Consider the following 57,671-nt stretch of genomic DNA (forward strand, 5'->3'; position numbering starts at 1 on the left):
CCCGCGGTCCGCGCGACGGCGAAGACGGTCTCCCCGGCCTCGGCCGGCATCCCGGTGGAGAGCGTCAGCACCGCCAGGGCCAAGTCCACGTTGGCGTGCGGGCCGCCGCGCCCGGCCGCCGTCGTGTCGACGAGCTCCCGGGCCGCGGCGAGTGCCGCAGCAGCCCCGGGGACGTCCTCCAGCCGGGCGAAGAGTGCGGTCGCCCGCGGGTCCTCGGCTGCGTAGAGCCGGTGGCCGAGCCCGGGCACCGGGCGGCCGGCCCGCAGGTGCTCCGCGACGACGGGTGCGGCCCCGCCGCGCTCCAGGACCTCGGCGAGCGTGCGGTGGGCGAGCCGCCCGGCGGCGCCGTGCAGGGGGCCCTCCAGGACGCCGAGCCCCGCCGACACGGCGGCGTACGGGTGGGCGCGCGCCGAGGCGGCGACCCGTACGGCGAGGGTGGAGGCGGCCAGGTCGTGGTCGATGAGCAGGGCGAGCGCCAGGTCGAGGGCGCCGAGGCCCGCGGGGTCGGGGTCGCGCGCGGTCAGGCGGGTCCACAGGCGTGCTGCGAGCGGGCCTTCCGGAGCGTTCTCCTGCGCCGCCGCAGGGCCGGCGGGCTCCGGTGCGGCCGGCGGAAGGGCGTCGACCAGGGTGGGGATCAGGCGCCGGGCGGAGCCGAGCACGGCCTCCTCCGACAGGTCGAAGCGCAGCGGGTCGGTCACCGCCGCGGCGGCGGTCGCCACGCGCAGCCGGTCGACGGGTCCGCTGTGCTCGGGCAGGGCGGCGACGGCGCGGCGGGCGGCGGCGAGGGCGTCCGGCGGGGCCGTGAAGCGGGCGTTCCGGCGGAGGGCGCCCGTCCACAGCCACTCGGCGGCCTCCTCGTACGAGTGGCGGGCGGCCAGCTCGGCGGCGTCGACGCCGCGGAACCAGTACCGGTCGGGCTCGATCAGCGTCAGCGAGGTCCGTACGACGGGCTCCCCGCCGACCGGCGGCGCGGCCTCCCGCCGGGTGCGCCGGGCCAGGGACTCCACCTCGGCGGCGTCGAAGCTGCTGCCCCTGCCGACCGCGTCGCGGCGGCTCGTGAGCTGGCCGCGGCTGACGTACGCGTACACGGTGGCGGGCTTGACGCCGAGGAGGCGTGCCGCCTCGCGGGTGCTGATCCGCCGTTCGCCCTGCGCCTCGTTCATGACGCCCAGCGTACATATATTGATTCAATCAATATTGACAGTGATTCAATCCATCATGGATGGTCGATGCATGAACACCACCGTCGATGTACCCCGCGGTCTCGCGGGAGTCGTGGTCACCGAGACCGCCCTGGGCGACGTCCGCGGCCGCGAGGGCTTCTACCACTACCGCCAGTACTCGGCCGTCGAGCTCGCCGAACGGCGCAGCTTCGAGGACGTCTGGCACCTGATGTTCCGCGGCGAACTCCCGGCCGACGCCGCCGGGCGGGCCGCCTTCGCCGCCGAGATCGCCCCCCTGCGCAGACTGCCGGCCGAGGTAGCCGACGCCCTGCCCGCCCTCGCCCGCGCCACAGCCCCCTCCGGGCCCCTCGCCGGACTGCGCACCGCCCTCTCCCTGCTCGGCGCCTCCGCAGGCTTCCGCCCGCTCTACGACCTCGCCCCCGAGCAGCGCGCCGCCGATGCGCTCGCGGCCTGCGCCGCCGTACCGACCCTGCTCACGGCGCTGTACCGGCTCGGCCGGGGCCTGGAGCCGGTCGCCCCGCGGGACGACCTGCCGTACGCCGCGAACTACCTGTACATGCTCACCGGGCAGGAGCCGGACCCGGCCGCGGCCCGGGCGATCGAGCAGTACCTCGTCTCCACCGTCGACCACGGCTTCAACGCCTCCACGTTCACCGCCCGGGTGATCGCCTCCACCGGCGCGGACGTCGCCGCCTGCCTCACCGGGGCGATCGGCGCCCTCTCCGGCCCGCTCCACGGCGGCGCCCCCAGCCGGGCCCTGGACACCCTCGACGCCATCGGCACCGCGGACCGCATCGAGCCGTGGATCCGCGAGCGGGTCCTCGCGGGCGAGCGGATCATGGGCTTCGGCCACCCCGTCTACCGCACCGAGGACCCCCGCTCGCGCATGCTCCGCGGGATCGCCCTCGGCTTCGGCGGCCCCCTCGTCGACTTCGCCGTACAGGTGGAGCAGCACGTCGAGCGGATCCTCGCCGAACTGAAGCCCGGCCGCGAGCTCCACACCAACGTCGAGTTCTACGCGGGCGTCGTCATGGAGCTGTGCGGGCTGCCGCGCGCGATGTTCACGCCGACGTTCTGCGCGGCCCGCGTGGTCGGCTGGAGCGCGAACGTGCTGGAGCAGGCGGCCGATTCGAAAATCATCCGTCCGGCGGCGCGCTACGCCGGGCCGACGCCGCCCCGGCCGGTTCCGGTCCCCGCCTGAGTACGATCGGCCGGGTGAACAGCAGGCAGCCCGACCGGTCCGACACCCGCCCTCCGATCCCCGTCGTCGTCCTCGCCGGATTCCTCGGGTCCGGCAAGACGACGCTGCTCAACCACCTCCTCACCCACCGCGGCGGCACCCGCATCGGGGTCGTGGTCAACGACTTCGGCTCCATCGAGATCGACGCGATGTCGGTGGCCGGACAGGTCGGCGACTCCATGGTCTCCCTCGGCGGCGGCTGCCTGTGCTGCGCGGTCGACGGCAGCGAGCTCGACGCCTACCTGGAGAAGCTCTCCGACCCCGTCCACCGGATCGACGTGATCGTCATCGAGGCGAGCGGCCTGGCCGAGCCGCAGGAGATGATCCGCATGCTGGCCGCCAGCGAGAACCCGGCCATCCGCTACGGCGGGCTGGTGGAGGTCGTGGACGCGGCCGAATTCGACGCGACCCGCGCCAGGCACCCGGAGACCGACCGCCACCTCGCCTGCGCCGACCTGGTCGTACTGAACAAGACCGACCGCGTCGACGGCGCCGAGCGCGCCCGCATCGAGGCCGAGCTGGCCGCGCTGTGTCCGGGGATCCCCCTGGTCGCCGCCGACCACGGGCGCATCGACCCCGAGCTGCTCTTCGACCGCCGCCCCTGGACCGAGACGCGGGGCCAGCTGTCCTTCGAGGACCTGATCGCCGAGGCGCGGGACGGCAGCGGCCCCGCGGACCACACCGGGCATGCACACACGCAGTACGAGAGCACGGAGTTCGCCTCCGATCAGGCCCTCAGCCCGCGCCGCCTCATCGACTTCCTCGACCGGCGCCCCGCCGGCCTCTACCGCATCAAGGGCTTCGTGTACTTCGGCGTCCCCGGGCACGAGGAGCGCTACGAGGTCCACGCCGTCGGCCGGTTCCTGCGCTTCGCGCCCGGCCCGTGGGGGCGGGGCGAGCCCCGGCTGACCCGCCTCGTCCTGATCGGGTCCGGCACCGACGGGGCGGCCCTGCTCCGCGAACTCGACGCCTGCCGCGAGCCGGCCCCGCAGAACGCCGGGCCCGAGGCGATGTGGGGCATCCTCCGCTACGTCGCCCGCCCCGCCGGGACCGATCCGGAAGGCGACGTCCCCGCCGAGGACCCCCCGGCCGCCCCCGAGGACAGCGCCGCCCCCGCGGAGGTGTGAGCCGCACCGGCCTCAGGCCACCTCGACGCCGTGGTCGGCGAGGAGGGCCGCGAGGCCGTCGCGGTAGCCCTTCCCGCCCGCCACGAAGTCCCAGTCGCCGTTGGCGCGGCGGCGGAAGGAGCCCAGGACCAGCGCGGTCTCGCCCGGGCGGCCGTCCGAGACGTCCAGGCAGCCCAGCTCGGCGCCGTCGGCCGCGAGCAGGCGGATGCGGGCGTCGGTGAAACCGGTCAGGTCGGCGTGCGGATCGGCTTCCGGGTCGACCGCGGCTACGAGCACCAGCCGGTCCGCGGCCTGCGGCAGCCCGTCGAACGAGACGGCCAGGGCGGCCTTGTCGGGCGCCGTGTGCGGGTGGGCCCGCACCGAACCGTCCGGGGTGCGCGGGTTGTTGTAGAACACGAAGTGGTCCTCGGTCAGCACCCGGCTGCCCTCGCAGACCAGCGCGCACACGTCCAGGGCCACCCGGCCGGACCAGGACATCCCCAGGACGTTGTGGTCCGCCGACGCCTCGGAACCGGCCCCGGCCGCGGCCGCGCCGGTCGGCGAGGGCGCCACCGGGCCGTCGGCCGGGCCGAGCCGGCCGCGCAGCCCGTGCTGGTGCAGCAGCTCCACCAGGGCCGGCCCGGGAACCAACTCCAGCGGCTTGCCGTTGGCAAAGGTGTAGGAACCCGGCCCGAAGGAGGCAGTCGTGACGAGCACCCCCTTGTTCGCCCCCTTGTCCTGCACCGTGCCGTACAGATCGCGCACGGCCGTCGGCGGCACCGTCCTGCGGTAGCGCTTGACCTGCACCACGATCCGACCGCCCCGGATCGGGGCCGGGTCCAGCGCCTCCACGTCGACACCGCCGTCACCCGACCGCTGCGTCGTCACCGCCTCCATGCCCATCGCCCGGAACAGCTCCGCGACCAGGTTCTCGAAGTCGATCGGGTCCATCGTGAACAGGTCCGGCTCGTCGTCGTCCGCACCCCCGCCGTGGCTGACGACACCGCCGCCGACCTCGTCGGGCCGGCGCCCGGGCCGGACCGCCGTCCGCTGGTCGGGGCGCGCCGACAGCTGCCCGCCGAGCCCCGACACCAGGCAGTCCACGGCGCTGACCTGCTCCAGCCGCAGCCCCGCGAAGGCGGTGCGCGCCGCAGAGACGGCGGCGAGGACGAACCGCGCCTCCCGGCCCGTCGCGGGGTCGTGGCAGTCGACGAAGCCGTTGACGGTGACGGCGTCCAGGGCGCCGAACTCGTCCGCGGCGTACAGCTCCCGCAGGACCAGCAGCATGCACTGCGCCAGGACGTCCCGGTACAGGGCCCGCCGCTCCGTCACCGGGCGCGGCTTGAGCTTGTCCTGGTCGGTGCTGGGCAGGTACTGCACCGCCCTGGCCTCCGGCACCACCGTGTAGTCGGGCAGCTCCCAGTCCAGGACCAGCTCGCGCGCGGCGGGGTCGTAGGCGGCGGCCACCTGTCTGGGCAGCGCCTCGGGCCAGGCCGTGGAGGCGTACAGGGCGGCGGAGAAGTACTCGACCGCGGCCTCGGCGCTGCCCGCGCGCAGGGCGTCGGCCAGCTCGGCGAGCCCGCTGTTGTGCTCGCGGACGCCGGCGAGCTGCTCGGCCGCCCACCGGTCGTACTGCTGCCGGTACGCGGCCAGCTGCTGCTGCCGCCGGGCCTCCGCGGCGGTCGCGGCCTGCCAGGCCTCGGTATACCGGGCGTGGGCGTCGCGCTCCGCCTGCGCCCGGTGCTGCGAGCCGAAGGTCCAGCCGCTGCTCTGCCGCTGGAAGTCCTCCAGGCGCGGCAGCGGTACGGGCTGCGCCAGTGCGCCGGGGTCGAAGGGGGCCACCTGCTCGGGGCGGACCAGCGAGGCCATCCGGAACGCCGGCGCGCGGCATCCGGCGACGAGCAGCCCCTTGAGGGCGGCGACCTCGGCGTCGAGGGCGGCGGTGCGGCGCAGGGCCTCGGCCTCGCGGTACTGGCGGTGGCTGCGGTTCGCCTCCCGCTCGTAGGCCCGCTGCCGGCGCTCGGCCTCCCGCTGCTGGACCAGCTGCGTCTGCTGCTGCCGCCGCTGGGCCTCGGCCCAGGTCCCGATCAATCCGCCCGACCGACGACTCATCAGCTGTGTACTCCCCCCACAACGCCCGGAGGGAAAACACTAGTCGGCATTCGGGTGGTACGTCCCCCGGCCCGTACCACCCGAATGCCGGGCTCCGGCCTACAGCGCGGAGCCCGCCACCACGGAGACCGCGGCGGGCAGTGCCGTGCCCGAGCCGTCGCGGCGCGGGTCCGCGGCCGGCAGGGCGGCGGGGGCGCCGTTCGCCGCGGCCGCCCTCGCCGGGGCGTTGCCCGCCCAGGCGAAGGTCAGCAGCTCCTCGCCCTTGAGGAACCGCTGGCAGCGGACGCCGCCGGTGGCCCGGCCCTTGCGCGGGTACTGGTCGAACGGGGTCAGCTTTCCGGACTGCACCGAGTCGTCGAGGGTGCCGCGGGAGCCGGCCACGGTGAGCACCAGCGCGTCGCGCGCCGGGTCGACCGCCGAGAAGTGGATCACCTTGGCGCCGGAGCCGAGCTTGATGCCGGCCATGCCGCCGGCCGGTCGGCCCTGCGGGCGCACCTGCGAGGCCGGGTAGCGCAGCAGCTGGGCGTCGTCGGTGATGAAGACGAGGTCCTCCTCGCCGGTGCGCAGCTCGACCGCGCCGACGATCCGGTCGCCCTCCTTGAGGGTGATGACCTCCAGCTCCTCCTTGTTCGCCGGGTAGTCGGGCACGACGCGCTTGACGACGCCCTGCTCGGTGCCGAGAGCCAGGCCCTGGGAGGACTCGTCCAGCGAGGTCAGGCAGACGACCCTCTCGTCCGGGGCGAGCCCGGAGAGGAACTCCGCCAGCGGCGCCCCGCCGGCCAGGTTCGGTGCGGCATGGGTGTCGGGCAGCTGCGGCAGGTCGATCACCGCCAGCCGCAGCAGCCGGCCGTGCGAGGTGACCGCGCCGACGTCGCCGCGGGCCGTCGCCGCGACCTGGGAGACGATCAGGTCGTGCTTGGCGCGCGGTGCGCCCTCCTCCGCCACGACCGGGTCCCCGGTCGCCGTGCGCGCCAGCAGGCCCGTCGAGGACAGCAGCACCCGGCACGGGTCGTCGGCGACCTCCAGCGGAACGGCCGCGACGGCGGTGCCCGCGGACTCCAGCAGGACCGTGCGGCGCTCGGTGCCGAACTTCTTGGCGACCGCCGCCAGCTCGGAGGAGACCAGCTTGCGCAGCTCCGCGTCCGACTCGAGGATCCGCGTCAGCTCCTCGATCTCGGTGGTGAGGCGGTCCCGCTCGGCCTCCAGTTCGATCCGGTCGAAGCGGGTGAGCCGGCGCAGCGGGGTGTCGAGGATGTACTGGGTCTGGACCTCGCTCAGCGAGAAGCGCTCCATGAGCCGCTCCTTCGCCTGCGCCGAGTTGTCGCTGTCCCGGATGATCCGGATGACCTCGTCGATGTCGACGAGGGCGACCAGCAGGCCCTCCACCAGGTGGAGCCGGTCGCGCCGCTTGCCGCGGCGGAACTCGCTGCGCCGGCGCACCACCTCGAAGCGGTGGTCGAGGTAGACCTCCAGCAGCTCCTTCAGGCCCAGCGTCAGCGGCTGGCCGTCCACCAGGGCGACGTTGTTGATGCCGAAGGACTCCTCCATCGGCGTCAGCTTGTAGAGCTGCTCCAGGACGGCCTCCGGGTGGAAGCCGTTCTTGATCTCGATGACCAGGCGCAGGCCGTGCGCGCGGTCGGTGAGGTCCTTGACGTCGGCGATGCCCTGCAGCTTCTTCGCGCCCACCAGGTCCTTGATCTTCGCGACGACCTTCTCCGGGCCGACCGTGAAGGGCAGTTCGGTGACGACCAGGCCCTTGCGGCGGGCCGTCACGTCCTCCACGGACACCGTCGCGCGGATCTTGAAGCTGCCGCGGCCGTTCTCGTACGCGTCCTTGATGCCCGACAGGCCCACGATCCGGCCGCCCGTGGGCAGGTCCGGGCCGGGCACGAAGCGCATCAGCGCCTCCAGGTCCGCCTGCGGGTAGCGGATCAGGTGGCGCGCGGCCGCGATGACCTCGCCCAGGTTGTGCGGCGGCATGTTCGTCGCCATGCCGACCGCGATGCCGGAGGCGCCGTTGACCAGGAGGTTCGGGTAGGCGGCGGGCAGGGCGACCGGCTCGCGCTCCTGGCCGTCGTAGTTGGCCTGGAAGTCGACGGTGTCCTCGTCGATCGACTCCGTCATCAGCGACGTGGCGTCCGCCATGCGGCACTCTGTGTAGCGCATCGCGGCCGGCGGGTCGTCGTTGCCCAGCGAGCCGAAGTTGCCGTGCCCGTCGACCAGGGGGAGGCGCATCGAGAACGGCTGCGCCATGCGCACGAGGGCGTCGTAGATCGACGCGTCGCCGTGCGGGTGCAGCTTGCCCATGACCTCGCCGACGACGCGGGCGCACTTCACGTACCCGCGGTCGGGGCGCAGGCCCATCTCGCTCATCTGGTAGACGATGCGCCGGTGCACCGGCTTCATGCCGTCGCGGGCGTCGGGCAGGGCGCGGGAGTAGATCACCGAGTACGCGTACTCGAGGAAGGAGCCCTGCATTTCGTCGACGACGTCGATGTCGAGGATGTTCTCCTCGAAGTCCTCCGGCGGCGGGGTCTTCGTGCTGCGGCGGGCCATCGCTGCGCGGCTCCTTAACCAAGAAAGGGATGTGCTGGGGGTCTGGCTGGGCGGTCTGGCTGGATCTGGTGACAGGGGCTGACGGGGATCGTCGCGGACCATTGTGTCCCGACGCACCGACAGGCCCGACTCCGACCCGGGTACCGGCCGGGAACTTCTCCGGCGCCCGGCGCGCTTGCATACAGTGGCAGGTCTGACGGAATTCTCTGCATCGCGATCGAAGGGACCACATGCCCATGGGTCACACGGCCACAGCCCAGGCCGGCTCCGGCGGCCTGACAGCGACCGAGCACCGGCTGGCCAACGGCCTGCGCGTGGTGCTCTCCGAGGACCACCTGACCCCGGTCGCGGCGGTCTGCCTGTGGTACGACGTCGGCTCCCGCCACGAAGTCAAGGGACGCACCGGCCTGGCTCACCTCTTCGAGCACCTGATGTTCCAGGGCTCCGCGAGCGTACCGGGGAACGGCCACTTCGAGCTCGTCCAGGGCGCCGGCGGCTCCCTCAACGGCACGACGAGCTTCGAGCGCACCAACTACTTCGAGACCATGCCGGCCCACCAGCTGGAGCTGGCGCTGTGGCTCGAAGCCGACCGGATGGGCTCGCTGCTGGCCGCCCTGGACGAGGAGTCCATGGAGAACCAGCGCGACGTCGTCAAGAACGAGCGCCGCCAGCGCTACGACAACGTCCCGTACGGCACCGCCTTCGAGCGGCTGACCGCCATGGCCTACCCCGAGCCCCACCCCTACCACCACACGCCGATCGGCTCGATGGCCGACCTGGACGCGGCCTCGCTGGAGGACGCGCGCGCGTTCTTCCGCACCTACTACGCGCCCAACAACGCGGTGCTGTCGGTCGTCGGCGACATCGACCCGGAGCAGACGCTCGCCTGGATCGAGAAGTACTTCGGCTCCATCCCCGCCCACGACGGCAAGCAGCCCCCGCGCGACGGGACGCTGCCCGACACCATGGGCGGCCAGCTCCGCGAGGAGATCACCGAGGACGTCCCGGCCCGCGCCCTGATGGCCGCCTACCGGCTGCCCCACGACGGCACCCGCGAGTGCGACGCCGCCGACGTGGCGCTGACCGTCCTCGGCGGAGGCGAGTCCTCCCGCCTGCACAACCGCCTGGTCCGCCGCGACCAGACGGCCGTCGCCGCCAGCTTCGGCATCCTCCGCCTCGCCGGCGCCCCCTCGCTGGGCTGGCTGGACGTGAAGGCCTCCAGCGGCGTCGAGGTCCCCGCCATCGAGGCCGCCGTGGACGAGGAGCTCGCCCGCTTCGCCGCCGAGGGCCCCACGGCCGAGGAGATGGAGCGCGCCCAGGCCCAGCTGGAGCGCGAGTGGCTGGACCGGCTGGGCACCGTCGCCGGCCGGGCCGACGAACTGTGCCGCTTCGCGGTCCTCTTCGGCGACCCGCAGCTGGCGCTGACCGCCGTGCAGCGCGTCCTGGAGGTCACCGCCGAGGAGGTGCAGGCCGTCGCCGCGGCCCGGCTGCGCCCCGACAACCGCGCGGTGCTCGTCTACGAGCCCCTCGCCGCCGACGACTCCGACGCGAACGAGAACGAGAACGAGGGGGCGGAGCAGTGAGCGACACCGCAGCCGTCACGATGACCTTCCACCCGCGGCCCGCCGCCGGTCAGCCCAAGCCGTGGGCGTTCCCCGCGCCCGAGCGGGGCTCCCTGCCCAACGGCCTGACCGTGCTGCGCTGCCACCGGCCCGGCCAGCAGGTCATCGCGGTCGAGGTGAACCTCGCCGCACCGCTGGACGCCGAGCCGGAGGGGCTGGACGGCGTCGCCACCATCATGGCCCGAGCCCTGTCCGAGGGCACCGACAAGCACTCCGCCGAGGAGTTCGCCGCCGAGCTGGAGCGCTGCGGCGCCACCCTCGACGCGCACGCCGACCACCCCGGCCTGCGCGTCTCCCTGGAGGTCCCCGCCTCCCGGCTGGCCAAGGCCCTCGGCCTCCTCGCCGAGGCGCTGCGCGCGCCGGCCTTCGCCGACAGCGAGGTCGACCGCCTCGTGCGCAACCGCCTCGACGAGATCCCGCACGAGCTGGCCAACCCGCAGCGCCGCGCCGCCAAGGAGCTCTACCGGCAGCTCTTCCCGGCCTCCCTGCGCATGTCCCGCCCGCGCCAGGGCACCGAGGAGACCGTCGCCCGGATCGACTCCGCCGCCGTACGCGCCTTCTACGAGGCGCACGTGCGCCCCGCCACGGCCACCGCGGTGGTCGTCGGCGACCTGGCCGGCATCGACCTGGACGCCCTCCTGGCCGACACCCTGGGCGCCTGGACGGGCAACGCGGGCCAGGCCCGCCCCGTGCCCCCGGTGGAGTCCGACGACACCGGCCGCGTCGTCATCGTCGACCGGCCCGGCGCCGTGCAGACCCAGCTGCTGATCGGCCGCACCGGCCCCGACCGGCACGACCGCGTCTGGGCCGCGCAGGTCCTCGGCACGTACTGCCTGGGCGGCACCCTCACCTCGCGCCTGGACAAGGTGCTGCGCGAGGAGAAGGGGTACACGTACGGCGTGCGCGCCTTCGGCCAGGTGCTGCGCTCCACCGCCGACGGCCGGGGCGCCTCGATGCTCGCCATCAGCGGGTCCGTGGACACCCCCAACACCGGTCCGGCGCTGGAGGACCTCTGGAAGGTGCTGCGCACCCTCGCCGAGGGCGGCCTGACGGATGCCGAGCGGGACGTCGCCGTGCAGAACCTGGTGGGCGTGGCCCCGCTGAAGTTCGAGACGGCCGCGGCCGTCGCCGGGACCCTCGCCGACCAGGTCGAGCAGGAGCTCCCGGACGACTACCAGGCGCAGTTGTACGCCCGGCTGGCCGAGACGGGCACCTTGGAGGCCACCACGGCCGTCGTGCAGGCGTTCCCGGTCGACCGGCTGGTCACCGTGCTCGTCGGCGACGCCGCGCAGATCGAGGGCCCGGTGCGGGCGTTGGGCATCGGAGAGGTGACCGTCGTCGGCAACTGACGGCAACTCCCCGAGGGCCCCGGCGGCTTGTCCGCCGGGGCCCTTTGTGTCCGGATTTGCTGCGGAGGTTGCCTGTATGCGGTGTGGCGTGCGCAACAAAAGGCCGTGACCATTTGGTGATTGACTGATGATCCGCCTAGCGTCGGCCGTGCTGTCCGTCAGTTGATACGCGCCGCACCCGCGGCACCGGGCAGCGATCGCCGAGTCCCCGTCCGGCGCGAGCCTGGGGAGCCGGGGACCCACACGTCCCTTGGGGTGAATCGGGCCGCCTCGCAAGAGGTGCCCGTAGGAGACCTTCCTGCTCCGAACCCGTCAGCTAACCCGGTAGGCGAGAGGGAAGGAAAGGATCAGCCTCTCCATGGCCTTTGGCAGCCGTGCCGCCGGCAAGCACCGTGGTTCCAGCCGTCTGAGCCGCAAGACCGCCGGATTCGCCGGCGTCGCCGCCCTCGCCACCACCGGTGTGGTGGGCACCCTCGCCGCCCCGGCCTTCGCCGCCTCGGACAAGGGCCCCTCCATGGAGGACACCGGTCTGAACGCGGTCGTCACCGCCGAGGACGTCGCCGGCCAGATCGAGGCCCAGGCCGACTCCCAGCGCGCCGCCGCCGAGGCAGCCGCCCTGAAGGCGCAGGCCGAGGCCGACGCCAAGGCGCGCGCCGCCGAGGCCAAGCAGAAGGCCGAGGAGAAGGCGAAGGCCGAGCGCGAGGCCGCCGAGCGCGCCGCCCGCGAGGAGGAGCGCAAGCGCCTCAACACCTTCGTCTCCCCGCTCGCCGGCTCCTACGTCAGCACCCAGTACCGCGCCGGCGGCGGCATGTGGTCCTCCGGCAGCCACACCGGCATCGACTTCCACGCCGACGAGGGCTCCGTCGTCCGCGCCGTCGGCGTCGGCACCGTCGTCGAGGCCGGCTGGGGCGGCGCCTACGGCAACAACGTCGTGATCCGGCACGCCGACGGCACCTACACCCAGTACGGCCACCTCAACTCGCTGAGCGTCTCGGTCGGCCAGCAGGTCACCCCGGGCCAGCAGATCGGCCTCTCCGGCTCCACCGGCAACTCCAGCGGCCCGCACCTGCACTTCGAGGCCCGTACCGGCGCCAAGTACGGCTCGGACATCGACCCGATCGCCTACCTGCGCAGCCACGGCGTCAGCCTCTGACGTTCTTGCAGCAGCCTGATCCGAAGGCCCCGGCTCACCGAGCCGGGGCCTTCGCGCTGCCCGCCCGCCGATATCCGGCCGCCGCACACCGGCCGAAATGCCGCCGATTTCCTGCCGCCCTCGGAAACCGGCGGGAATTGGCATAGGGTTTCCGTGCGATCCACGAGGCGGCGGCATCGGTGCCGGCAATCGGAAAAAGGGCGGAGGTCCGGTCTTGCGTATTCCCGCGCACGCCGTGTGCACTGCGATCCGCGACGACATCGTCTCCGGGGCGTTCGAACCGGGTGCCAGGCTGACCGAGGAGCAGCTGGCCCGCCGGTACGGCGTCTCGCGCGTCCCGGTCCGCGAGGCGCTGCGGACCCTGGAGTCGGAGGGCTTCGTGACCAGCCGGCGGCACGCGGGCGCCTGCGTCGCCGAGCCCACCGAGCAGGAGGCCGCCGACCTCCTGGAGATGCGGATGCTGCTGGAGCCGCTCGCGGCCGCCAGGGCCGCGCGGCGGCGCACCGAGGGCCACCTGAAGGTGCTGCGCGGCCTGGTCAGGCTCGGCCAGGAGCGGGCCAGGGGAGGGCAGGGCGAGGACCTGCGGGCGCTGGGCAGCTGGTTCCACGAGACCCTCGCCCAGGCCTCCGCCAGCCCCGGGCTGATCGCCCTCCTCACCCAGATGCGGTACAAGGTCGCCTGGATGTACGCCGTGCAGGCGCCGGAGCGGCCCGTGGAGTGCTGGGCGGAGCACGGTGCGATCACCGACGCGGTGGCCCGGGGCGACGCCGAGCGGGCGCGTGCGCTGACCGCCGGCCACGCCGAGCGCACCGCGGGCGCCTACCGGCTGCGGGTGAGGACTTCGCAACCTCCCGTACACACGGCGAGCCGCTCCCTTTAACAGGGGCCGCGTAGAAATACCGGGGAACAAAGCCCGGGGATCCCGGGCGGACCGCGCGGTTTTCCGTTCCGCTTTTCAGGCCGCGCTCCCGTGTGCATTCCCGCGTATTTCGGTGGTGCATTTCCCGTCCGTGCATTTTCCCGTTCCCCGTTCCCGCACGCGCGTATGCGTATCCGCGAACGGCGAAGCCGCGGCCGCCGGAGCATCGCAGCCGCGGCTTCGCGCGGACCGGGGTGGAACCCGAAGGGTCAGACGGTCTCGGGGAGCTCCTCGAGGCCCTCGGCGACCAGCTTCGCGAGGCGGTCCAGCGCCACCTCCGCGCCCTCGGCGTCCGACGCGAGGACGACCTCCTCGCCGCCCTGGGCGCCCAGGCCCAGCACCGCGAGCATGGAGGCGGCGTTGACGGGGTTCCCGTCCGCCTTCGCGATGGTCACCGGGACGCCCGAAGCGGTCGTCGCCCGGACGAAGATCGAGGCGGGACGAGCGTGCAGGCCCTCGGCCCAGCCGACGTTGACGCGGCGCTCTGCCATGGTGATGCCCTTCAGGTTCTGACGGTTGTCTAGACCACTATCTCACGAGGTCCCGTGTGCCCGGACCGCCGCCGGCCCCGGTCTCTTGCGTCCGATCTACCCCGTATTACACCGGTTCGCACCTCACTCCGGGCCGCACCGCGCAGGAGCCCTCCCGCCCGCCCTGGGCTTAGGATCACCGCATGACCACCGCGTCGGACCCCTCGTACCCGGCCCACTGGGAAGCGGACGTCGTCCTGCGCGACGGCGGCACCGCACGCATCCGGCCCATCACCCCCGAGGACGCCGGCCGCCTGGTCAGCTTCTACGAGCAGGTCTCCGACGAGTCGAAGTACTACCGGTTCTTCGCCCCCTACCCCCGGCTCTCGGACCGCGACGTGCACCGCTTCACCCACCACGACTACGTCGACCGGGTGGGCCTCGCCGCGACCGTCGGCGAGGAGTTCATCGGCACCGTCCGCTACGACCGGATCGGCCCCGACGGCCGCCCCGCCTCGGCCCCCGCCGACGAGGCCGAGGTCGCCTTCCTCGTCCAGGACGCCCACCAGGGGCGCGGCGTTGCCTCCGCCCTCCTGGAGCACATCGGCGCGGTCGCCCGCGAGCGCGGCATCCGGCGGTTCGCCGCCGAGGTGCTCCCCGCCAACACCCGCATGATCAAGGTGTTCACGGACGCCGGCTACCAGCAGAAGCGCAGCTTCGAGGACGGCGCCGTCCGCCTCACCCTGGACCTGGAGCCCACCGCCGAGTCCCTCGCCGTCCAGCGGGCCCGCGAGCAGCGCGCCGAGGCCCGCTCCGTCCAGCGGCTCCTGGCCCCCGGGTCCGTGGCCGTCGTCGGCGTCAGCCGCTCCGGCGGCGGCGTCGGAGCCGCCGCCCTGCGCAACCTCCGCGACAGCGGCTTCCGCGGCCACCTCTACGCCGTCAACGAGGCCCGCGCCCCCGGCATCGAGGGCGACCTCCTCGACGGCGTGCGCGCCTACCGCTCGCTCGCCGAGATCGACGCGCCCGTGGACCTCGCCGTCGTCGCCGTCCCCGCCGAACGGGTCCCGCAGGTCGTCGCCGACTGCGGGGAACACGGCGTCCAGGGACTCGTCGTACTGTCCGCGGGCTACGCCGAGACCGGCCCCGACGGCCTGGAGCGCCAGCGCGAACTCGTCCGCCAGGTCCGCTCCCACGGGATGCGCCTCATCGGCCCCAACGCGTTCGGCGTGATCAACACCGCGCCGGAGGTCGCGCTCAACGCCTCCCTCGCGCCCGTGCCCGCCCCCGTCCCCGGCCGGATCGGGCTCTTCACGCAGTCCGGCGCCATCGGCATCGCCCTGCTGTCGGCCCTGCTCCGCCGCGGCGAGGGCCTGTCCTCGTTCGTCTCGGCCGGCAACCGAGCCGACGTCTCCGGGAACGACATCCTCCAGTACTGGTACGAAGACGAGGCCACCGACGTCGCCCTCATGTACCTGGAAACCCTCGGCAACCCGCGCAAGTTCACCCGCCTCGCCCGCCGCACCGCCGCCGTCAAGCCCGTCGTCGTCGCCAAGGGCGGCCGCCACACCCCCGCCGGCCACGCCGTCCCCGGCACCCGGCTCCCCGAGACCACCGTCTCCGCCCTGCTCCGCCAGGCCGGCGTCATCCGCGTCGACACCGTCACCGAACTCGTCGACGCCGGCCTCCTCCTCGCCTCCCAGCCCGTCCCCGCAGGGCCGCGCGTCGCGATCCTCGGCAACTCCGAGTCGCTCGGCTACCTCACCTACGACGCCTGCCTCGCCCAGGGCCTGCGGCCCTCCTCCCCGATCGACCTGACCACCGCCGCCGCCCCCGCCGACTTCGGCAGCGCCGTCTCCGCGGCCCTCGCCTCCGACTCCCACGACGCCGTGGTCGTCACCGCCATCCCCTGGGTCGGCGAGGAGGCCTGCGCCGACACCGGGGCCGACGACCTCGCCGACGCCCTGCGCGACGCCGCGGCCGCCCACCCCGGCAAGCCGGTCGCCGTGGTCCACGTCGAGCTCGCCGACCTCGTCCGGGCCCTGTCCCGCGAGGACGTCCGCATTCCGGCCTACCCGGCCGCCGAGCGGGCCGTCCGCGCCGTCGCCGAAGCCGTCCGGTACGGGCAGTGGCGCCGCGCCAACGCCGACGCCGGGCACGTCCCCGAGTTCGACGACATCGACGAGGCGGGGGCCGCCGCACAGCTCGCCGGCCTCCTCGCCGGCGGAGCCGGCCCCGACGGCGTGATCACCCTCGCCGACGGCGACGCCGCCGCGCTCCTCGCCCGCTACGGGATCCGCGTCCTGCCCACGCTGCCCGCGCCCACCCCCGACGCCGCCGCCAAGGCCGCCGCGGCCCTCGGCTACCCCGTCGCCCTCAAGACCACCGCCCCGCACCTTCGCCACCGCGCCGACCTCGGCGGCGTCCGCCTCGACCTCACCACCGAGGCCGATCTCCGCCGCTCCTACGACGAGCTCACCGAGCTCCTCGGCACCCCCGCCGAGCTGCAGCCCGTCGTCCAGGCCATGGTCCCCCGCGGCGTCGACACCGTCGTCCGCTCCGTCATCGACCCGGCCGCAGGCGCCGTCCTCTCCTTCGGCCTGGCCGGCGTCGCCTCCGAGCTGCTCGGCGACACCGCCCACCGGCTCGTCCCCGCCACCGACCGCGACGCCGCCGGACTGATCCGCTCCATCCGCACCGCCCCCCTCCTCTTCGGCTGGCGCGGCAGCGACCCCGTCGACACCCCCGCCCTGGAAGAGCTCCTGCTGCGCCTGTCCCGGCTCGTCGACGACCACCCCGAAGTGGTCGGCGTCACCCTCGAACCCGTCGTCGTCGCCACCGAGGGCCTCTCCGTCCTCAGCGCCGCCGTCCGCATCGCGCACCCGCCCGCCCGCACCGACCTCGGCCCCCGCACCCTCCCCAGCTACTGAGGACCCCCGAAGGCGCCCGCGGCGTCCCGAGGCGGCCGGGGCGCCCCGTACGGGCCTTAGGATGGACCCCATGGCGAAATCCGGTACGACGACCCAGGGGCTGCGCACGGCGATCGAGCGCAGCGGCTACTACCCGGCCCTCGTGGCCGAGGCCGTGGAGGCCGCGGTGGGCGGCGAGCCGATCTCGTCGTACCTGGTCCACCAGGAGACGACCTTCGACTCCAACGAGGTCCGCCGGCACGTCACCGTGCTCGTCCTCACCGGCAACCGCTTCATCGTCAGCCACACCGACGAGCAGGCCGCCGACGCGGGCTCCCCCTCGCCGTACGCGACCACCTCGACCGAGTCGGTCAAGCTGGCCAGCATCTCCTCGGTGGTGCTCAGCCGCGTCGTGGCCAACCCCGAGTCGTACACCCCGGGCACCCTCCCGCGGGAGGTCGTCCTCACCATCGGCTGGGGCGCCGTCTCGCGCATCGACCTGGAACCCGCCGCCTGCGGCGACCCCAACTGCGACTCGGACCACGGCTACACCGGCAACTCCACCGCCGACGACCTCAGCCTCCGCGTGAGCGAGGCGGGCGACGGCCCCGAGGCCGTCCGCCAGACCCTGCTCTTCGCGCAGGCCCTCTCCGAGGCGACCGCGGCCACCGCCGCCGGCACCGCCCGCTGATGTCCCACTCCGCACCGCCGAACTGGGACGAGCCCGAGCTGCTGGACCTCGCCGGCGCGCCCGTCCCGCAGTACGGCACCGGCTCGCTCGCCGACCTGCTGCCGACCCTCGCCGCGGGCCAGGGCGTCCCCGGCTTCACCGCCGCCATCGCCGAGCTGGCCCCCGCCGACCGGAACTGCGTGTTCCTCGTCGACGGCATGGGCTGGGAGCAGATCAAGGCCCACCCGGCCGAAGCGCCCTTCCTGACCTCCCTGCTCGGCACCTCCCGCGGCGGCACCGGCCGCCCCCTCACCGCCGGCTTCCCGGCGACCACGGCCACCTCGCTGGCCTCCGTCGGCACCGGCCTGCCGCCGGCCCGGCACGGCCTGCCCGGATACGCCGTCCGCAACCCAGGCACCGGCGAGCTGATGAACCAGCTCCGCTGGAACCCGTGGACCCCGCCGCGCCCCTGGCAGCCGTACCCCACCGTCTTCCAGCTCGCCGACGCGGCCGGCGTGACCACGGCCCAGGTCTCCTCGCCCGTCTTCCAGACCACGCCGCTCACCCAGATCGCGCTCAGCGGCGGCACCTTCCACGGCCGGATGACCGGCGAGGAGCGCATGGACCTCGCCGCGGACCGCCTCGCCGCGGGCGACCGGTCGCTGGTGTACACGTACTACAGCGAGCTCGACGGCGCCGGCCACCGGCACGGCGTGGACTCCGACGCCTGGCGCGGCCAGCTGATGTACGTCGACCGGCTGGTCCAGCGGCTCGCCGAGCAGCTGCCGCCCCGCACCGCCCTGTACGTGACCGCCGACCACGGCATGGTGGACATCCCCTTCGACGAGGACTCCCGGATCGACTTCGACGAGGACTGGGAGCTCGGCGCGGGCGTCGCCCTGCTCGGCGGCGAGGGCCGCGCCCGGCACGTGTACGCGGTCCCGGGCGCCGAGGCCGACGTCCTGACCGTGTGGCGCGAGGTGCTCGGCGACCGGTTCTGGGTCGCCGCCCGCGAAGAGGCCCTCGAACTCGGCTGGTTCGGACCACCGGGGGAGTGCGACGAGCGCGTCCTCGGCCGGATCGGCGACGTGGTCGCCGCGGCCCACGCCGACGTCGCGATCACGGCGTCCGAGTCCGAGCCGAACGAGTCCGCACTCGCCGGAATGCACGGCTCCATGACCCCCGCCGAGCAGCTCGTGCCCCTGCTCGAAATCCGCACCTGACCCGCCGCCCCCGCGCCCGTACGCCGCCAGCCGACCACGACCCGAAAGGTCCCGTTCCCTCCATGCCCGAATTGGTGTTTTTCTCCGGAACCATGGACTGCGGAAAGAGCACGCTGGCGCTGCAGATCACCCACAACCGCTCGGCCCGCGGCCTCCAGGGCGTCATCTTCACCCGCCAGGACCGGGCCGGCGAGGGCAAGCTCTCCTCGCGCCTGGGCCTGGTCACGGACGCGGTCGAGGTCGGGGACGCGATGGACCTGTACGCCTACCTCGTAGGCGAGCTCTCCCGGGGCGGCAGGGCGGACTACGTCATCGTCGACGAGGCGCAGTTCCTCGCACCCGACCAGATCGACCAGTTGGCCCGGATCGTCGACGACCTCGACATGGACGTCTTCGCCTTCGGCATCACCACCGACTTCCGCACCAAGCTCTTCCCCGGCTCGCAGCGGCTCATCGAGCTCGCCGACCGGATCGAGCAGCTCCAGGTGGAGGCCCTGTGCTGGTGCGGGGCCCGCGCCACGCACAACGCCCGAACGGTGGGCGGGCGGATGGTCGTCGAGGGCGCCCAGGTCGTCGTCGGGGACGTCAACCGGCCCGCGGAGGAGGTCGGTTACGAGGTGCTGTGCCGCCGGCACCACCGGCGCCGGATGACCTCGGCCTCCGCGCACGCCGCCGCGCTCTCCCCGGACGTCCTGCCGGTGGGCCGCGCCTGAGGGGTGCAGGGCGGCCCCGGGCGGCGGGTCAGCGGGGGGTGCGTTCCACCAGGGCCAGGAGGGCGCCCTCCGGGTCCGTGACCGTGGCGACCCGGCCCGTCAGGCCCTCGCGGGGCGGCTGGACCACGGTGCCGCCCAGGCGGCGGACCTGCGCCGCGGCGGCGTCGGCGTCGTCGACCGCGAAGTACGTCATCCAGTGCGGCCCCCGGTCGTGCGGCAGCGAGCGGCCCACCCCGTGCACCGCGGCGACCGGCCGGCCCTCCAGCCGCAGGGTCAGGTAGTCGAAGTCCGCGCCCCCGGCGAGGCCTCCGGGGGCGGTGCCGTGCTCCGCCACGTGCCCGAATACGTGCGCGTAGAACTTGCCCACGGTCGAGGTGTCCTGGGTGACCAGCTCCGCCCACACCGGCGTGCCGTGCGGCCCGGGCAGCTGGGTCCCGGCGCTGCCGTCGGCCTGCCAGATCCCGAGGACCGCGCCCAGCGGGTCGGAGCAGATGACGAGGCGGCCGGCACCGCCCGCGTCGAGCGGCCCGACCGCGACGGTGCCGCCGCAGGAGCGGACGGCCTCCGCCGCGGCGTCGACGTCGTCGGTGGCGAAGTACGTCGTCCAGGCCACCGGGAGGTCCCGGTCCGGCGGCATCTCCCCGATGCCGGCGACCTCGCGGCCGTCCAGCAGGGCGCGCACGTACGGCCCGAAGGGGGCGGGGCCGGGCTCGTACTCCCAGCCGAACAGCTCTCCGTAGAACGCCTCGGCGGTGCCGAGGGCGTGGACCATCAGACTCGACCAGCAGGGTGTGCCGGGCGGGCGCCGCGTGTCCTGCACTGCGTCGGTCATGTAAGCCGTCTCCTCGGTCGTCGGACATCGGGACCAGATGGTTCCACCCCGCCCGCTCCGGCGCGCCCCGACCCGGCCGAGAATCGCTGGAGCGGGCGGAGATGACCGGATCAGTGCGCCGGTCGGTGGCTGCGCCGCCCGCGCCGGCGCCCGGGAGGGAGGAAGATGGGCCGTATGACTGCGAACTCTGCGATCGTCTCCGCCTCCGCCCTCGCCGCGGAACTGGCCGGTCCGCGGCCGCCGGTGCTCCTCGACGTCCGCTGGCAGCTGGGCGGCCCGAACCAGCGCCCCGCCTACGACGCCGGGCACCTGCCGGGCGCCGCGTACGTGGACCTCGACCGCGAACTGGCAGGTCCGCCGGGGGCGGGCGGGCGCCACCCGCTGCCCGACACGGAGGAGTTCGGCGCCGTGATGCGGCGGGCCGGGGTCTGCGCGGACGTCCCGGTCGTCGTCTACGACGGCGGGCAGGGGTGGGCGGCGGCGCGCGCCTGGTGGCTGCTGCGCTGGACCGGGCACACGCGGGTGCGGGTCCTGGACGGCGGCCTGGCCGCCTGGACGGCCGCCGGAGGCGCGGTGACATCCGAACCCGCGGCCCCGGTCCAAGGCGATTTCAAGCCAACTCCCGGCGCAATGGGGCTGCTCGACGCCGACGGGGCGGCCGCCCTGGCCCGCGAAGGGGTCCTGCTGGACGCGCGGGCGGGCGAGCGGTACCGCGGTGAGGTCGAGCCGATCGACCCTGTCGGCGGCCACATCCCCGGCGCGCTGTCGGCGCCGACCACGGACAACACCGGCCCGGACGGGCTGTTCCTGCCCGCCGCCGAACTGCGGGCGCGGTTCGCGGGGCTGGGCGCCGCGGGCGGTGCGCCGGTCGGGGTGTACTGCGGCTCCGGCGTCTCGGGGGCGCACGAGGTACTGGCGCTGGAGGTGGCCGGGATCGGCGCCGCGCTGTACGCGGGCAGCTGGTCGGAGTGGTCCGCGGACCCGCGGCGGCCGGTGGCCACGGGACCGGACCCGCAGTAGGAAGCCGCACGGCGCAGCGGCGCACCGGCCCGCCGTCCGCGGCGGGCCGGCCTGCGCGCACGCGCAGGTGCCTGCTACTCCTGCTTCTTGCGGCGGGTGCCGAAGACGATCTCGTCCCAGCTCGGCACCGCCGCGCGGCGGCCGGGGCGGACGCCGTCGGCCTCGGCCTGCCGGTCGGTGGTGCCCGTCAGGCGGTCGCGGTGGCCGGCCACCGTGCGCGGCATCAGCACGTCCGCGTACGCGGTGCCCGCTCCCGCGGACGCCGAGGCGGCCGGCGGCTCCTCCGCCTCCGCCTCCTCGGCGGCGGTGTCGGTGCGCTCGGGGACCACGAGGTCCCCGCGGAAGCTCGGCACCGCCTCCAGCAGGCTCGTCAGCGAGTCCCGCTCCTCCTCCGGCTCCGGCGCGGGCGCGACGGGCCGCTCCGGCCGGTCGAGCGTGCGGTCGAGGGGCCGGTCCCGGGGCAGGCGCGCGATCCGCGGCACGAACGGGAAGCTGGGCTCCGGGGCGGCCGGCAGGTCGTCCGCCTCGCCGATCAGGGAGCGGGCCTCGTCGTCCACGGCGACGACGAGGCGGCGCGGCGGATCGTAGGTCCAGCTCGCGGAGTGGGTCTCGCCCGCCACCCGGTAGACGAGGAGGACCTCCCAGGTGCCGTCGTCGCGGCGCCAGGAGTCCCACTGCACGGTGTCCTTGTCGACGCCGCGCAGCAGCAGGCGCTCCTGCACGGCCTCGCCGAGCTGCGGTCCGGTGTTCTCGCCGGGCCGGCGCACGGGGGTCTTGCGGGCCCGCTCGGCCATGAAGGCGCGCTCGGCCAGCACCGGCCCCTCGAAGCGGCGTACGCGGTCGACGGGGATGCCGGCGAGTTGGGCGACCTCCTCCGCGGAGGCACCGGCCCGTATGCGGGCCTGGATGTCGCGGGGGCGGAGGTGGCTCTCGACCTCGATCTCGATCTGGTTCAGGCGCGCGCGGTCGTTGCGGACGGCAGCCCGAAGCCGCTCGTCGATCGGAAGCGTGTACTCCGTGCTGTCCGCAGCCTTGAGCACCAGTCGTGTGCCGTCATTCGAGACGGCCACGACACGCAGTTCGGGCATGGGGACCTCCCGGGTGGTGCCTGCCGACGTCACGTGCGTCGCTGCTTCCGCTAGTCGAGTGTGGCCTGCCCGGGTGCAGCCTGCCACAACCTTGCCGAGTTCAACCGGCGTGTCGGGCATGCGCCCTTGATCGCCGTTATGGCACGGTTACCTGTTGGGTACGCACAGTGACCGATTGGTTACTGTGCGCACAGGCGCCCGTGCGCTGTCGCGGCATCACCGGTCCGAGTGCCGCATGTCCATCAGCCGGCCCCCTCACCCGGGTCCGGACAGCCGAAAGGAAGGACGGCCCCAGGGCTCGCCACAGTACTCCATTCGGGCCACCTCGGTGGACCGCCGCGCCGCCGAAGTTGTCACCGGCGGCGTACTTCGGGCTGCCCCGGATCCGGCCGGACCTGCAACCGCACCCCATTTCGGGTGTCTTGGTCCACGGAATCCCCGTAAACGGAACAGCCCCCTCACTCCGCGTGGCGTCCCTCCTGCCGCCCCGTCACCGCCGGTCCGCCGCATGTGTGATGGAGATCGCGGACGGCGCGGCGGCCCGAACACCGCACGGCAGGGGCGGCTTTCGAGGGGGCGTCAGCCGCCGAGCACCCGGCGCAGGTAGTCGTTGCCGAAGAGCCGGTCGGGGTCGAGCCGGTCGCGCAGCGCGGTGAACTCCCCGAACCGGGGGTAGGCGGCGGCGAGGTACTCGGCCCCGCGGGTGTGCACCTTGCCCCAGTGCGGGCGGCCCCCGTGCGCGGTGAAGATGCGCTCGGCGGCCGTGAAGTACGCCTGGTACGGGGTGCCCCGGTACATGTGCACCGCGATGTACGCGGTCTCCCGCCCCTCGGCCGTGGACAGCGCGATGTCGTCCGCAGGCGCCGTGCGGACCTCCACCGGGAAGCTGATGTGCAGCCGGGAGCGGTCGACCGCCGCCTTAAGCTCCCGCAGCGCCCCGACCGCGTGCTCGCGCGGGAGGGCGTACTCCATCTCCACGAAGCGGACCCGGCGCGGGCTGGTGAAGACCTTGTACGGGATGTCCGTGTACGTACGGGCGGACAGGGCGCGGCTGGCGACGCGCGCGATGGCCGGGATGGCGGCGGGGACCGCGCGGCCCAGGGAGTTGGCCGCCTGGAAGACGCCGTTCGACAGCAGCTCGTCCTCGATCCAGGCGCTCACCGGTCCCGGCGGGGCGGCGGGGCCCTGGCTGCGGTTGTTGCGCTTGGTGTTGCAGTTGCCGGTGTGCGGGAACCAGTAGAACTCGAAGTGCTCGTTCTCCGCGACGTGCTCGTCGAACTCGGCGGTCACCCGGTCGAAGCGCATCGGCTCCTCGCGGGCGGTCAGGTGGAAGAGGGGCTCCACCGCGAAGGTGAGGGCGGTGGTGATCCCGAGCGCGCCCAGGCCGACCCGGGCGGCGGCGAAGACCTCGGGGTTCTCCTTCTCCGAGCAGGCCAGCAGCCGCCCGTCGGCCGTGACCATCTCCAGCCCGCGGAGCTGGGCGGCGAGGGAGGCCGAGTCGCGGCCGGTGCCGTGGGTGCCGGTGGAGACGGCCCCGGAGACCGTCTGCTCCATGATGTCGCCCATGTTGGCGAGCGAGAGGCCCTCGGCGGCGAGGGCCCGGTTGAGGTCCTTCAGGGCCGTTCCCGCCGCGACCGTCACCGTGCCCGCGGCCCGGTCGACGCCGAGGATCCCGGTGAGCGCCTGCGGGCGCACCATGACGCCGTCGGTGGCGGCGGCCGCGGTGAAGGAGTGGCCGGTGCCCACCGCCTTCACCCGCAGCCCGTCCTCGGCGGCCCGCCGCACCGCCTCCTGCACCTCGCCGACCGACGCCGGGGCCACCACCCGGGCCGGAGAGGCCGTGATGTTCCCGGCCCAGTTACGCCACGAGGCCCCGTACCTTGCCGCTGTCGCCGTCCCCATCGCCCGAGGGCTCCTCCCCTTGCGCCGGCCTCGAGAGCCGGCGGTATCCCGCGAACGCGACCGCCGCCGCGGCGGCCCCCGCCGAGATGGAGACGACGTACCCGTTCCTCGCCCCGGCGGCGTCGACGACCCAGCCGGCCACGGAGGAGCCGAGCGCGACCCCGACCGCGAGGCCGGTGCTGATCCAGGTCATGCCCTCGGTCAGCTTCGCGCGTGGTACGTGCGCCTCGATCAGGGCCATCGTGGTGATCATCGTGGGAGCGATGGCGAGGCCCGAGACGAAGAGCGCCACGGCCAGAATCGGAAGGTTCCCGGCCAGTAGGAGGGGGATCATACTCACGGCCATCGCACAGATGCCCAGGATCCAGCGGTGTTCGGCCTTCCCCTTGAAGCGGATCAGGCCGAAAGCGATGCCCGCGAGGCAGGATCCGAGCGCCCAGACCGCCAGGACCAGACCCGATACGGACTTCGATCCGCGCTCCTCGGCGAAGGCGAGGGTCGCCACGTCGATCGAGCCGAAGATGGCGCCGGTCGCCACGAAGGTGCCGGCGAGCACCTGCAGGCCGGGGGAGCGCAGCGCGGACGACGGGTCTGCCTGGGTGTCGCGGGGGTGCGGCTCGGGCTCGGTGTCGCGCAGCGCGGTCAGCCACCAGACGCCCACCATCAGGCAGGCGAGCGCCACCAGCGGCCCGGCCTCCGGGAACCAGCTCGCGGAGAGCATGGTCGCGAGCGGCGGGCCGAAGATGAAGCACACCTCGTCGACCACGGACTCGAAGGAGTACGCGGTGTGCAGGTGCGGGGTGTCGCGGTGGATGTCGGTCCAGCGGGCGCGGACCATCGAGCCCACGCTGGGGACGCAGCCGGCGACGACCGCGAAGAGGAAGAGCGTCCAGTCCGGCCACCCCTGCGAGGCGGCGACCAGCAGCCCCGAGACCGCGGCCCCGGCGATCAGGGTCGCCGGGCGCAGCACGCGCCGCTGGCCGTACTGGTCGACCAGGCGGGAGACCTGCGGGCCGACGACCGCGGCGGAGAGGGCCAGCGTCGCCGTGAGCGCACCGGCCAGGGTGTAGCGGCCGGTGAGCTCGGAGACCATCGTGAGGATGCCGAGGCCGACCATGGACAGCGGCATGCGGCCGATGAATCCGGCGACGCTGAACGCCTTGGTGCCGGGCGCGTCGAAGATCGCGCGATAGGGACTGGGCAAGGTGCGCTCCGTGGGGGACGTCGCTGGCCCATACAGGCTATGGCCGCTCGCGGGGCTCTGCACGGGTTTGTTCCAGACAGGAAGTAAGGCTCACCTTATCCGTGTCCGGTGCGTGGGACGCGGCGGGCCCGATTCCCGGCGGCGGTCCCCGGGTGGCAGGATGCGGGACATGTCTGACCAGCTCCGCGCCGCAGCCTCCCCCTCGCCGGCCCGAGGGCCCGCAGCGCCCTACGACGCCCTCCTGCTCCTGTCGTTCGGAGGCCCCGAGGGCCCCGACGACGTCGTCCCCTTCCTGGAGAACGTCACCCGCGGGCGCGGCATCCCGCGGGAGCGGCTCAAGGAGGTCGGCAGCCACTACTACGGCTTCGGCGGGGTCAGCCCGATCAACGCGCAGAACCGCGAGCTGCTGGACGCGCTGCGCAAGGACTTCGCCGAGCACGGCGTCGACGTGCCGGTGTACTGGGGCAACCGGAACTGGGCCCCGTACCTCGACGACGTGATGCGGGAGATGGCCGCCGACGGGCGCCGCCGCATCGCGGTCCTCGCGACCAGCGCCTACGCCTCGTACTCGGGGTGCCGCCAGTACCGCGAGAACCTGGCGGACGCGCTGGCGCTGCTGGAGCGGGAGGGCGCGGCGGAGCTGCCGCGCGTCGACAAGCTGCGGCACTACTTCAACCACCCCGGCTTCCTGCAGCCGATGGTCGAGGGCGTGCTGGCTGCCCTGGAGCAGCTGCCGGAGGAGGTGCGGGCGGGGGCGCACCTCGCCTTCACCACCCACTCGATCCCGACCGCCGCCGCGGACGCCTCGGGGCCGCGCGAGGGGCACACCGCGGACGGCGAGGGCGGCGCGTACGTCCGCCAGCACCTGGACGCGGCCGGGGTGATCGCGGAAGCGGTGCGCGCCGGGACGGGCCTGGAGCTGCCCTGGCGGCTCGTCTACCAGTCCCGCAGCGGCGCCCCGCACATCCCGTGGCTGGAGCCGGACATCTGCGACCACCTGGAGGAGCTGCACGCCGCGGGGGCGCCGGCGGTGGTGATGGTGCCGATCGGCTTCGTCTCCGACCACATGGAGGTCCTGTACGACCTCGACACGGAGGCCGCGGCGAAGGCCGCGGAGCTGGGCCTGCCGGCGGTGCGCTCGGCGACCGTCGGCGCGGACCCGCGCTTCGCGGCCGCGGTCCGGGAGCTGCTGCTGGAGCGGGCGGCGGCGGAGCGCGGAGAGGCCGTGGAGCGGTGCGCGCTGGGGCGGCTCGGGGCGAGCCACGACGTGTGCCCGGTGGGCTGCTGCCCGGCGCGCGGCGCCCGGCCGGCGGCGGCGGGCGCCGACAGCCCCTACGCGTAGGCGAGGCGGCGGGATGGCATCGGAGGAGGAGCGGGACGTGTCGGAGACGCAGGACGGCGCGGCGGCAGTGCCCGCGGGCCTGGCCGAGGAGCTGCTGGACGTGGCGCTGGAGGCCGCCCGGCGGGCCGGCGGGCTGCTGCGGGACGGCCGGCCGGACGACCTGGGCGTGGCGGCGGTGAAGAGCAGCCCCATCGACGTGGTGACCGAGATGGACATCGCGGCGGAGAAGCTGGTCGCCGAGGTGCTGGAGCGGCGGCGGCCGCAGGACGGACTGCTCGGCGAGGAGGGCGCGGACCGCCCCGGCACGAGCGGGGTGCGCTGGGTCGTGGACCCGCTGGACGGCACCGTGAACTACCTCTACGGCCTGCCGAGCTGGAGCGTCTCCGTCGCGGCCGAGTACCGGGGCGAGACCCTGGTCGGCGTGGTGGAGGTGCCGATGCGGGCCGAGACGTTCCTGGCGGTGCGCGGGGGCGGTGCCCGGCTCGGCGGGCAGCGGCTGGCCTGCCGGGCGGCGGCCCCGCTGGACCAGGCGCTGGTGGCCACCGGTTTCGCCTACCTGCAGGAGCGCAAGGAGCAGCAGGCCGAGGTCGTCCGGCGGATCCTCCCGCGGGTGCGGGACATCCGGCGCGGCGGCTCGGCCGCGATCGACCTGTGCGACGTGGCCGCGGGGCGGCTGGACGCGTACTACGAGCGCGGGCTCAACCCCTGGGACCTGGCCGCGGGCGAGCTGATCGCCCGCGAGGCCGGGGCGCTGACCGGAGGGCGGCCCGGCCGGCCGGCCTCCGGGGAGCTGGCGCTCGCGGCGACGCCCGCGGTCTTCGCCGCGCTCGCGCCGCTGCTGGAGGAGGCCGGGGCCTGGCACGACTGAGGCCTGACGGCCGCCCGTGTCCGGACCCGGGCATGAGGGGACCCCGGCAGCGCGGGGGCCGCCGGGGTCCGGGTGGTGTCTCAGCAGGCGGAGACGGGAACTCCGTGCTCGGCGGCGAGGCGCTGGAGGTCCTCCAGCTCCGCCTGTTCCACGTCCGCGAGGAAGTCGTCGCCCGCTTCACGGGCGTGGCGGAGGTCGGACTGCGTGCTCCTGATGCGCTGCAGGAGACCCGCGGTGAATGCGTCCATGGTGGGTTCGCCCCCTCTTCGTGGTCGCGGCGGCACAGGGATGCCCGCCGTCAGGGAGTGGTCGGGGTGTGCTGACGTCCTCCCCTGCACCCTGGGCGCAGAAACCTCGGGAGGCGAGGGAATCCCCACTTCCGCCCCCGATGACCTCCCGAGTGGCGCCTTACAGCCGGTTTACGGCCGAAAGGGGCAGGATGGGCGGCGCAATCACACGTGTGCCCTGGGGGCTCGGAGGAAGGAAACGACGTGCGCGTACTCGTCGTCGAGGACGAGCAGCTGCTCGCCGATGCGGTGGCCACCGGACTGCGCCGCGAGGCCATGGCCGTGGACGTCGTGTACGACGGCGCCGCGGCGCTGGAGCGCGTCGGGGTCAACGACTACGACGTCGTCGTCCTGGACCGGGACCTGCCGCTCGTCCACGGGGACGACGTCTGCCGCAGGATCGTCGAGCTCGGCATGCCCACGCGCGTGCTGATGCTGACGGCGTCGGGGGACGTCAGCGACCGCGTGGAGGGCCTGGAGCTGGGTGCGGACGACTACCTGCCCAAGCCGTTCGCGTTCAGCGAGCTCACCGCCCGCGTGCGGGCGCTGGGCCGGCGCACCACGGTCGCGCTGCCGCCCGTGCTGGAGCGCGCCGGGATCCGGCTCGACCCGAACCGGCGGGAGGTGTTCCGCGAGGGCCGCGAGGTGCAGCTGGCCCCGAAGGAGTTCGCGGTGCTGGAGGTGCTCATGCGCAGCGAGGGCACCGTCGTCTCCGCCGAGCAGCTGCTGGAGAAGGCATGGGACGAGAACACCGACCCCTTCACCAACGTGGTGCGGGTGACGGTCATGACGCTGCGGCGCAAGCTCGGCGAGCCCCCGGTCATCGTGACCGTCCCGGGTTCCGGCTACCGGATCTGACGCGGGTGGCAGCGACCCCGGCGCCACCGACCGCGCCGCCGAAACCGACCTGGGACCCCGGCCAGCCCGAGGGTCCCTTCCCTTGGCTGCGGCCCACGATCCGGATAAGGCTCACCCTGCTGTACGGCGGGATGTTCCTGATCGCCGGCATCCTGCTGCTGTCGATCATCTACCTGCTGGCCGCGCAGGCTCTGCGGGAGGGCAACGCCCTGCCGTTCAAGATCGTGAGCATCAGCGGGCAGAAGGTCGTGGTCTCCAGCCCGACCTGTCCCGGTGTGGGCCCGGAGCAGACCGTCGACCAGTTCCACGCCGCCATCCAGGCCTGCATGCTGGAACAGCGCCGGCACGCCCTGGACGACCTGCTCAGCCGGTCGCTGATGGCGCTGCTGGGGCTGAGCGTCATCGCCTTCGCCTTCGGCTACGCCATGGCCGGCCGCGTGCTCTCGCCGCTCGGGAAGATCACGCGGACGGCGCGCCGCGTCGTCGGGTCCGACCTGACCCGGCGCATCGAGCTGGACGGGCCGGACGACGAGCTCAAGGAGCTCGCCGACACCTTCGACGAGATGCTCGACCGCCTGGAGCGCGCCTTCACCGCCCAGCAGCGGTTCGTCGCCAACGCCTCGCACGAGCTGCGAACCCCCTTGGCGATCAACCGGACGCTGCTGGAGGTGCACTTGTCGGACCCGGGGGCTCCGGTGGAGCTCCAGCAGCTCGGCAAGACCCTGCTCGCGACGAACGAGCGCAGCGAGCAGCTGGTGGAGGGGCTGCTGCTGCTGGCCCGCAGCGAGAACCAGATAGTCGAGCGCAAGCCGGTCGACCTGGCGGAGGTCGCCTCGCGCGCCATCGACCAGGCTCGGGCGGAGGCCGCGGCCAAGGGAGTGGAGATCCGGGGCGAGCGGGCCTCGGCCGTCGTCCAGGGCAACGGCGTGCTGCTGGAGCGGATCGCGCTGAACCTGGTCCAGAACGCCGTGCGCTACAACGTGCCGGAGGACGGCTGGGTGGAGGTCACCACCGAGGCCGTGCCCGGCCACGCGGTGCTCGTCGTGTCGAACACCGGGCCGGTGGTCCCGGCGTACGAGGTGGACAGCCTCTTCGAGCCCTTCAGGCGGCTGCGTACGGAGCGAACGGGCAGCGACAAGGGTGTCGGCCTCGGCCTGTCCATCGCGCGCTCCGTGGCGCGCGCACACGGCGGCCGGATCACGGCGGTGCCGAGGGACGGCGGCGGCCTCGTGATGCGTGTCACGCTGCCGCTGTGAGCACCGCATCTTTGTTCGCCACGGGCTGAATAGCTGTCGTGTGAACAAGTTGAACCCTGTGTGATCGATCACATTGTCGAGTGTGGGGTCATGTGCGTTCAGTGACCCGCGGATGCCGTGGAACGGCCGGAAAGTCCGGGAAGTCCGGGTTTCCGGCCCCCCGGACGGCGGAAAATACACCGGGTGGTGCTTGTGCAAGACGGACCCAGGACCGTGTACGGTCCCGGTCGTCATCCCAGCCGGTCGCCCCTTCAGGCGCGCGGCTTGGGTGTCGATTGAGTAACAGACCTTGATGTGAGGCAAAATCTCCGCCTCAGGTCGGGCACAAGTCCGGCCTCTCGCGCGTTACGTGCGCTGAGACACCGCTAAATCCCAGAGGGGGAGAGCGAAACATGGCAACGGACTACGACACCCCACGCAAGACCGACGACGACGTCGACAACGACAGCATCGAAGAGCTGAAGGCCCGGCGGAACGAGAAGTCGTCCTCCAGCGTCGACATCGACGACTTCGACGCCGTCGAGGGCATGGAGCTGCCCGGCGCGGACCTCTCCAACGAGGAGCTGGCCGTCCGGGTGCTGCCCAAGCAGGCGGACGAGTTCACCTGCATGAGCTGCTTCCTGGTGCACCACCGCAGCCAGCTCGCGCGCGAGAAGAACGGCCAGCCGATCTGCCGCGACTGCGACTGAGAGGCGTCGGCCGTGACCGGCTCGACACCGTTTCGGAAGCGCCGCTTCCGAAAGTCCGGTGAACAGGCGGAGACGCAGACGGGAGCCACGGGCCCGGCGACGGGCCCAGCAGCTCCCGGCGCACCCGCCGTCCTCCCGACCGCCGTCCCCGGGCCGCCGGCGGACGCAGGGGCCGGCGCAGGGGCCCCGGAGCGGGCCGCAGCCCGACGGCTGCAAGCCGTCAGGAACGGTGTGCGAAAGGGCGGCGCGAGCGCCAGGGCCGCCGCCCTGTACATCACCGACCGCCTCGTCGAGGTGGCCCCGCGCATCCCGGTACGGGACCTGGCCGCCCTCCGCGCCCAGTTCCCCGGCCTCGGCCCCGACCAGATCGCCGACAAGCTGATCGCCGGAGCCGCCAAGGGCACCTCCACCGTGGGGGCCGGCATCGGCGCCGCCGCCATGCTCCCCACCCCGCCCGCGATGCCCGCGGAGCTCGCCGCCGAGATCCTCGGCGTCGCGGCGATCGAGCTGAAGCTCATCGCCGAGCTGCACGAGGTGTACGGCCTGCGCCCGCCCGGCAGCGCCAAGGACCGCAGCACCGCCTACCTCACGGCGTGGACCGAGGAGCGCGGCGTCGACTGGAAGAAGCCGGCGACCGTCAACACCGCCCTCGGCGGGCAGATGCGGCGCGAACTGCGCCAGCAGATCACGAAGCGGATGCTCCGCAACCTGCCCATCCTGATCCCCTTCATGGTCGGCGCGACCGTCGGCGCCCTCATGAACCGCCGCGACACCCGCAGGCTCGCCGAGAAGGTCCGTGGCGACCTGCGGAGCCGGGCCGTGCCCTGGGACGCCCTGCCCGCGCTCCCGCGCCTGGACAAGCCCGCCCAGCCCCTCCCGGGCGGCCTTGCGGACGTCCTCGGCGAACCCCCGCCCGACAGCGGGACCGGTGCACCCGACCCGCGGACCTGACGGACACCGCCGCGAACCGCCGCCGGACACGAGGGGACGGTCAGCCCGGACGGGCGGCTCGGGTCAGGCCGCGGACTGCGCCGACCGGATCGCCGCCGCCAGGGCCTCGGGCGCGCGCGTGGAGACGTACACGTACGGCGTCGGGTCGGCCGGGTCCACCACCGGGATCCGCAGCGCCGTCGGCACGTAGCTGCGCATCAGCATGAACGCGCGCGAGTCCGCCTTGTACGTGCGCCAGGCGCGCGCCTCCTCCGGATCGAGGACCTCCGGCTCCCCGAGCGCCGCCACCGGGATCCGCGCATCGCCCGCCGCCAGCGCCCCGCCCACCACGCGCACGCGCGCGGAGCCGTACGTGCTGACCAGGATCCCCGCCAGCGCCGAGCCGCCGACCAGCCCCGCGAGCAGCGGCAGCAGGCCCAGCGGCAGCAGCATCAGCGCGCACGCCAGACCGATCAGGGCGGCGATGCCCCACCAGGAGCGGGGGGCGGTCAGGCGTTCGTCGTGGTGCGCGGGGGAGAGCTGCATGCCCCAAGCCTGCCACGGGGCGACCGGCGGGTAGCGGCGCGGGTAAGGTCTGCGCCTGTGAGTGGACGAAACACAGCGCTGACGCCCCCGGACGACGCCGCCGCGCCGGTCCGGCACCCCGACGCTCCGGCGCCCGGCGAGCTGCTCGGCGCGCACTACGAGCACTGCTTCGGGTGCGGCGGCGGACAGCCGCACGGCCTCCACCTGGAGGCGCGCGCGGGCGACGGCGTGAGCGTCACCGCCGAGTTCACCGTCCGGCCCGCCCACCAGGGCGCGCCCGGCCTCGCGCACGGCGGCGTGCTCGCCACCGCGCTCGACGAGACCCTCGGCTCCCTGAACTGGCTGCTCCGCGTCATCGCCGTGACCGGGCGGCTGGAGACCGACTTCGTGCGGCCCGTGCCCGTCGGCACCGTCCTGCACCTGGAGGCCGAGGTGACGGCCGTGGCCGGCCGCAAGATCTACAGCACGGCCGTCGGCCGCATCGGGGGGCCCGACGGCCCCGTCGCCGTGCGCGCCGACGCGCTGTTCATAGAGGTGAAGGTCGACCACTTCATCGACAACGGTCGGCCCGAGGAGATCCGGGCGGCGATGGCCGACCCGGACCAGGTCAGGCGCGCACGCGCCTTCGAGGTGAACCCCTGATGGCTCTGCACAACCCCAACCGCCCCGTCGACGTGCTGATCAGGCGCGTCGACCCCGAGGTGCCGATCCCCGCGTACGGGCACCCCGGCGACGCCGGCTGCGACCTGGTGACCACGCAGGCCGCCGAGCTCGCGCCCGGCGAGCGCGCCGTCCTGCCCACGGGCGTCTCGATCGCCCTGCCCGACGGGTACGCGGCCTTCGTGCACCCCCGCTCCGGGCTCGCCGCCCGGTGCGGCCTCGCGCTCGTGAATGCCCCGGGGACGGTCGATGCCGGGTACCGTGGGGAGATCAAGGTGATCGTGGTCAATCTCGACCCGCGCGAGAGCGTCCGGTTCGAGCGCTTCGACCGCATTGCCCAGCTGGTTGTCCAGCGGGTCGAGAAGGTGCGCTTCCACGAGGTGGCGGAACTTCCCGGCTCGGCCCGGGCCGAGGGGGGTTTCGGCTCCACCGGCGGTCATGCGGCCGTGGCCGGATCCGGCGCTGGTCAGCAGGGTGGGAATGGCTACGCTTCGGTCGTATCCGACCGGGAAGGACAGTGACGTGTTCGGACGTCGCAAGAAGAACGACTCCGCCCAGGACGGCGGCGCGGCCGAGCAGGTCGTGGACGGCGTGGCTGCCGACGAGCAGGAGGGCGGCGAGGAGCTGGAGACCGCCCCCCGCCGGGTGAACCTGCCGCCGGCCCCGCGGCCCGACGGGCCGTGGGACGTCACCGAGGTGCCCGGGTCGCCGGCCGAGGGCCGGGTCGACCTCGGCGGGATCCTCGTACCGGGTGTCGAGGGCATGGAACTGCGCGTCGAGGTCGCCGGCGACGCGATCGTCGCCGCGACGGTCGTCCTCGGCGACAGCGCCGTGCAGCTCCAGGCGTTCGCCGCACCCAAGAAGGAAGGCATCTGGGGCGAGGTCCGCGACGAGATCGCCGCGGGCATCATCCAGCAGGGCGGCCTCATCGACGAGGTCGAGGGCCCGCTCGGCTGGGAGCTGCGCGCCCAGGTGCCCGTACCCATGCCCGACGGGCAGACCGGCGCCCAGCTGGTCCGCTTCGTCGGCGTCGACGGCCCGCGCTGGTTCCTGCGCGGCGTCATCTCCGGCCAGGCGGCCGTGCGCCCCGAGTCCGCGGGCCTGCTGGAGCAGATCTTCCGGGACACCGTCATCGTCCGCGGCGACGGCCCGATGGCCCCGCGCGACCCGATCGTGCTGAAGCTGCCGAACGACGCCCAGATGGTGCCGGACGGCGTGCAGACCGAGGCGCAGGAGGGCTCCCGCTTCTCCGGCGGCATGGGCCAGCTGGAGCGCGGCCCGGAGATCACCGAGGTCCGCTGACACCGGCCGCGGCGGCGCGGGCACCCGCACGGACCGCGCACACCGCGGGCAGTGCCCGTACGGAGGCCCCGGGCCGCACCCTCTCCCGGGGCGCGCGGCCCGGGGCCTCCGTACACCCCCGGCACGTCCCCGCCGGGCCCGGCCCGGGCCGCCGCCGCGGCGGGCTGCGGGACTTCGAACGGGGCGCGGCGCGCCGGTACGCTTCGAGGTATGAGTGCTGAACCGCGTCCCGAGAAGTCCGCCAAGCCGGTCAGGCCGGCGGGCCGGTTCCGCCGGATGATAGAGCGGCTCTCCACCTCCCAGGAGGACCTGCATTCGGCGGAGCTCCAGGAGGACGCAGAGGCCGCGGGGTGCACGCGGATCTGCGACTGCCACGACCGGGAGATAGTCAAGGTCACCGGAACCCTGCGCACCGTCACGCTCCGGCCGCGGGCCGGCGTCCCGGCGCTGGAGGCGGAGCTCTTCGACGGCTCCGCCGCGCTGGACGTGGTCTGGCTCGGCCGTCGCTCGATCGTGGGAATCGAGCCGGGCCGCCGCATGATCGCCTCCGGGCGGATCTCGATGAGCCACGGCCGCAGGGTCCTCTTCAACCCGAAGTACGAACTCCGACCGCTCGGACAGGAGCACTGACCGGTGACGCCACTCGACGAAACCCCGCCCGCCCAGGATCCGCAGTCCGCCGCGGGCGGCCCCGCCGCAGGCCCCGCGGCGGCCGGCGGCGGCCGGCACGCCCGGCCCGCCCCGAGCGAGCAGCACGAGGTGACCCAGGCCGCGCTCTTCGACGCCTTCGGGGGCGTCCGGGGCACGGTGGAGACGATGCTCCCCGGCCTCCTCTTCGTGATGATCTACACCGTCAACCGGGACGTCCGGCTGTCCGCGATCGCCGCGGGCGCCGTGGCCGTGGTGCTGGTGGTCGTCCGGCTGCTGCGCAAGGACACCGTCAAGCACGCCTTCAGCGGGGTCTTCGGCGTCGGCGTGGGCGTCGCGTTCGCGCTGTTCACCGGCAGCGCCAAGGGCTTCTACCTGCCCGGCATGATCTACGGCGCGGGGCTCGGCGTGGCCTTCACCCTTTCCGCGCTCGTCGGGTTCCCGCTGCTCGGCGTGGTCCTCGGCCCGGTCTTCCGGGAGAACATGTCCTGGCGGACCCGCAACCCCGGCCGCAAGAAGGCCTACACCAAGGCCAGCCTCGCCTGGGGCATCATCTTCCTCGCCAAGTACGCGATCCTCTTCCCGCTGTACTGGTGGGGCGACGCGACCCAGCTCGGCTGGGTGCTGATCGCGCTGAAGCTGCCGCCGATGCTGCTGGCCGTCTACTTCACGTGGGTGTTCCTCGCCAAGGCGCCGCCGCCGATCGACGTCATCGCCGAGTACGAGGCGGAAGAGGCCGAGCGGAAGGCCGCCAAGGCGAAGGCCGGGACGGCGCAGCCCGGCAAGCCGCAGGACTGAGGCCCGCCGCCTCCCGCCGGGCCCGCGGCCTGCGGGTGCGTACGTCCCACGGAACAAGGGAGGGGCGGGGCAGCCGGTCGCCGGCCGCTCCGCCCCTTCCCCGTACCCCGCCCTCAGGGGCGCGGGGCCTGCAGCAGGTCCTCCAGCTGCTGCTCGCGCGCAGGCGCGGCGACGAACAGCAGCTCGTCGCCCGCCTCCAGGGTCTCCTCGGCGTGCGGGGTGAGCACCCGGTTGCCGCGGATGATCGTCACGAGCGAGGTGTCCTCGGGCCAGGTGATCTCGCCGAACTGGCGGCCGGCCACCGCCGACTCGGCGGGCAGCGTCAGCTCGACCAGGTTGGCGTCGCCGTGGCTAAAGCGCAGCAGCCGCACCAGGTCGCCGACGCTGACGGCCTCCTCGACCAGCGCGGACATCAAGCGCGGCGTGGACACCGCGACGTCGACGCCCCAGGCCTCGTTGAAGAGCCACTCGTTCTTCGGGTTGTTCACGCGCGCCACCACGCGCGGGACCCCGTACTCGGTCTTGGCCAGCAGCGAGACGACCAGGTTCACCTTGTCGTCGCCGGTCGCGGCGATGACGACGTTGCAGCGCTGCAGTGCCGCCTCGTCCAGCGAGGTGATCTCGCAGGCGTCGGCCAGCAGCCACTCGGCCTGCGGGACCCGCTCCACCGAGATCGCGGTCGGTGCCTTGTCGACCAGGAGCACCTCGTGCCCGTTCTCCAGCAGCTCGCCCGCGATGGAACGCCCCACCGCGCCGGCTCCGGCGATCGCGACCCTCATGCGTGTGCCTCCTCGGGGCCCTCGGCGAACGCCGCCTCGACCTTGTCGATCTCGTCCGTGCGCATCATGACGTGGACGAGGTCGCCCTCCTGGAGCACCGTCTGCGAGGTCGGCAGGACCGCCTCGCCCAGGCGCGTCAGGAACGCGACGCGCACGCCCGTCTCGTCCTGGAGCCGGCTGATCTTCTGTCCGATCCAGACGGGGGAGGTGTGCACCTCGGCGAGCTGGACGGCGCCGCTCGGGTCGCGCCACAGCGGCTCGGCGCCCGAGGGGAGCAGCCGGCGCAGCATCTGGTCGGCGGTCCACCGCACGGTCGCGACCGTCGGGATGCCCAGGCGCTGGTAGACCTCGGCGCGCTTGGGGTCGTAGATGCGGGCCGCGACGTTCTCGACGCCGAACATCTCGCGGGCCACGCGGGCGGCGATGATGTTGGAATTGTCACCACTGCTGACCGCCGCGAACGCCCCCGCGTCCTCGATGCCGGCCTCGCGCAGCGTGTCCTGGTCGAAGCCGACGCCGGTGACGCGGCGGCCGCCGAACCCGGCTCCCAGCCGGCGGAATGCGGTGGGGTCCTGGTCGATCACAGCGACCGTGTGCCCCTGCTGTTCCAAGGTCTGCGCGAGGGCGGAGCCCACCCTTCCGCAGCCCATAATGACGATGTGCACGGCCGTCCTTCCGGCTGTTCAGCGCTCGCTGGTTCCCAGCCTCATAAGCATCTCTGGCTTAACAGGGTCTCAGACCACCGCCCAAGCTACACACGGGCGGTCGCCCTTGCGGCCTGTTGGAGGGCACTCGGGGCGCATTGCCGCGCAATGCGGGGCGGGGGGTTCGTCAGGCCGATTTCGAACGCTTACGATCCTGTGCGTGTCCAAACTGACCGACGTGCCCAAACGGATCCTGATCGGCCGGGCGCTGCGCAGCGACCGCCTCGGGGAAACACTGCTCCCGAAGAGGATCGCCCTACCCGTCTTCGCCTCCGACCCGCTCTCCTCCGTGGCGTACGCCCCCGGAGAGGTGCTGCTGGTCCTGTCCATCGCGGGTGTGTCGGCCTACCAGTACAGCCCCTGGATCGCCGCCGCGGTCGTCGTGCTCATGTTCACGGTGGTCGCCTCGTACCGGCAGAACGTGCACGCGTACCCCAGCGGCGGCGGGGACTACGAGGTCGCCAACACCAACCTGGGCCCGAAGGCCGGACTCACCGTCGCGAGCGCCCTGCTCGTCGACTACGTACTCACCGTGGCCGTCTCGATCTCCTCCGGAGTCGAAAACCTCGGCTCCGCATGGCATTTCGTGATCGAACACAAAGTGTTCAGCGCGATGATCATGATTTTGCTGCTGACGCTGATGAACCTCCGCGGTGTCAAGGAGTCGGGCAAGCTCTTCGCGATTCCCACGTACGTTTTCGTCGCGGGCGTCTTCCTCATGATCGCTTGGGGCTTCTGGCGGGGAATCGTCCTCGGCGAGACCATGCACGCCCCGACCGCCGACCTGGAGATCCGGCCCGAGCACCAGGGCATCGCCGGGTTCGCCCTCGTCTTCCTGCTGCTGCGCGCCTTCTCCTCCGGCTGCGCGGCCCTCACCGGCGTCGAGGCGATCAGCAACGGCGTGCCCGCCTTCCGCAAGCCGAAGAGCCGGAACGCCGCCAGCACGCTGCTGCTCATGGGCGCCCTGGCCGTCACCATGTTCTGCGGGATCATCGGCCTCGCCATGGCCACGAACGTGCGGATGGCCGAGCAGCCCGCCCAGGACCTCCTGCGGGGCGGGGTCCCTGTCGGCGAGGGCTACGTCCAGGACCCGGTCATCTCCCAGGTCGCCGAGGCCGTCTTCGGCCACGGCAGCGTCCTCTTCATGATCCTCGCCGCGGCCACCGCCCTCGTGCTGTTCCTCGCCGCGAACACCGCCTACAACGGCTTCCCGCTGCTCGGCTCGATCCTGGCGCAGGACCGCTACCTGCCGCGCCAGCTCCACACCCGCGGCGACCGCCTCGCCTTCTCCAACGGCATCGTGCTGCTCGCCGGCGCGGCCATGCTGCTGGTGTGGCTGTACGACGCCGACTCCACCAAGCTGATCCAGCTCTACATCGTCGGCGTGTTCGTCTCCTTCACCCTCAGCCAGATCGGCATGGTCCGGCACTGGAACCGGCACCTGGCCGCCGAGCGCGACCCCGCCGCCCGCCGCCGGATGATCCGCTCCCGCGCCATCAACGCCTTCGGCGCCACCTTCACCGGGCTCGTGCTCGTCGTCGTCCTCGCGACGAAGTTCACGCACGGCGCCTGGGTCGCCCTGCTCGGCATGGTGATCTTCTACGGGACGATGACCGCGATCCGGAAGCACTACGACCGGGTGTCCCGGGAGATCGCCGCCGCCGAGGGGCCCAGCGACGACAGCGTCCGCCCGTCCCGCGTCCACTCCATCGTCCTCGTCTCCAAGGTCCACAAGCCGACGCTGCGCGCCCTCGCCTTCGCCAAGCTGACCCGCTCCGACACCCTCGAAGCGCTCAGCATCAGCGTCGACCCGGCCGAGACCAAGGCCCTGCGGGAGGAGTGGGAGCGGCGCGGGATCAACATCCCGCTGAAGATCCTCGACTCCCCGTACCGCGAGATCACCCGCCCCGTCATCGAGTACGTCAAGGGCCTGCGCACCGAGAACCCGCGCGACGCGGTCAGCGTGTACATCCCCGAGTACGTCGTCGGCCGCTGGTACGAGCACCTGCTGCACAACCAGAGCGCGCTGCGGCTGAAGGGCCGGCTGCTGTTCACGCCGGGCGTGATGGTGACGTCCGTCCCCTACCAGCTGGAGTCCTCCGAGCTGGCGAAGCGGCGGGCGCGCAAGCGGGCCGAGTGGAACGCCCCGGGCGCCGTGCGCCGCGGCCCCGTGGACACGCCTCGGACGACGAACGACCGCACGGGGAAGTAGCCGGGGCGGCGCAAGGCGGTGGCGCAGGGCCGGACGGGATCCACGTAGACTGGTGGGTCGGCCGTCCGGCCGTACGCGCGACCGGGCACCCGGCCCTTCCCGCCCCCCCTTCCACGACCTTGGAGCACCCCCGGCCATGACCGAGCAGAACGAGAAGCAGTCACTGGTCGGGGAGGAGTACGAGGTCGAGGTCGGCCCCGTCGCGCACGGCGGCCACTGCATCGCCCGGACCGGCGACGGCCGCGTCCTCTTCGTCCGCCACACCCTGCCCGGCGAGAAGGTCGTCGCCAAGGTCACCGAGGGCGACACCGACTCCCGCTTCCTGCGCGCCGACGCGGTCACCGTCCTGGAGGCCTCCAAGGACCGCGTCGAGGCCCCCTGCCCGTACGCCGGCCCCGGCCGGTGCGGCGGCTGCGACTGGCAGCACGCCAAGCCGGGCGCCCAGCGCCGCCTCAAGGGCGAGGTCGTCGCCGAGCAGCTGCGGCGGCTCGCCGGCCTCACGCCCGAGGAGGCCGGCTGGGACGGCACCGTCGCCCCCGCCGAGGGCGACAAGGTCCCCGCGGGCCAGGTCCCGCAGTGGCGCACCCGCGTCCAGTACGCCGTCGACGCCGAAGGCCGCGCCGGCCTGCGCAAGCACCGCTCGCACGACGTCGAGCCCGTCGACCACTGCATGATCGCGGCGCCGGGCGTCTCCGAGCTCGGCATCGAGAAGCGCGAGTGGCCGCAGATGGCGACGGTCGAGGCGATCGCCGCGACCGGCTCGCACGACCGCCAGGTCGTCCTCACCCCGCGCCCCGGCGGCCGCCTGCCCCTGGTCGAGCTCGACAAGCCGGTCTCCGTGCTGCGCGTGGAGGAGAAGGACGGCGCGACGCACCGCGTCCACGGCCGCCCCTTCGTCCGCGAGCGCGCCGACGGCCGCACCTACCGCGTCGGCATGGGCGGCTTCTGGCAGGTCCACCCGCAGGCCGCCGACACCCTCATCCGCGCCGTCATGCAGGGCCTCATGCCGCGCAAGGGCGAGATGGCCCTCGACCTTTACTGCGGCGTCGGCATCTTCGCCGGCGCCCTGGCCGAGCGCCTCGGCGAGACGGGCGCGGTCCTCGGCATCGAGTCGGGCAAGCGCGCCGTGGAGGACGCCCGGCACAACCTGGCGGACTTCCCCCGCGTCCGCATCGAACAGGGCAAGGTCGAAACGGTCCTCCCGCGCACCGGCATCACGGAGTGCGACCTGGTCGTCCTGGACCCGCCCCGCGCGGGCGCGGGCAAGCAGACGGTCCGCCACGTGGCCTCCCTGTCGGCCCGCCGCATCGCCTACGTGGCCTGCGACCCGGCAGCCCTGGCCCGCGACCTGTCGTACTTCGCGGAAGCCGGCTACAAGCCCCGCACCCTCCGCGTCTTCGACCTCTTCCCGATGACGCACCATGTCGAGTGCGTCGCGATCCTGGAGCCCGCCGAAAAGGGTGCCTGACCTGCGGTTTCTTCGAGTGTGCGTTATGTGCGGTACGTGCGTTACGGGCGATATCTTGACGCAAATCTGACGCACGTGACGCACGCGTGACGCATGTTCGACGCACGCCGGGCATTTTTTCTGACGGACCGTCATAGCCGGGAAATCGCCTCCCGAGACGGGCTGTGTGTCCCGCCGAAGAGGTGGCCTTCGCGCGGTCGGGCCGTGCTGCCCTTGCCCTGTGGGCGTCTCGGACATTCCGGCGCGTGGTAACACTCTGTAGTCGATCGCGGGAACGGTCGTGCCGGGCAACGCCAGTGATTCGCGTGGAGAGGCGCCCGACGGCAGCATCGGCCGGACCCTGGGGCCTGCCGCCGTGCCTTGTACAGGCCCGGTATCGCCCGACGCTCCCGGGAGGGGGCGCCGCGCGGTTTTGGGGTTGTTGATGACGGGCTCGTGGGAGCCGAGGGATCAGTTGCGGATAGGGCCAGCTTCAGCCCGGGCCGATATGGCGTGCGCGGGCCAGGTCCGGCGCCCCAGGCGCTCTGGGGGCAGTACCGCCGGGCCGCTTTAACTTTCCGCGACGCCCAGGTGTTGGTGTGCCAACTCGCCTTGTGCCGCCCTCCAATACTGTCGGGCAGAGCAGCCTTCCCGGTCGCTGTGAGCGGCGGTGAGGCCGGCGCGGGGTGCGCTGGCCCCACCAGTCTTGCTCAGGCTCCTCTCATTCTGTGTCGTCGTCTTCGGGTTCGTGGAGGTACCACATGTCGAAGCAGTACGCTTCGGAGCCTGCGATTGCGTCCAGTGCCTGTCGTGTGGCGGCGCGGCTCCACTGTTCTTCGACGGCGCGCATGCGGATGGCGGAGGCCTGGTGGGCTGTTGACTCACGTCCTTGCCAGGAGGCGCGGACCCGGTAGACGCCGGGGCGGGGGAGTTCGACCTCTCCGGCGACCCCCGCGGTGAACTCGCCGACGACCAGGGTGCCGGTTGCGCACTCCAAGGTCAGTTCTGTGCTGCCGTCGGCGGGCGGCCATGTGGCGGGTGGGGTGTTGTGGACTCGGATGGTGACGTTGACGCCGACGCCGCTTTGCAGGCTGCCGATGTAGAGGTGGTATCCGTCGCCGGCCACCACGTGTTCGTCGAGCTGGTCTAGGACGGCTGATGTGCCGACGTAGGCGTCGGCGTCGTACAGCTCGATGACCCGGCGGTCGGGGACGGCCTGCAGCCGGTGTTCGGCAAGAGTGGTCACGGGAGTCCTCGGCTGGTCTCAGGGAACGATTTTGACGTAGAAGGGGTCGTTGTCGAGGATGCGGTTCTCCTCGTACACCTTCTGGATGCGTTCGCCTCCTTTGCGGTTGTCGCGGCCGTCTATGAGCCGGGCACTGTAGCGGTTGTCGCTCTTCGCGGCGCCTTCGTAGGTGCTGGAGAAGGGGTACTCGTCGCACTCCAGGCTGCTGCCTTCGTAGTTGCCCCAGACATCGTTGCAGGTGGCGATCGCCACGTCCCGGTTCGCGTCCTGCTTGTCGCGGTTGATGAGGCGGTGCAGGGGCTCGCTCGACCCTGGGACCGACTTGCCGAGCCACGAGGGGAAGGTTCGTTCGGGCAGCTGCTGGGCGTCGAGGATGTGCCGGGCGCTCTGGTCGACTTCCGGGTCTTTCAGGCTCATGGTCAGTTCGACGCGGGCCTCGACGAACACGGTGCCCTTGTGCTTTCCGGCAGCCCGGCCGGTGTAGTCGAAGCGGACGTTGGAGTACGCCATGTTCGAGTCGACCCAGGGCACGGCTGTCGGTGAGGTGATGTTCATGGCGAGGGTGACCTGCCCGGCGACGCGCTGGGCGTTGCCCGGGTCCACGCGGCCGGTGTCAGGGGAGGTGTAGGTCAGGACCCACTGGGGTTTGGTCTTCCACTGCTCGATGGTGTCCTCGCGGCTGGTCACCGTCGGCTTGGTCATAGCCGGGTTGGGGTCACTGGCGGAGGCGTTGATCGAATGGGAGAAGGACTGTCCGAGCTTCCAGGTGGTCGGGTTCTCACCGGCAACGGCCTTGGCCCGGATGTTCTCGATGCTGGTGACGTAGTCCACGCGGCGGGATCCGTCGTAGGAGAAGCCGAGCATCCACAGGTCGAACCACAGCTCGCCGCGCAGCCGCCTCCTGTCGTCGAGGAGCTTGAGGTAGACGGGCTGGTGCACGCATGTCTCGAAGCGGTTCTTGATCCAGCCCTTCTTGGTCTTGGCCTCGGGGTGGGCAGCGCATTCGGTGCGTAGGTTCCCCTCGTCGGCGGCGGGGCCGTCGACCGAGACGGTATGGCGAATCGTTTCCTCCGGCGCGGCGGTCGCGGCCGTCGCGCCGGTAAGGAGGAAGGCGAACAGGGCCGCGAACACCGCGCTCGTCCGGCGGGTCAGACGAGAGCGGAGCTGGCCAGCCATGGAGTCACGGGGCAGACGCATGGGGGCTCCTGAACGAAAGACAGTACGGGTCATCGGGCGCACATCTGCCCCCAGCAGGCGTCAAGGAGCTGGCCGCTTGCGGCCGAGTAGGTGGCACGGAACCCGCGGACGGCGGTGCCGCGGGCGGATAGGCCCTTGGTCATAGCCTCGGACTCCACCGTCCAGACGGCACCGGCTTCCGGCTGCGGCCCGGCCGAAGGCACCGCCTTGACTGAGATGTTGCCGCTGTTGCCGGTGCGGACGTGAACGTCCTGCACCGGGACGCCGAACGCCACCGCAGCGCGCCCACTGATATCCAGCGGCGACGGAAGGGGAGGTGTTGCGGACGGCGCCGACGACGCAAGCGTGGGGCGCGATGCGGTGGGTGTCTGGGCGGCGGCGTTGCACTGCTTGGCGGTGCGTACGCACTCCGCCAGCCCCGGCACCGTCGCAAGGCAGGTGCCGGGGTCCTCGGCCATACACCGGGCGAGCGCGCCCTGGTCAGTCCCGTTGAACGTGCCGGCTGGGGCACGGTCGGCACGGCCGGGTGCCGACTGCGGCGGCACGAACGGAGCCGTCCGCGGCGCGACGGGGGAGGAGCCGGCCGCGCCAGGCTTGCTCACGGCCCACTGCGTGAACTTGGCGCTGTCGGTCAGCTTCGCCTTGAAGCAGTTCGGGGGAGTGTAGGTGAAGTTCGGGTCCCACGGACTCTTCTGGCCGCACACGCCCAAAGTGACAGCCTGCGCAGTGTCCGCGGAGGCGGAGCGGGACCAGACCTTGTTCTCGGCCATGTACTGCACCCGGTTGGCGATCTCCGGGACCGTTACGTACTGCGGCCCCATGACCTCGAGGCCGATGTCGATGCGGTTGGGGTTGCCCCGGGGGACTTTCAGCTGGTCGGTGGTGCTGCCGACCCAGTTGAAGTCGTACAGCACGTCCCACTGGTCCCCGCTGGCCTGCCGGATCGTCATGTAGGTGTGGTTGACGTTGTTCGGCTTGTCCGGGTCGATGCCCTGGGTGATGGCGTGGGTCTTGCCGCCGCTGTTGCCGACCTCGGTCCATCGCGGACCGTACGTACTACTCGTGGGGCCGGTCTTCTCCGCGTACAGCCCGACTTCGACGTGGTTGGCGAACATGCCGCCCTCGGTGTTGGGCACCATGCTCAGGTAGTTCGACGCCTGCACTGTCGTCCCCTGGGGCGCCGCGCTGTCGAACGTGATGGGTATATTTCGCCAGGTGGCGAAGGCGCCGATCACCGGCTGGCCGGGCTGTGAACACGCCACCGCCCAGAAGACGATTCTGGCCTGATGCGTTTCACTGCAACTGGCGGTGGGTGGACTCGCGCTTGCCGGTGCGGCTGCTGCCAGGGACAGCACTGCGGCGGATGCCGCTGCGGATAAGGATGCGGCGAGCCTTCTCTTCGCGCGGAACACATGTCTCCGATCTCGTTGATCAATGACGACCGCGTGAACCTATCGAACAAATGTCTATGTCGCTGGGTTATCTGCCGACTTGGCCGGATATCTACTCTTTAGGCAGCTAGCTACGGTTTTGTGATTCCGGAATGACTGGCACCGACGCTGGGGTGGGTCGGGGCCTGCGCGAGCACGCGGAGGTCAAGTCACCGAAATAATGTGCGTAGGGACCTGGCGACACGTCCCCAGGCATCGCTCTGGGAGCACGGCCGGGCACCGCTGCCGAGCAAGAAGCGCACTTGCAGATCTCGTCGCCGCCTCCACGCAACTCGCCAAATTCTGTGACCGGTACGCCAAGCATGTCGCGGCGGCGAAGGTGAGGATCCAGGACCACAGGAACGACCTGTTCCGGCTGAACATGCCCTGGGGCCAGCCGATGTTCGGCGGCAACGGCTTTTGACGGCGGCCTGCACGACGCGTCCTCAGCGACCCCCGCCCCGGCACCGCAACTGGTGCACTTCGCCAGCAGTCTCGCCGTGGCCAACGGCGAACCGGACCAATCGGCATTCCCGAGGAGCTCGACGAGCTCGTCTGGGACCTGCTGGCAGAGGTGCCGGCCGACCGGCCAAGGTCCATCACGGACGTCCTCGCGGTGCTGCGGCCCTTCCTACCGAAGCCTGGAGAACCGCCCCCAGACCCGGATCTGACTCCTGATTGGACGGCAAGCTTCCGCCTCTGCGGTGCAGTCTCCGAGGAAGAGAGGGCGTCCCCCGCCCAGCCCCCAAGACCTGTCGGACGGCCCGCCGCAGTGGTACCTGGCTGCGGCGCGATCAATTCGCCGAGCGAGTGGATCTGGCCCGGGCGGAGCTGCTTGTTGCCGACGGGCCGGGCGAACGGTGTGCGTCCCTTGTCGACCTGCTGCCCAAGGCGATGCGGGACTGGGGGCCCGCGAACCGATCATCCTGAAGGCGCGGTTGCGGTGCGCCGATGCCGCTCGGCTGGACGGTCGTACGCGCGATGCTGTGGAACAGTACACCGAAGTGGCCCAAGGCGGAGCGCCACAGGGCGTAGGGCGACATTCCGCTTGCCGGTTGGAAAACGCACGCGGAGCGCTGCGCCGCTGGTGTCGATCGCTGCTGCGGGCGACCCTCCAGTCTGGGCTCAGCCGCTTCAGTGCCGCAGCGCGCCATGCCGTGCAGAAGCTACAGCGCCATACCAGCAGGTGGTGACGCAGGCCGCGACCGCCGCGTGAGCGGCTCCCCGACCAGAACGGTGAGGGGCAGGGCCGGCCACAGGGTGTGGGCGAAGAAGACACCGACGAGTGCGGCCTCAGATGGTGAACGACCCCTTCGGCGTGCAGTGCCTGCGCGCCGGACAGCGGCTCTCGTGTGGCAGGGGTGGAGGGTGCGTTTTAGTCTCGTGCCGCAATCGCCGCACGGGACAGGCCGTGCGGTTGTCGGCCTGCCGAGAGGTCCGCGGGGCGGACTCCGCCGTGATGTGCTCGCGAAAGGACGCCCGTGCGAACAGCCGGATGCTCAGTGTCGTCGCGTTCATCGCCGCGGTCGTGTCCGTGTCGGGCGGTGGACGGGATCGCCCACCGCCGACCGCCGAGGCCGCCTCCCGCCAGAACGGGTGCAGCCGGCCGCGAGGTGCCGACGAGATGACGCCGCCCACCCCCACGGCACGTTCCCCGTTCCGGCGCGTCACCGGCGAGACCGCGGCCGCCTGGTCCGCGGCACTGCTCTCCATGGGCGCGTACTGTCTCGCGATGGCCGTGCACGGCACCTACCCGTTCGGCGGGCGCTCGCGTGCGGTCAACGATCTCGGCAACCAGCTCGTGCCGTTCCACGCCCGCCTGTGGGACCTGATGCACGGCAACACGACCGGCGATCTGTACTTCAACTGGTCGAGCGGATACGGAACGCCGTTCCTCGGTGACTTCTTCACCTACCTGATGAACCCGTTCTCCTGGCTCGTCGGGGTCTTCCCGCGTCACCTCGTGGAACTGCCGGTCTTCCTCGTCACCCTGTTCAGCATCGGCCTCGCCTCGGGCCTGATGACCCTTTTCCTGGGCCGGCTGCACCCGGGCTCCCCCTGGCTGCGGGCCCTCCTCGCCGTCTGTTTCGGCCTGAGCGCCTGGACCGTCTCCGACGGCTTCGCGGACCCCATGTGGATGTGGGGCCTGGTGGCGCTCCCGCTCCTCGGGATCGCCTACGACTGGTGCCTGCGCCGGCGGCGGTGGGTCGCCGGCACCCTGCTCGTCGCCCTCTCCTGGGCGGGCAACTTCTACACCGCGGCGATGGCCACCCTGGGCATGGCGCTGGTGCTGCTCGTGCGGGTGTGCCTGGACGCACGGGCAGGCCGGGAGCGGCTGGACACCCTGCTGCGCGCTGCTTCCATGACCCTGACCGGCGTCCTTCTCGCCGCGCCCGTGCTCACGGTCAGCCTCAGGGCGAGCCGCGCGGCGCAGCCGGCGCCGGTGAGGGTCTACGAAGGTCCGCCCTCCGTCGCCCACTACCTTGCGCAGCTGCTGCCCGGAGGGCTCTCCGAAGGACCGCGCGTCTCCGTGGGCATGCTGCCCCTGCTGCTCATCGCCACTTTGCCGTTCATCCGCCGGGTACCCCTGAGGGAGCGTTCCTGCTGGCTCTTCCTCATCGCTGTCATGGCAGGTTCATTCGTCTGGGCGCCCACGATCCTGCTCTGGCACGGAGGGGCGATACCGAACGGGAGCCCCTACCGCGCCTCCCTCGCCTTGACCGCCGTCCTGGTCTCCGTCGCCTGGCTCGCGCTCGCCCGTGAGCCCGGCCGCAGGGAGCTGCTGTGCGGAGCGGGTGTCGTGTTCCTCCTGATCCTCTTCGTCCGGCACAGCCCGCACCTGAGCCGCGGGCCGTGGTTGCTGGCTGCCGCCGGCCTGGCCCCCTTGGTGCTGCTGCTGGCGCTGGACCGGTACCGGAGGCGTCGCGGAGCGCGCGCGGCGCTGACGGCGGCCCTGGCCGGTACGGTCTTCCTCACCTCCGCCTACACGGTCTTCAACACCACGGCCATCCGGGACACCTACGCCTGGTGGACGCCCAAGCGCACCTACGACAGGGAGTCCCTGGCCGCGTACGAACTCCTCAAGTCGGCCGATGACTGGCCGGCCAGCCGCACGGACCCCGGGCCCCACGAGTACGCCAACAACGACCCCATGCTGCTGGCCGGGCAGGGGGGTTCGTACTACAGCAGCTACGTGCCCGCGCGCACAGCCAGAGCACTGCACGGACTCGGTGCGGGCTGGTACATACAAGGCCGGCACACCGTGAGCTTCACCGACCCGGTCAGCCGGGCGATCATGGGAATCAGCAGTTACGCCGACCGGAGGACGGGTCCCGGCGGCCTCACGGGCCCCGGCGGCCTCACGCGGCGAACGGTGCCCGCTCCGCCCATCGTCACCGTCCGGCCTCCCGGCACGAGACTCGACGGGGCGGGCGCGGACGCCACCGTCTTCGCCCGGCAGGAGCGGGTGCTCGGCGCACGCGTCTACGAGGTACCCCGGCTCCGTCCCTCCGACGGCTCTCCCCCCGAACCCACCGCCGGCCGCGGCTGGGCACTGGTCCCGGACCCGCGAGGAGGATTCGGCCGGACGTTCACCGCGCGCTGCACGCCCGGCACGGAGGCGTACTGGTACGCGCCGTGGTTCTCCGGCCGGGTCGGGACACAGGGCCGGACGGTCGAGAGCTTCGGGCGCCAAAGCATGACGGGCAAGGGGCTGACCGCTCTGGGGAGGGTGCCGGCGGACGGCACGCTCACCGTGAGGGTCACCTCGGAGCGTCGGCAACACCTTCCCCCGAGCCCGCTCGGCTGCCTGAACGAGACCGCACTCGACCGCGCCGTCGGCCACCTGCGGTCCACCGGGCCGCGAGAGCTCCGCGCCGGAGGGCATTCCATCGAAGCCGTTTTCGCCTCCGGGACGAAGGGAACCGCAGTCGTCTCCGTGCCCGCCACCTCCGGCTGGCAGTGCGCGGTCGACGGGGCCCAGGCCACCGGACCACGCAGACTGGGTGGCCTGATCGCCGTGGACCTGGGCGACGGCGCCACCGGGCTCCGGTGCAGCTTCCGCCCACCAGGCCTGCGGCTCGGCCTGGCACTCAGCGCCGCCGCGGCCGCCGCCCTGCTGCTCGTGGCCGGCGCAAGCGCGCTGGCGCCCGCCGAAGGGCGGTGAGGTGAGGTGAGGTGTAGGTGTCAGTGGCGGACCGCGTGGTGCCACAGGGAGCGAGTGCCAGGGGCGCCAGGCCGCAAGGCGGGAGACGCCGTCGTGGTGACGTGCAGATCGGCGTCGAGACCGAGGACCGCCATTGAGGCCGGGCCGGCCGCCTCCGCCAAGCCCGCCGGGGCGCCCGTGTACAGCATCCGGGATTCACTCCAGAGCGGCGATCCGCCCGTGCCGGTCGTCGTACTGGTCGCGCCGGTCATGCCGACCGTGCCGATCGTCCCCGTGCTCCCGCGGCCCGCGAGCAGGGGCCCCGCGACACCCACCGCGCCGTAGCCGCCCCTGCCGCCGGCTTCGGCGACCGGGGAGAGGTCCGGTCCCGGCGCGCCCGCAGTGGCCAGGGTCGTGGAGAGCGCGCCCGAGCCGGGCCGGCGGAAGAAGAGGCGGACCCCTTCACCGTCAGGGGCCGCTGACAGCGGGACCGTGGTCGGCGGCAGCTTGGTGGGCAAGGGGCCCTTGAGCGGAGAGTCCGGGGTCTGCTGGATCCAGGCCAGGACGGTCTTGCCCGTGGCCGCGTACACGTGGCGCCGGCCCGCCGCGTCGGTCGCGGTCACCGGCTCTCCCTGGAGATCGGTACCGCCCCATGCCTGCCATGCGCCGAACGGGCCGTCCGGCGCGGTCTGCGCGCGGGCGCGCAGCGTGCGTTTCGCATCGCGTATGTACACCGTCATGCGACCCGTCCGGTCCACGGCGACCGCCGGCCCGCTGATCGCCGAGGTGCCTGCGGCGTCCGTCGTCTCCGGGGTGCCGAGCGTCTGCCACGGGCCGAACGCGCCGTCGGGCGAGACCTGGGTGGCGAACACGACGGCACGGGCGTAGTCCTGCGGCTCGGCCCCCAGCGTGGTGCGCGTGCCGAAGACGGCGATCCTGCCGTCGGGCAGTCGGACCGCCGTCGCGCCCGGGTCCATGCCGGCGCCGGGGAGGAGGTCGGGCCCCCGCCACTCGCCCCGCGGGCCGCTGCGGGACCAGTAGGCCATCCGCCCGTCCAGGACTGCGAAGGCCCACAGCCGGCCCGGAGTGCCTTCGGCCATCCACGACGTGCTGTCACCGCGGCTGTAGCGGATGCTCTGGCCCCAGCCGTAACCGGCGGGCTTGGCGGCTGTCTTGCGGTCGCCGCAGCCCGCTGGGCTGCCGCACCACTCCTGGTGGTCCAGCCAGGCGTAGGTCTTGAGGTAGCGGACCTTCTCCTCGGCCGTCTGCGGGTCGAGCGTCGGGGGGAGGGAGGTGTTGAGGTAGCCGCTGTAGTTCTGGACCGAGAAGTGCGGCCGGTCCGTCGACTTCGCGTAGCGCTCGGAGGCCGCCTGTATGAAGCGGGCCCCGTACATGTGGTCCTGGTGGTCGATGAGTCTGCCGTTGTCCGCCCATGTACCGGGCGTCGGGTCCTGCACCCGTATCGTCGTCGGCTTGTACTGCTCGAGTACATCCGCGACGGTGCGTATCACCTGGTCCTTGGTGTAGGAGAACGACTGCTTGACCGGCGTCCCGGATGTCAGTTGGGCCCCCAGGGCGGCAGTCTTCCCGTTCCACAGGCCCCGGAGGCTGTCCGGGGTCTCGGCGTCGATGCTGCGGGCCTCGCGCAGCTGCAGCCAGACCAGGTTGATGTGGGGCTTGGCGACGAGGACGTCCACCTCCATGTACCCGCCGCCGGCCGTGGGGACCGATGTCCGCTGCCAAGGACTCGTGCGGTCACCGGTGGCCATCTGCGCATAGGCGCCTCGGATGCCGTTCTGCCGGGCTTCCGCGAACGCGGCGCGATCGGCGGGCCGCGCGGGGTCCTTCAGGTGCGGGCCGCGGGCCTCGTTCCGGCCGTCGGACTCACCGGAGGTGAGGTAGACGGTCGTCACCCTGGTGCCCGCCTGAATGGAGCGGCTCAGGTCCGGGTTCATGAAGAAGAGGTCGTCGTCCGGGTGGGCGACGACATGGAGCGCGGAGCCCTCGGTGACGCTCGCGCGGACGGCCGTCTCGGACGCGGCGGAAGGCTGCCGCGTCCCGTGGCCGTCGGCCACGGCCATCACCCCGCCGACGACAGCGGAGAGCACGGTGAGCAGAGCCGCGAGACGGATGCTGCGGTGGAGGGACATCTGCGTGCCTTGGGGGTCGGTCCAGTGGCGAAATTCCGCCGAGCAGGCGAGGTCGGGGCGTCTACGGGGGAACGTGGTGCACCGTCGTTGCGGAATCAGAGCTTCCGCTGGCGACCCGGCATGATTATGCACTTGCTCAAATGGGTGACCCATCGTCAAGTCGGATGTGTGGCGGAAAGATGGCGATCGGGCGTTTGATGACACCTAGGGTGTTTGGTGGAGATTGGTAAATTTGACCGGTTTGCCATGAAGTGCCCAACTTCGGCTCATTGGCGGTGCAGACCGAATGCGGCAGCCCGAGAAGCCCCGGCGGGAGAGTCTCCCGGCGGTGTGACGGGACGCGGCCCTGCTCAGGCGGGTGTCTGCATGTTCGGGGCGCACGTCGTACGGTCCGGTCGGACCATGTGGCGTGCGAGGACCAGCCGCGCCGAACCGGCTCCTCATCGGCCCCGAGCGGCACCCGGGCCGGCCTTGAGGCCGATCTCGTGGCGAAAGTCACGATGGGTTCACGTCCCCCGTCCGCCGCTTGCCGGAGCTGTCCACGGAGGCGCGCGCGACGCCGTCCCCATCGACGCCTCCGACGCCGCGGCCCGCGCGATCGGCCTGCCGCCGGTGCTCACCGGCTTCGCCCGCCGCCCCGCTGCCGACCCCCGCGGCCATGCACGTACGGGTCGGGGCGAGGTCGAGCTCTGCCCGGACGGTCTTGCCGCCGGGCGGGTACGGCTCCGTGCCCCACCGGTCGGCGAACGCGGCGACGAGCAGGAGGCCCCTCCCCGACTCGGCCTCCTCCGGCCGGGCCGCCCCCGGCCCGGGGGCGGGCACGCGGCCGCCCCGGCAGTCGGTGACGGCGATCCCGGGGCTGCCGCACCCGGTGTCCAGGGCGAGCGCAACGCGGAAGCCGCGGCCCTGGACCCGGCCGTGCAGGACGGCGTCGGCGGTGAGTTCGGCGATGATCCGCTCGGCGCGTTCCGTGACGCCGGGTGACGCTTCCCGGGCGTGGAGCTGCGCGACGGCGAGCAGCCGGGCCGGCGGCGTTTGCGGCGGGGGTCTGACCACGGTCGTCCCGGCGGTCACGTGGTCACGTCCACCGCCGGGACGCAGGGTCACTGAAGGTCGGGTCCACCCGCCGTGACGATCTCGGCCAGGACACTGATCTCTTCGTCGGCGTCGTCCGGGACGTCCGAGTCGACGTCGGTGACCCAGCCGGCCACCTCTTCATCGGCGAGATGCGGATACTTCTCCAGGAGGAACCGTCGCCGGTACGCCATCTCGGCGGCGTCGACGATCCCCTCCAGCGTGGTCCAGTTGAGGGTGCTTCCCACCGCCACCCCGACCAGGGGCACGGCCTTGCCGAGACCCCTCTTCGTGAGGCGGAAGCCGAAGGCCTTGGCGAACTGCTGGGACACCTTGCTGACGACCGATTCGTTCAGGACCGTCCACGACTTGCCCCGGAACAAGGCCTGGGTGAGCCGCGAGATGTCGGCCATCGCGGCGTTCTTGGCCGTGGCCGAACTCGCCGTCCCCACGTTGACGACCGACATCACGAAGAGCTTCTCGGCAGGCTCCTCCGGGTCGTAGCCGTAGAACAGCGAGACCTGACCCACCGCACGGGAGGCGAGCCCCAGGACGGCCGCGGTGTCGGCGATGAAGGCGCCCGCGATTGCGCCCCCCGACGGCGCCGCCGCTGCGCCGGCGGAGGCGGCAACGGCGAGCTGCCCTCCGGAGATCACCAGACCGGTGGTCGCCCCGGACAGCGCTGCGGCCGCCGGGAAGTACCAGCTCGCCGCCCGCCCGCGCACCGCGTCCACCTGCTGGAGGTCCAGGCGCCGCACGTCTCTCAGCGACTCGACGTCGTGCCCGTGCTTCTGGTGGCGCGCCACGACCCTCTTGGGGGAGAGCCCGACCCGCGAGACGCGCCCCACGGTCTTCCGTATGGAGTTCACGGCCGTGCCGCCCCAGTCAGGCATGGCCTCGGCGGCCCCCCGGGCCCCGGCGCCGACCTTCTGGGCGCCCTTGGCGACGAACTCCTGCCCGCGCGCAACCGCGGCTTTGGCGCGGGGGTGGTTCTGCAGCTGCTTCGACGCGCGCTTGCCGAGTTCCGCGACGCCGTTGCCCACGGCCTCACCGGCGTTGCGCACGGTGCGCGACAGCGCGCGCCCCTTGAACTCCCGGATGGCCTGCCAGGCTTCGAGCTCGTAGCCCGAAGGCAGCCGATCCTGCTGCTCCGGGTCCTGCGGCTTGCTCATGGTCCGGTGCGCTCCTGTCTATGGGAGGAGGTCTTCGTGACCACGGGCAGGTGGGCGCGCCGCGGCCTCGGCGGTCGTGCGTGAGGTCAGGTGAGGTGGGTCACATGCTGTCACAGCAGCGGGGGCCGCGGTGTCTTGAGGGCGCAATGCCCTGAGGGCGGTGGCAGCCGGATTCGGCTGCTGCGATCCCGGGGCGTCACCGATACGAGGGGAGCGCACATCGTGAAGCACCGCATCGTCGTCCTCGGCGCCGGCTACGCCGGGGCCTACGTCGCCGGGACGCTGGCCCGGCGGCTGTCCGCGGCGGACGCGGAGGTGACCGTGGTCAACGCCGAACCGGACTTCGTCCAGCGGCTGCGGCTGCACCAGCTCGCGGCCGGCCAGGAGATCGCGGCTCCCGCGCTCTCCGAGGTCTTCGCGGGCACGGAGGTCCGGCTGCGGCCCGCCCGGATCACCGCCGTCGAGCCGGAGCGCCGGGTCGTCGCCGTGGCCGACGCCGACGGCACCGCCGCCGAACTCGGCTACGACACGCTGGTCTGCGCCCTCGGCAGCCACGGGGCCCGCCATGCCGTCCCCGGCGCGGCCGAGCACGCCTTCGACGTCTCCGCCCGCCCCTCCGCGCTGCGCCTGCGCGAACGCCTGGACGGCCTGGCCCGGCAGGGCGCCTGCGGCAGGGTGCTCGTCGTCGGCGACGGGCTGACCGGCATCGAGACCGCCACCGAGATCGCCGAGTCGCGCCCCGGCCTGTCCGTGACCCTGGTCGCCCGCGGCGTGCTCGGCGCCACGCTCTCCGCCGGAGCCCGCCGGCACCTGCGCCGGGCCTGCGACCGGCTGGGCGTCACCGTACGGGAGCACACGGAGGTCGCGGCCGTCGAAGCCACACGCGTGCGGTGTGCCGACGGCACGGTCCTGGAGGCCGACGCGACGGTGTGGTCGGCCGGCTTCGCGGTCAGCCCGATCGCCGCCGCCGGCGGGCTTGACGTCACCGACGACGGCCGGATCACCGTCGACCGCGCCATGCGGTCGGTCTCGCACCCGGACGTCTACGCCGTCGGCGACTGCGCCTTCGCCATCGGCGACAACGGCCGGCCGCTGCCGATGTCCTGCGCCTCGGCCGGCTACACCGGCAGGCAGGCCGCGGAGGCGATCACGGCACGCCTGACCGGCCGCAAGGCCCCGAAGAACGTCAAGCTGGGCTACCTCGGCAACCACATCAGCCTCGGGCGCCACGACGGCATCCTGCAGATCGTCGACCACGAGGCCCGGCCGAAGCCGACGTTCCTGGCCGGCCGGAAGGCCGCACGCGTCAAGGAGGCCATCGTCTCGATGTCCCTGTGGGGCACCTCCCACCCGACCTTCGGCGTGCCGCAGCGCAGGCACCGCCTGACCGGAGCCCCGTACGAGCCGGACACGGCGCACGCGGCGGACGCGCCGCACGCCGGGGAGACAGCCCGCCCGCGCGCACACGGCTGAGAGGACCGAGAGATGACCGAGCACGGCACCGACCCGGCGACCCGGGCGTTCGTCGACCACCGCAACCTGCTCTTCACCGTCGCCTACGAGATCCTCGGCTCCGCCGCCGACGCCGAGGACGTCCTCCAGGAGACGTGGCTGCGCTGGGTCCGCGTCGACCTGGGGCAGGTGGGCGACCGGCGGGCGTACCTGGTGCGGATCACGACCCGGCAGGCGCTCAACCGGCTGCGCGCCGTGAAGCGCCGCCGCGAGGCGTACGTCGGCCAGTGGCTCCCCGAGCCGCTGGCCACGGCCCCGGGCGTCGCCGAGGACGTCGAACTCGCCGAGAGCATGTCGATGGCGATGATGCTCGTCCTGGAGAGCCTCTCCCCGACGGAGCGCGCGGTGTTCGTGCTGCGCGAGGTCTTCGAGGTCGAGTACGGGGAGATCGCCGAGGCCGTCGGCAAGAGTCCCGACGCCGTACGGCAGATCGCTCACCGCGCCCGCCGGCACGTCGGCGCCCGTCGCCCCCGCAGACCGGCCACCGCGTGCGAGACCCGCGCCGCCCTGGAGTCCTTCCGGCGCGCCATCGAGTCCGGGAACCCGCAGGACTTCCTCGACGTGCTCGCCCCCGACGTCGTCCTGCTCAGCGACGGCGGCGGCGTCAAGCGGACCGCACTGCACCCGGTCGTCGGCGCCGAGAAGATCGTCCGCTTCTGGATCGGCGGCTCCGCGAAGGTCGAGGAGACGATCGACTGGGAGCCCACCGAGGTCAACGGCAGCCCCGCGCTCGCCGTGTACGTGGGCGGCGAACTCGACGGCGTCATGGCCGTCCGCGTCGAGGACGCCCGCATCACCGGCCTCTACTTCGTCCGCAACCCGGAAAAACTGACCCACCTCGCCTCGGGTACCCCGCTCACCCTCCGCTGACGTGACCCCCGGGCGCCCGGGCGCCCGTCACAGCCAGGGGCGGTGGCCCGGGCCCGTGGGGTGGGTGCCTGTGATGCCCATGAGGGCCGAGTAGAGGCTGGTTTCCGCGGTGATGAAGAGGCGGTTGCGCTTGGGGCCGCCCCAGGCGATGTTCGAGACCGTTTCCGGGACGTTCAGGCGGCCGATCAGGGTGCCGTCCGGGTCGTAGCAGTGGACGCCGTCGGCCATCGCGGCGACCCAGAGGCGGCCGCCGTCGTCGAAGCGGAGGTTGTCGAAGCGGGCGCCCTCGCGGGCTCCCGCGTCGGCGAAGACCTCGCCGTCGGAGAGGGTGCCGTCGTCGCGGACGTCGAAGACGCGGATGAAGCCCGCGCGCGTGTCGGAGACGAACAGCTGCCGCTCGTCGGGGGAGAAGGACAGGCCGTTCGGCGCGCCGAAGCAGTCCGCGACCAGGCGCACTTCGGCCGTCGCCGGGTCGATCCGGTAGACGTTGCCGGAGCCGATCTCGCTCTCCGCGCGGTGGCCCTCGTAGTCGCTGGTGATCCCGAAGTCCGGGTCGGAGAACCAGATCGACCCGTCGGACTTCACGGTCGCGTCGTTCGGGCTGTTCAGGCGCCTGCCCTGCCAGCGGTCGGCCAGCACGGTGACGGTGCCGTCGTGTTCGGTGCGGGTCACCCGGCGGTTGCCCTGCTCGCAGGTGATCAGCCGGCCTTCGCGGTCGAGGGTGTTGCCGTTGGTGTGGCCGGCGGAGCGGCGGAAGACGCCGACCGCGCCGGTCTCCTCGTCCCAGCGGAGCATCCGGTCGTTGGGGATGTCGCTCCAGACCACCTGGCGCCAGGCGGGTATGTAGACCGGCCCCTCGGCCCAGCGGCAGCCGGTGTACAGGACCTCCAGGGCTTCGTCCCCGTTCATGCATCGCCCGGTACGGAACCGGTCGTCCAGCATCTCGTACATGCTCTGGCGCTCGCCGCCCATGACGTCCCCCTTGTGGAATGCCGTATGTGCCGAATGGCGATCGGCTATGTTGGCATTTTGCAGGATGACGTTCTGTGTGTGTGGGAGGTCGGGGAGGATGAGCTGTGGATCACATCGGACTGGCGGCGGCCGGACCGGGTGCTGCTGCCGGCCGCCGGTGCGGCTCAGACCGGGAGGCCCGTCGGGCCCTTGATCCGCTTCATGATGATCTGCGAGTTGACCTCCGTGACCCCGGAGAGCGCGGTCAGCTTCTCGATCCACAGGCGCTCGTACGCGCGCAGGTCCGCGACCGCGATCCGCAGCAGGCAGCCGGGGCTGCCGAAGAGGCGGTACGCCTCGATGACGTCCGGGATGTCCTGCAGGGCCGCCTCGAACGCCTCCACGGCCTCCCTGTCGCGGCGCACCTCCACCGACACGAGCACCTCGAAGCCGCGTTCCACCGCCTCCGGGTCGATCACCGCGCGGTAGCCGCGGATCACACCGTCCTGCTCCAGCTGCCGTACGCGCCGCATGCAGGGGGACGGGGTCAGGCCCACCCGCTGGGCGAGCTCCTGGTTGCTGAGCCGGCCGTCGGCCTGGAGCTCGCGCAAGATTTCACGATCGATGGCGTCCATGAGGCAATAATCCCCCAGGCGCGGCGCGGCGGAGGGGCGGAAGCGGCAATCGCATTGCGTAGTGAAACGCCTATCATTGCCCGCAGTGCTGTGTTCAGCACATCTGTACGAGTTATCACCCGCACGCGGGAAAGGGTGGCCATGGGGCGGATCGTCGTCATCAGCACCGGCGGCACGATAGCCAGCCGCTGGCAGGGCTCCGGCTTCGCCGCCGACGCCGACGGGCGCGAGGTCATGGCCACGGCGCCGCTCCCCGAAGGGGTCACCGTCGAGGTCGTCGACCTCTTCAGCGTCAACAGCCCCCGGCTGACGACCGCCCACCAGCTGACCCTGCTGCACACCGTGCACGAGGTCCTCGCCGACCCCGGCGTCGACGGCATCGTGGTCACCCACGGCACCGACACGCTGGAGGAATCCGCGTTCCTCGTCGACCTCCACCACCACGACCCGCGCAGCGTCGTCTTCACCGGGGCGCAACTGCCGATGGGCACCGCGGAGGGCGACGGGCCCGGCAACCTGTACGACGCCCTCCTCGTCGCCGCCACCACCCGGGAGCTCGGCGTCCTCATCAGCTTCGCCGGGCGGGTGCACGCAGCCCGCGGCACCGTCAAGACCCAGGCCGTCGCCCTCGACGCCTTCGCCGACCCCTCCCGGGAACTCCTCGGCAAGACCGGCTTCGGCAAGGTCGCCGTCCT

48 protein-coding genes and 1 riboswitch (1 of these 49 cut by a window edge) are annotated in these 57,671 nt (G+C 72.8%); of the genes, 28 read left to right on the plus strand and 20 right to left on the minus strand.

The features are described from left to right. A partial coding sequence (locus IE170_RS21945) for a citrate synthase (protein WP_229885051.1) occupies positions 1-1,163 on the minus strand: 1,163 nt, incomplete at its 3' end. 70 nt (positions 1,164-1,233) lie between these two features. On the opposite strand from IE170_RS21945, the gene IE170_RS21950 reads away from it, so the two are divergent. Then, a complete protein-coding gene (locus IE170_RS21950) occupies positions 1,234-2,385 on the plus strand; it encodes a citrate synthase (RefSeq protein WP_189811151.1) in 1,152 nt (383 codons plus the stop codon). Positions 2,386-2,399: 14 nt separating this feature from the next. Then, on the plus strand, positions 2,400-3,551 hold the full coding sequence (locus tag IE170_RS21955) for a CobW family GTP-binding protein (protein ID WP_229885053.1): 1,152 nt from the start codon (positions 2,400-2,402) through the stop codon (positions 3,549-3,551). 12 nt (positions 3,552-3,563) lie between these two features. Here the strand turns inward: IE170_RS21955 and IE170_RS21960 are convergent, their stop codons facing one another. Both IE170_RS21960 and IE170_RS21965 read right to left on the minus strand, forming a co-directional pair. Further along, a complete protein-coding gene (locus tag IE170_RS21960; protein WP_189811152.1) occupies positions 3,564-5,642 on the minus strand; it encodes a restriction endonuclease in 2,079 nt (692 codons plus the stop codon). 99 nt (positions 5,643-5,741) lie between these two features. Continuing rightward, complete coding sequence (locus IE170_RS21965; protein ID WP_189811153.1) at positions 5,742-8,198, minus strand: DNA gyrase/topoisomerase IV subunit A; 2,457 nt, start codon at positions 8,196-8,198, stop codon at positions 5,742-5,744. Positions 8,199-8,434: 236 nt separating this feature from the next. On the opposite strand from IE170_RS21965, the gene IE170_RS21970 reads away from it, so the two are divergent. The 4 genes from IE170_RS21970 to IE170_RS21985 all read left to right on the plus strand — a co-directional run bounded on the left by IE170_RS21970 (position 8,435) and on the right by IE170_RS21985 (position 13,202). Further along, complete coding sequence (locus IE170_RS21970) at positions 8,435-9,781, plus strand: M16 family metallopeptidase (protein WP_189811154.1); 1,347 nt, start codon at positions 8,435-8,437, stop codon at positions 9,779-9,781. A 20-nt stretch (positions 9,782-9,801) separates the two neighbouring features. After that, positions 9,802-11,169, plus strand: coding sequence for a M16 family metallopeptidase (locus tag IE170_RS21975; protein ID WP_189811197.1), 1,368 nt, complete (start codon positions 9,802-9,804; stop codon positions 11,167-11,169). Between the two features lie 188 nt (positions 11,170-11,357). Beyond that, positions 11,358-11,515, plus strand: a riboswitch (cyclic di-AMP (ydaO/yuaA leader). Between the two features lie 12 nt (positions 11,516-11,527). Next, a complete protein-coding gene (locus tag IE170_RS21980) occupies positions 11,528-12,322 on the plus strand; it encodes a M23 family metallopeptidase (RefSeq protein WP_189811155.1) in 795 nt (264 codons plus the stop codon). Positions 12,323-12,536: 214 nt separating this feature from the next. Then, complete coding sequence (locus IE170_RS21985; protein ID WP_189811156.1) at positions 12,537-13,202, plus strand: GntR family transcriptional regulator; 666 nt, start codon at positions 12,537-12,539, stop codon at positions 13,200-13,202. Between the two features lie 248 nt (positions 13,203-13,450). Here IE170_RS21985 and IE170_RS21990 read toward each other — a convergent pair whose 3' ends face one another. Continuing rightward, positions 13,451-13,732 carry an HPr family phosphocarrier protein gene (locus IE170_RS21990; protein WP_189811157.1) on the minus strand — a complete coding sequence of 94 codons (282 nt, stop codon included), beginning with the start codon at positions 13,730-13,732 and terminating at the stop codon, positions 13,451-13,453. Between the two features lie 182 nt (positions 13,733-13,914). Between IE170_RS21990 and IE170_RS21995 the strand changes: the two genes are divergently transcribed. The 4 genes from IE170_RS21995 to IE170_RS22010 all read left to right on the plus strand — a co-directional run bounded on the left by IE170_RS21995 (position 13,915) and on the right by IE170_RS22010 (position 19,223). Next, positions 13,915-16,638, plus strand: coding sequence for a bifunctional acetate--CoA ligase family protein/GNAT family N-acetyltransferase (locus IE170_RS21995; RefSeq protein ID WP_189811158.1), 2,724 nt, complete (start codon positions 13,915-13,917; stop codon positions 16,636-16,638). Between the two features lie 61 nt (positions 16,639-16,699). Next, positions 16,700-17,308 (plus strand): DUF5998 family protein, encoded by a 609-nt coding sequence (locus IE170_RS22000; protein WP_189811159.1) that lies wholly within the window; start codon positions 16,700-16,702, stop codon positions 17,306-17,308. Beyond that, positions 17,308-18,510, plus strand: coding sequence for an alkaline phosphatase family protein (locus tag IE170_RS22005; protein WP_189811160.1), 1,203 nt, complete (start codon positions 17,308-17,310; stop codon positions 18,508-18,510). Before IE170_RS22000 ends, IE170_RS22005 begins: the two co-directional genes overlap by 1 nt. A gap of 62 nt (positions 18,511-18,572) precedes the next feature. Next, positions 18,573-19,223 carry a thymidine kinase gene (locus tag IE170_RS22010; RefSeq protein WP_189811161.1) on the plus strand — a complete coding sequence of 217 codons (651 nt, stop codon included), beginning with the start codon at positions 18,573-18,575 and terminating at the stop codon, positions 19,221-19,223. A gap of 28 nt (positions 19,224-19,251) precedes the next feature. On the opposite strand, the gene IE170_RS22015 is transcribed toward IE170_RS22010, so the two are convergent. Continuing rightward, positions 19,252-20,055 carry a VOC family protein gene (locus tag IE170_RS22015; RefSeq protein WP_189811162.1) on the minus strand — a complete coding sequence of 268 codons (804 nt, stop codon included), beginning with the start codon at positions 20,053-20,055 and terminating at the stop codon, positions 19,252-19,254. 174 nt (positions 20,056-20,229) lie between these two features. Between IE170_RS22015 and IE170_RS22020 the strand changes: the two genes are divergently transcribed. After that, a complete protein-coding gene (locus IE170_RS22020; RefSeq protein ID WP_189811163.1) occupies positions 20,230-21,075 on the plus strand; it encodes a sulfurtransferase in 846 nt (281 codons plus the stop codon). 74 nt (positions 21,076-21,149) lie between these two features. On the opposite strand, the gene sepH is transcribed toward IE170_RS22020, so the two are convergent. The 3 genes from sepH to IE170_RS22035 form a co-directional block, all read right to left on the minus strand. Then, positions 21,150-22,196: a septation protein SepH gene (gene sepH / locus IE170_RS22025; RefSeq protein ID WP_189811164.1), complete on the minus strand. Its 1,047-nt coding sequence runs from the start codon at positions 22,194-22,196 to the stop codon at positions 21,150-21,152. Positions 22,197-22,742: 546 nt separating this feature from the next. Continuing rightward, a complete protein-coding gene (locus IE170_RS22030; protein ID WP_189811165.1) occupies positions 22,743-24,065 on the minus strand; it encodes a D-arabinono-1,4-lactone oxidase in 1,323 nt (440 codons plus the stop codon). After that, complete coding sequence (locus IE170_RS22035; protein WP_189811166.1) at positions 24,022-25,269, minus strand: MFS transporter; 1,248 nt, start codon at positions 25,267-25,269, stop codon at positions 24,022-24,024. Before IE170_RS22035 ends, IE170_RS22030 begins: the two co-directional genes overlap by 44 nt. A 169-nt stretch (positions 25,270-25,438) precedes the next feature. Between IE170_RS22035 and IE170_RS22040 the strand changes: the two genes are divergently transcribed. Next, entirely contained in the window at positions 25,439-26,611 is a 1,173-nt protein-coding gene (locus IE170_RS22040) for a ferrochelatase (protein ID WP_189811167.1), read from the plus strand. Positions 26,612-26,648: 37 nt separating this feature from the next. After that, positions 26,649-27,479 carry an inositol monophosphatase family protein gene (locus tag IE170_RS22045; RefSeq protein ID WP_229885055.1) on the plus strand — a complete coding sequence of 277 codons (831 nt, stop codon included), beginning with the start codon at positions 26,649-26,651 and terminating at the stop codon, positions 27,477-27,479. An 80-nt stretch (positions 27,480-27,559) separates the two neighbouring features. On the opposite strand, the gene IE170_RS22050 is transcribed toward IE170_RS22045, so the two are convergent. Beyond that, positions 27,560-27,727: a hypothetical protein gene (locus IE170_RS22050; RefSeq protein WP_189811169.1), complete on the minus strand. Its 168-nt coding sequence runs from the start codon at positions 27,725-27,727 to the stop codon at positions 27,560-27,562. A 243-nt stretch (positions 27,728-27,970) separates the two neighbouring features. Between IE170_RS22050 and IE170_RS22055 the strand changes: the two genes are divergently transcribed. The 4 genes from IE170_RS22055 to IE170_RS22070 all read left to right on the plus strand — a co-directional run bounded on the left by IE170_RS22055 (position 27,971) and on the right by IE170_RS22070 (position 31,520). After that, positions 27,971-28,624 (plus strand): response regulator transcription factor, encoded by a 654-nt coding sequence (locus IE170_RS22055; protein WP_114054575.1) that lies wholly within the window; start codon positions 27,971-27,973, stop codon positions 28,622-28,624. 5 nt (positions 28,625-28,629) lie between these two features. Continuing rightward, positions 28,630-29,880 (plus strand): sensor histidine kinase, encoded by a 1,251-nt coding sequence (locus tag IE170_RS22060; RefSeq protein WP_189811170.1) that lies wholly within the window; start codon positions 28,630-28,632, stop codon positions 29,878-29,880. 392 nt (positions 29,881-30,272) lie between these two features. Beyond that, positions 30,273-30,569 (plus strand): DUF4193 domain-containing protein, encoded by a 297-nt coding sequence (locus IE170_RS22065; protein ID WP_114054577.1) that lies wholly within the window; start codon positions 30,273-30,275, stop codon positions 30,567-30,569. 12 nt (positions 30,570-30,581) lie between these two features. Further along, the gene (locus IE170_RS22070; protein ID WP_189811171.1) at positions 30,582-31,520 is read left to right on the plus strand and encodes a hypothetical protein; all 939 of its coding nucleotides are present in this window, start codon (positions 30,582-30,584) and stop codon (positions 31,518-31,520) included. A gap of 63 nt (positions 31,521-31,583) precedes the next feature. On the opposite strand, the gene IE170_RS22075 is transcribed toward IE170_RS22070, so the two are convergent. Beyond that, the gene (locus tag IE170_RS22075; RefSeq protein WP_189811172.1) at positions 31,584-32,045 is read right to left on the minus strand and encodes a DUF3093 domain-containing protein; all 462 of its coding nucleotides are present in this window, start codon (positions 32,043-32,045) and stop codon (positions 31,584-31,586) included. Between the two features lie 57 nt (positions 32,046-32,102). Between IE170_RS22075 and IE170_RS22080 the strand changes: the two genes are divergently transcribed. From IE170_RS22080 to IE170_RS22100, 5 genes are all read left to right on the plus strand, one after another. Further along, complete coding sequence (locus tag IE170_RS22080; RefSeq protein WP_189811173.1) at positions 32,103-32,687, plus strand: PaaI family thioesterase; 585 nt, start codon at positions 32,103-32,105, stop codon at positions 32,685-32,687. After that, positions 32,687-33,226, plus strand: a complete 540-nt coding sequence (gene dut, locus IE170_RS22085; protein ID WP_189811174.1) for a dUTP diphosphatase — start codon at positions 32,687-32,689, stop codon at positions 33,224-33,226. Before IE170_RS22080 ends, dut begins: the two co-directional genes overlap by 1 nt. Before the next feature lies 1 nt (position 33,227). Next, on the plus strand, positions 33,228-34,007 hold the full coding sequence (locus tag IE170_RS22090) for a DUF3710 domain-containing protein (RefSeq protein ID WP_125541071.1): 780 nt from the start codon (positions 33,228-33,230) through the stop codon (positions 34,005-34,007). 210 nt (positions 34,008-34,217) lie between these two features. Next, positions 34,218-34,637, plus strand: a complete 420-nt coding sequence (locus IE170_RS22095; protein ID WP_114054583.1) for an OB-fold nucleic acid binding domain-containing protein — start codon at positions 34,218-34,220, stop codon at positions 34,635-34,637. 3 nt (positions 34,638-34,640) lie between these two features. After that, positions 34,641-35,453, plus strand: coding sequence for a DUF3159 domain-containing protein (locus IE170_RS22100; RefSeq protein WP_189811175.1), 813 nt, complete (start codon positions 34,641-34,643; stop codon positions 35,451-35,453). Between the two features lie 113 nt (positions 35,454-35,566). On the opposite strand, the gene IE170_RS22105 is transcribed toward IE170_RS22100, so the two are convergent. Together IE170_RS22105 and IE170_RS22110 are read right to left on the minus strand one after the other, a co-directional pair. After that, on the minus strand, positions 35,567-36,232 hold the full coding sequence (locus tag IE170_RS22105; protein ID WP_189811176.1) for a potassium channel family protein: 666 nt from the start codon (positions 36,230-36,232) through the stop codon (positions 35,567-35,569). Then, positions 36,229-36,897: a potassium channel family protein gene (locus IE170_RS22110; protein WP_189811177.1), complete on the minus strand. Its 669-nt coding sequence runs from the start codon at positions 36,895-36,897 to the stop codon at positions 36,229-36,231. Before IE170_RS22110 ends, IE170_RS22105 begins: the two co-directional genes overlap by 4 nt. A 199-nt stretch (positions 36,898-37,096) precedes the next feature. Here IE170_RS22110 and IE170_RS22115 point away from each other — a divergent pair, with 199 nt between their 5' ends. Next, complete coding sequence (locus IE170_RS22115) at positions 37,097-39,148, plus strand: APC family permease (protein WP_189811178.1); 2,052 nt, start codon at positions 37,097-37,099, stop codon at positions 39,146-39,148. Between the two features lie 136 nt (positions 39,149-39,284). After that, a complete protein-coding gene (locus IE170_RS22120; RefSeq protein ID WP_189811179.1) occupies positions 39,285-40,616 on the plus strand; it encodes a class I SAM-dependent RNA methyltransferase in 1,332 nt (443 codons plus the stop codon). Positions 40,617-41,316: 700 nt separating this feature from the next. On the opposite strand, the gene IE170_RS22125 is transcribed toward IE170_RS22120, so the two are convergent. The 3 genes from IE170_RS22125 to IE170_RS22135 are packed head-to-tail and all read right to left on the minus strand — an operon-like array spanning position 41,317 to position 44,450. Beyond that, complete coding sequence (locus IE170_RS22125) at positions 41,317-41,841, minus strand: hypothetical protein (RefSeq protein WP_189811180.1); 525 nt, start codon at positions 41,839-41,841, stop codon at positions 41,317-41,319. Positions 41,842-41,859: 18 nt separating this feature from the next. Beyond that, positions 41,860-43,038 (minus strand): NucA/NucB deoxyribonuclease domain-containing protein, encoded by a 1,179-nt coding sequence (locus IE170_RS22130; RefSeq protein ID WP_223856328.1) that lies wholly within the window; start codon positions 43,036-43,038, stop codon positions 41,860-41,862. A 29-nt stretch (positions 43,039-43,067) separates the two neighbouring features. Further along, positions 43,068-44,450, minus strand: a complete 1,383-nt coding sequence (locus IE170_RS22135; RefSeq protein WP_229885057.1) for a hypothetical protein — start codon at positions 44,448-44,450, stop codon at positions 43,068-43,070. Positions 44,451-46,092: 1,642 nt separating this feature from the next. On the opposite strand from IE170_RS22135, the gene IE170_RS22140 reads away from it, so the two are divergent. Then, a complete protein-coding gene (locus tag IE170_RS22140; RefSeq protein WP_189811181.1) occupies positions 46,093-48,633 on the plus strand; it encodes a YfhO family protein in 2,541 nt (846 codons plus the stop codon). 20 nt (positions 48,634-48,653) lie between these two features. Here IE170_RS22140 and IE170_RS22145 read toward each other — a convergent pair whose 3' ends face one another. The 3 genes from IE170_RS22145 to IE170_RS22155 form a co-directional block, all read right to left on the minus strand. Continuing rightward, positions 48,654-50,762 carry a PIG-L family deacetylase gene (locus IE170_RS22145; RefSeq protein ID WP_189811182.1) on the minus strand — a complete coding sequence of 703 codons (2,109 nt, stop codon included), beginning with the start codon at positions 50,760-50,762 and terminating at the stop codon, positions 48,654-48,656. 495 nt (positions 50,763-51,257) lie between these two features. After that, on the minus strand, positions 51,258-51,836 hold the full coding sequence (locus tag IE170_RS22150) for an ATP-binding protein (protein WP_189811183.1): 579 nt from the start codon (positions 51,834-51,836) through the stop codon (positions 51,258-51,260). A gap of 29 nt (positions 51,837-51,865) precedes the next feature. Continuing rightward, complete coding sequence (locus IE170_RS22155; protein WP_189811184.1) at positions 51,866-53,008, minus strand: EcsC family protein; 1,143 nt, start codon at positions 53,006-53,008, stop codon at positions 51,866-51,868. Between the two features lie 222 nt (positions 53,009-53,230). Between IE170_RS22155 and IE170_RS22160 the strand changes: the two genes are divergently transcribed. Further along, a complete protein-coding gene (locus tag IE170_RS22160; RefSeq protein ID WP_189811185.1) occupies positions 53,231-54,481 on the plus strand; it encodes an NAD(P)/FAD-dependent oxidoreductase in 1,251 nt (416 codons plus the stop codon). A 12-nt stretch (positions 54,482-54,493) separates the two neighbouring features. Then, complete coding sequence (locus IE170_RS22165; RefSeq protein WP_189811186.1) at positions 54,494-55,390, plus strand: RNA polymerase sigma-70 factor; 897 nt, start codon at positions 54,494-54,496, stop codon at positions 55,388-55,390. A gap of 27 nt (positions 55,391-55,417) precedes the next feature. Here the strand turns inward: IE170_RS22165 and IE170_RS22170 are convergent, their stop codons facing one another. Both IE170_RS22170 and IE170_RS22175 read right to left on the minus strand, forming a co-directional pair. Beyond that, positions 55,418-56,362 carry an SMP-30/gluconolactonase/LRE family protein gene (locus tag IE170_RS22170; protein WP_189811187.1) on the minus strand — a complete coding sequence of 315 codons (945 nt, stop codon included), beginning with the start codon at positions 56,360-56,362 and terminating at the stop codon, positions 55,418-55,420. A 164-nt stretch (positions 56,363-56,526) separates the two neighbouring features. Continuing rightward, positions 56,527-56,976: an Lrp/AsnC family transcriptional regulator gene (locus IE170_RS22175; protein WP_125542173.1), complete on the minus strand. Its 450-nt coding sequence runs from the start codon at positions 56,974-56,976 to the stop codon at positions 56,527-56,529. A gap of 141 nt (positions 56,977-57,117) precedes the next feature. Here IE170_RS22175 and IE170_RS22180 point away from each other — a divergent pair, with 141 nt between their 5' ends. Continuing rightward, a protein-coding gene (locus tag IE170_RS22180) for an asparaginase (RefSeq protein ID WP_189811188.1) crosses the window boundary here: on the plus strand, positions 57,118-57,671 show its 5' portion. The gene runs 448 nt beyond the window's last position; only the first 554 of its 1,002 coding nucleotides appear in the window; the start codon lies at positions 57,118-57,120; its stop codon lies beyond the right edge, outside the window.

It is taken from the genome of Streptomyces toxytricini (assembly GCF_014649915.1).
GTDB classification, from domain to species: domain Bacteria; phylum Actinomycetota; class Actinomycetes; order Streptomycetales; family Streptomycetaceae; genus Streptomyces; species Streptomyces toxytricini.

Bases quoted from the DNA above. Each gene is read 5' to 3' on its own strand.
- IE170_RS21950 (WP_189811151.1), top strand. From the start codon at position 1,234: ATGAACACCACCGTCGATGTACCCCGCGGTCTCGCGGGAGTCGTGGTC.
- IE170_RS21960 (WP_189811152.1), bottom strand. From the start codon at position 5,642: ATGAGTCGTCGGTCGGGCGGATTGATCGGGACCTGGGCCGAGGCCCAG.
- IE170_RS21965 (WP_189811153.1), bottom strand. From the start codon at position 8,198: ATGGCCCGCCGCAGCACGAAGACCCCGCCGCCGGAGGACTTCGAGGAG.
- IE170_RS21970 (WP_189811154.1), top strand. From the start codon at position 8,435: ATGGGTCACACGGCCACAGCCCAGGCCGGCTCCGGCGGCCTGACAGCG.
- IE170_RS21975 (WP_189811197.1), top strand. From the start codon at position 9,802: ATGACCTTCCACCCGCGGCCCGCCGCCGGTCAGCCCAAGCCGTGGGCG.
- IE170_RS21980 (WP_189811155.1), top strand. From the start codon at position 11,528: ATGGCCTTTGGCAGCCGTGCCGCCGGCAAGCACCGTGGTTCCAGCCGT.
- IE170_RS21990 (WP_189811157.1), bottom strand. From the start codon at position 13,732: ATGGCAGAGCGCCGCGTCAACGTCGGCTGGGCCGAGGGCCTGCACGCT.
- IE170_RS21995 (WP_189811158.1), top strand. From the start codon at position 13,915: ATGACCACCGCGTCGGACCCCTCGTACCCGGCCCACTGGGAAGCGGAC.
- IE170_RS22000 (WP_189811159.1), top strand. From the start codon at position 16,700: ATGGACCCCATGGCGAAATCCGGTACGACGACCCAGGGGCTGCGCACG.
- IE170_RS22005 (WP_189811160.1), top strand. From the start codon at position 17,308: ATGTCCCACTCCGCACCGCCGAACTGGGACGAGCCCGAGCTGCTGGAC.
- IE170_RS22010 (WP_189811161.1), top strand. From the start codon at position 18,573: ATGCCCGAATTGGTGTTTTTCTCCGGAACCATGGACTGCGGAAAGAGC.
- IE170_RS22015 (WP_189811162.1), bottom strand. From the start codon at position 20,055: ATGACCGACGCAGTGCAGGACACGCGGCGCCCGCCCGGCACACCCTGC.
- IE170_RS22020 (WP_189811163.1), top strand. From the start codon at position 20,230: ATGACTGCGAACTCTGCGATCGTCTCCGCCTCCGCCCTCGCCGCGGAA.
- IE170_RS22030 (WP_189811165.1), bottom strand. From the start codon at position 24,065: ATGGGGACGGCGACAGCGGCAAGGTACGGGGCCTCGTGGCGTAACTGG.
- IE170_RS22040 (WP_189811167.1), top strand. From the start codon at position 25,439: ATGTCTGACCAGCTCCGCGCCGCAGCCTCCCCCTCGCCGGCCCGAGGG.
- IE170_RS22050 (WP_189811169.1), bottom strand. From the start codon at position 27,727: ATGGACGCATTCACCGCGGGTCTCCTGCAGCGCATCAGGAGCACGCAG.
- IE170_RS22065 (WP_114054577.1), top strand. From the start codon at position 30,273: ATGGCAACGGACTACGACACCCCACGCAAGACCGACGACGACGTCGAC.
- IE170_RS22075 (WP_189811172.1), bottom strand. From the start codon at position 32,045: ATGCAGCTCTCCCCCGCGCACCACGACGAACGCCTGACCGCCCCCCGC.
- dut (WP_189811174.1), top strand. From the start codon at position 32,687: ATGGCTCTGCACAACCCCAACCGCCCCGTCGACGTGCTGATCAGGCGC.
- IE170_RS22095 (WP_114054583.1), top strand. From the start codon at position 34,218: ATGAGTGCTGAACCGCGTCCCGAGAAGTCCGCCAAGCCGGTCAGGCCG.
- IE170_RS22105 (WP_189811176.1), bottom strand. From the start codon at position 36,232: ATGAGGGTCGCGATCGCCGGAGCCGGCGCGGTGGGGCGTTCCATCGCG.
- IE170_RS22120 (WP_189811179.1), top strand. From the start codon at position 39,285: ATGACCGAGCAGAACGAGAAGCAGTCACTGGTCGGGGAGGAGTACGAG.
- IE170_RS22130 (WP_223856328.1), bottom strand. From the start codon at position 43,038: ATGCGTCTGCCCCGTGACTCCATGGCTGGCCAGCTCCGCTCTCGTCTG.
- IE170_RS22140 (WP_189811181.1), top strand. From the start codon at position 46,093: ATGACGCCGCCCACCCCCACGGCACGTTCCCCGTTCCGGCGCGTCACC.
- IE170_RS22145 (WP_189811182.1), bottom strand. From the start codon at position 50,762: ATGTCCCTCCACCGCAGCATCCGTCTCGCGGCTCTGCTCACCGTGCTC.
- IE170_RS22155 (WP_189811184.1), bottom strand. From the start codon at position 53,008: ATGAGCAAGCCGCAGGACCCGGAGCAGCAGGATCGGCTGCCTTCGGGC.
- IE170_RS22165 (WP_189811186.1), top strand. From the start codon at position 54,494: ATGACCGAGCACGGCACCGACCCGGCGACCCGGGCGTTCGTCGACCAC.
- IE170_RS22170 (WP_189811187.1), bottom strand. From the start codon at position 56,362: ATGGGCGGCGAGCGCCAGAGCATGTACGAGATGCTGGACGACCGGTTC.
- IE170_RS22175 (WP_125542173.1), bottom strand. From the start codon at position 56,976: ATGGACGCCATCGATCGTGAAATCTTGCGCGAGCTCCAGGCCGACGGC.